Origin of the sequence: Pseudomonas sp. WS 5079 (genome assembly GCF_012985465.1) — a bacterium.
Classification (GTDB): domain Bacteria; phylum Pseudomonadota; class Gammaproteobacteria; order Pseudomonadales; family Pseudomonadaceae; genus Aquipseudomonas.
Genome location: NZ_JAAQWN010000006.1, coordinates 55,758 through 112,515, shown reverse-complemented (window position 1 = coordinate 112,515; position 56,758 = coordinate 55,758). Strand labels below are relative to the sequence as shown.

General features: G+C 57.3%; 55 protein-coding genes and 2 tRNA genes (2 of these 57 only partly in view). 24 read left to right on the top strand and 33 right to left on the bottom strand.

Annotation, left to right across the window (positions count from 1 at the left end; genetic code table 11):
• Positions 1-63: the 3' portion of a PAS domain-containing methyl-accepting chemotaxis protein gene (locus tag HBO05_RS17155; RefSeq protein ID WP_169954822.1), read on the top strand. It extends 1,254 nt beyond the left edge of the window; 63 of the gene's 1,317 nt are visible here — the last part of the coding sequence; its start codon lies beyond the left edge, outside the window; its stop codon occupies positions 61-63.
• Here HBO05_RS17155 and HBO05_RS17150 read toward each other — a convergent pair.
• Both HBO05_RS17150 and HBO05_RS17145 read right to left on the bottom strand, forming a co-directional pair.
• The gene (locus tag HBO05_RS17150; RefSeq protein ID WP_170043053.1) at positions 56-592 is read right to left on the bottom strand and encodes a GNAT family N-acetyltransferase; all 537 of its coding nucleotides are present in this window, start codon (positions 590-592) and stop codon (positions 56-58) included. The two genes, HBO05_RS17155 and HBO05_RS17150, sit on opposite strands and share 8 nt — an antisense overlap.
• 72 nt (positions 593-664) lie before the next feature.
• Positions 665-1,549, bottom strand: coding sequence for a LysR family transcriptional regulator (locus HBO05_RS17145; protein WP_170043052.1), 885 nt, complete (start codon positions 1,547-1,549; stop codon positions 665-667).
• 95 nt (positions 1,550-1,644) lie between these two features.
• Here HBO05_RS17145 and HBO05_RS17140 point away from each other — a divergent pair, with 95 nt between their 5' ends.
• The gene (locus HBO05_RS17140) at positions 1,645-3,045 is read left to right on the top strand and encodes an MFS transporter (RefSeq protein WP_172313520.1); all 1,401 of its coding nucleotides are present in this window, start codon (positions 1,645-1,647) and stop codon (positions 3,043-3,045) included.
• Positions 3,046-3,067: 22 nt separating this feature from the next.
• On the opposite strand, the gene HBO05_RS17135 is transcribed toward HBO05_RS17140, so the two are convergent.
• Positions 3,068-3,877: an AraC family transcriptional regulator gene (locus HBO05_RS17135; protein WP_169954826.1), complete on the bottom strand. Its 810-nt coding sequence runs from the start codon at positions 3,875-3,877 to the stop codon at positions 3,068-3,070.
• Between the two features lie 154 nt (positions 3,878-4,031).
• On the opposite strand from HBO05_RS17135, the gene ddlA reads away from it, so the two are divergent.
• Complete coding sequence (gene ddlA / locus HBO05_RS17130) at positions 4,032-5,126, top strand: D-alanine--D-alanine ligase (protein WP_172313518.1); 1,095 nt, start codon at positions 4,032-4,034, stop codon at positions 5,124-5,126.
• 116 nt (positions 5,127-5,242) lie between these two features.
• Here the strand turns inward: ddlA and ggt are convergent, their stop codons facing one another.
• On the bottom strand, positions 5,243-7,087 hold the full coding sequence (gene ggt / locus HBO05_RS17125) for a gamma-glutamyltransferase (RefSeq protein ID WP_172313516.1): 1,845 nt from the start codon (positions 7,085-7,087) through the stop codon (positions 5,243-5,245).
• A 203-nt stretch (positions 7,088-7,290) separates the two neighbouring features.
• Between ggt and HBO05_RS17120 the strand changes: the two genes are divergently transcribed.
• The 4 genes from HBO05_RS17120 to HBO05_RS17105 all read left to right on the top strand — a co-directional run bounded on the left by HBO05_RS17120 (position 7,291) and on the right by HBO05_RS17105 (position 13,686).
• Positions 7,291-7,791 carry a sigma-70 family RNA polymerase sigma factor gene (locus HBO05_RS17120; RefSeq protein WP_169954829.1) on the top strand — a complete coding sequence of 167 codons (501 nt, stop codon included), beginning with the start codon at positions 7,291-7,293 and terminating at the stop codon, positions 7,789-7,791.
• Positions 7,791-8,738, top strand: coding sequence for a FecR domain-containing protein (locus HBO05_RS17115; RefSeq protein ID WP_172313514.1), 948 nt, complete (start codon positions 7,791-7,793; stop codon positions 8,736-8,738). The genes HBO05_RS17120 and HBO05_RS17115 overlap by 1 nt, the downstream gene beginning before the upstream one ends.
• Before the next feature lie 126 nt (positions 8,739-8,864).
• The gene (locus HBO05_RS17110) at positions 8,865-11,348 is read left to right on the top strand and encodes a TonB-dependent receptor (protein ID WP_262377043.1); all 2,484 of its coding nucleotides are present in this window, start codon (positions 8,865-8,867) and stop codon (positions 11,346-11,348) included.
• A 283-nt stretch (positions 11,349-11,631) separates the two neighbouring features.
• Positions 11,632-13,686 (top strand): TonB-dependent receptor, encoded by a 2,055-nt coding sequence (locus HBO05_RS17105; protein ID WP_172313512.1) that lies wholly within the window; start codon positions 11,632-11,634, stop codon positions 13,684-13,686.
• A gap of 292 nt (positions 13,687-13,978) precedes the next feature.
• Here HBO05_RS17105 and HBO05_RS17100 read toward each other — a convergent pair whose 3' ends face one another.
• A complete protein-coding gene (locus HBO05_RS17100) occupies positions 13,979-14,200 on the bottom strand; it encodes a hypothetical protein (protein ID WP_172313510.1) in 222 nt (73 codons plus the stop codon).
• Positions 14,201-15,604: 1,404 nt separating this feature from the next.
• On the opposite strand from HBO05_RS17100, the gene HBO05_RS17095 reads away from it, so the two are divergent.
• Positions 15,605-16,507 (top strand): hypothetical protein, encoded by a 903-nt coding sequence (locus tag HBO05_RS17095; RefSeq protein ID WP_172313508.1) that lies wholly within the window; start codon positions 15,605-15,607, stop codon positions 16,505-16,507.
• Positions 16,508-16,857: 350 nt separating this feature from the next.
• Positions 16,858-17,694 (top strand): hypothetical protein, encoded by an 837-nt coding sequence (locus tag HBO05_RS17090; protein ID WP_172313506.1) that lies wholly within the window; start codon positions 16,858-16,860, stop codon positions 17,692-17,694.
• Positions 17,695-17,932: 238 nt separating this feature from the next.
• Here HBO05_RS17090 and HBO05_RS17085 read toward each other — a convergent pair whose 3' ends face one another.
• Complete coding sequence (locus tag HBO05_RS17085; protein ID WP_172313503.1) at positions 17,933-18,931, bottom strand: hypothetical protein; 999 nt, start codon at positions 18,929-18,931, stop codon at positions 17,933-17,935.
• A 1,079-nt stretch (positions 18,932-20,010) separates the two neighbouring features.
• On the opposite strand from HBO05_RS17085, the gene HBO05_RS17080 reads away from it, so the two are divergent.
• The 3 genes from HBO05_RS17080 to HBO05_RS17070 are packed head-to-tail and all read left to right on the top strand — an operon-like array spanning position 20,011 to position 23,145.
• Positions 20,011-21,189, top strand: coding sequence for a DUF262 domain-containing protein (locus HBO05_RS17080; protein ID WP_172313501.1), 1,179 nt, complete (start codon positions 20,011-20,013; stop codon positions 21,187-21,189).
• Positions 21,182-22,255, top strand: a complete 1,074-nt coding sequence (locus tag HBO05_RS17075; RefSeq protein ID WP_172313499.1) for a DUF3696 domain-containing protein — start codon at positions 21,182-21,184, stop codon at positions 22,253-22,255. The genes HBO05_RS17080 and HBO05_RS17075 overlap by 8 nt, the downstream gene beginning before the upstream one ends.
• A complete protein-coding gene (locus HBO05_RS17070) occupies positions 22,255-23,145 on the top strand; it encodes a hypothetical protein (protein WP_172313497.1) in 891 nt (296 codons plus the stop codon). Before HBO05_RS17075 ends, HBO05_RS17070 begins: the two co-directional genes overlap by 1 nt.
• A gap of 172 nt (positions 23,146-23,317) precedes the next feature.
• On the opposite strand, the gene HBO05_RS17065 is transcribed toward HBO05_RS17070, so the two are convergent.
• From HBO05_RS17065 to HBO05_RS17025, 9 genes are all read right to left on the bottom strand, one after another.
• Positions 23,318-24,175 carry a hypothetical protein gene (locus HBO05_RS17065; protein ID WP_172313495.1) on the bottom strand — a complete coding sequence of 286 codons (858 nt, stop codon included), beginning with the start codon at positions 24,173-24,175 and terminating at the stop codon, positions 23,318-23,320.
• Positions 24,176-24,265: 90 nt separating this feature from the next.
• Positions 24,266-27,154, bottom strand: coding sequence for a DUF927 domain-containing protein (locus HBO05_RS17060; protein ID WP_172313493.1), 2,889 nt, complete (start codon positions 27,152-27,154; stop codon positions 24,266-24,268).
• Positions 27,151-27,423, bottom strand: a complete 273-nt coding sequence (locus HBO05_RS17055; RefSeq protein ID WP_172313491.1) for a DUF3077 domain-containing protein — start codon at positions 27,421-27,423, stop codon at positions 27,151-27,153. Before HBO05_RS17055 ends, HBO05_RS17060 begins: the two co-directional genes overlap by 4 nt.
• Positions 27,420-27,704, bottom strand: a complete 285-nt coding sequence (locus tag HBO05_RS17050; protein ID WP_056847250.1) for a hypothetical protein — start codon at positions 27,702-27,704, stop codon at positions 27,420-27,422. Before HBO05_RS17050 ends, HBO05_RS17055 begins: the two co-directional genes overlap by 4 nt.
• A 529-nt stretch (positions 27,705-28,233) precedes the next feature.
• Entirely contained in the window at positions 28,234-28,539 is a 306-nt protein-coding gene (locus HBO05_RS17045) for a hypothetical protein (protein WP_172313489.1), read from the bottom strand.
• Positions 28,536-28,817: an AlpA family phage regulatory protein gene (locus HBO05_RS17040; RefSeq protein WP_122764487.1), complete on the bottom strand. Its 282-nt coding sequence runs from the start codon at positions 28,815-28,817 to the stop codon at positions 28,536-28,538. The genes HBO05_RS17045 and HBO05_RS17040 overlap by 4 nt, the downstream gene beginning before the upstream one ends.
• A gap of 98 nt (positions 28,818-28,915) precedes the next feature.
• Entirely contained in the window at positions 28,916-29,755 is an 840-nt protein-coding gene (locus tag HBO05_RS29345; protein ID WP_262381428.1) for a hypothetical protein, read from the bottom strand.
• Positions 29,756-30,037: 282 nt separating this feature from the next.
• Complete coding sequence (locus tag HBO05_RS17030) at positions 30,038-31,279, bottom strand: tyrosine-type recombinase/integrase (protein ID WP_172313487.1); 1,242 nt, start codon at positions 31,277-31,279, stop codon at positions 30,038-30,040.
• 166 nt (positions 31,280-31,445) lie between these two features.
• Positions 31,446-31,522: transfer RNA gene (locus HBO05_RS17025), tRNA-Met, on the bottom strand.
• 460 nt (positions 31,523-31,982) lie between these two features.
• Between HBO05_RS17025 and HBO05_RS17020 the strand changes: the two genes are divergently transcribed.
• A complete protein-coding gene (locus HBO05_RS17020; protein WP_169954832.1) occupies positions 31,983-33,200 on the top strand; it encodes an MFS transporter in 1,218 nt (405 codons plus the stop codon).
• 37 nt (positions 33,201-33,237) lie between these two features.
• On the opposite strand, the gene HBO05_RS17015 is transcribed toward HBO05_RS17020, so the two are convergent.
• The gene (locus HBO05_RS17015; protein ID WP_169954833.1) at positions 33,238-33,789 is read right to left on the bottom strand and encodes an RNA polymerase sigma factor; all 552 of its coding nucleotides are present in this window, start codon (positions 33,787-33,789) and stop codon (positions 33,238-33,240) included.
• 261 nt (positions 33,790-34,050) lie between these two features.
• Here HBO05_RS17015 and sctW point away from each other — a divergent pair, with 261 nt between their 5' ends.
• The 11 genes from sctW to sctU are packed head-to-tail and all read left to right on the top strand — an operon-like array spanning position 34,051 to position 44,205.
• Positions 34,051-35,142: a type III secretion system gatekeeper subunit SctW gene (sctW, locus tag HBO05_RS17010; protein WP_169954834.1), complete on the top strand. Its 1,092-nt coding sequence runs from the start codon at positions 34,051-34,053 to the stop codon at positions 35,140-35,142.
• Positions 35,139-37,235 carry a type III secretion system export apparatus subunit SctV gene (sctV, locus tag HBO05_RS17005; protein WP_170058594.1) on the top strand — a complete coding sequence of 699 codons (2,097 nt, stop codon included), beginning with the start codon at positions 35,139-35,141 and terminating at the stop codon, positions 37,233-37,235. The genes sctW and sctV overlap by 4 nt, the downstream gene beginning before the upstream one ends.
• Before the next feature lie 9 nt (positions 37,236-37,244).
• Positions 37,245-38,150, top strand: a complete 906-nt coding sequence (locus HBO05_RS17000) for an FHA domain-containing protein (protein ID WP_170043046.1) — start codon at positions 37,245-37,247, stop codon at positions 38,148-38,150.
• Complete coding sequence (locus HBO05_RS16995; RefSeq protein ID WP_169954837.1) at positions 38,147-39,505, top strand: FliI/YscN family ATPase; 1,359 nt, start codon at positions 38,147-38,149, stop codon at positions 39,503-39,505. Before HBO05_RS17000 ends, HBO05_RS16995 begins: the two co-directional genes overlap by 4 nt.
• Positions 39,492-39,917, top strand: a complete 426-nt coding sequence (locus HBO05_RS16990) for a YscO family type III secretion system apparatus protein (RefSeq protein ID WP_169954838.1) — start codon at positions 39,492-39,494, stop codon at positions 39,915-39,917. Before HBO05_RS16995 ends, HBO05_RS16990 begins: the two co-directional genes overlap by 14 nt.
• Entirely contained in the window at positions 39,914-40,372 is a 459-nt protein-coding gene (locus tag HBO05_RS16985) for a type III secretion system HrpP C-terminal domain-containing protein (protein WP_169954839.1), read from the top strand. The genes HBO05_RS16990 and HBO05_RS16985 overlap by 4 nt, the downstream gene beginning before the upstream one ends.
• Complete coding sequence (locus HBO05_RS16980; RefSeq protein ID WP_169954840.1) at positions 40,369-41,391, top strand: FliM/FliN family flagellar motor switch protein; 1,023 nt, start codon at positions 40,369-40,371, stop codon at positions 41,389-41,391. Before HBO05_RS16985 ends, HBO05_RS16980 begins: the two co-directional genes overlap by 4 nt.
• Positions 41,388-42,041: a type III secretion system export apparatus subunit SctR gene (gene sctR, locus HBO05_RS16975; RefSeq protein WP_172313485.1), complete on the top strand. Its 654-nt coding sequence runs from the start codon at positions 41,388-41,390 to the stop codon at positions 42,039-42,041. The genes HBO05_RS16980 and sctR overlap by 4 nt, the downstream gene beginning before the upstream one ends.
• Positions 42,042-42,048: 7 nt before the next feature.
• Positions 42,049-42,312 carry a type III secretion system export apparatus subunit SctS gene (gene sctS / locus HBO05_RS16970; protein WP_169954842.1) on the top strand — a complete coding sequence of 88 codons (264 nt, stop codon included), beginning with the start codon at positions 42,049-42,051 and terminating at the stop codon, positions 42,310-42,312.
• 10 nt (positions 42,313-42,322) lie between these two features.
• Positions 42,323-43,111: a type III secretion system export apparatus subunit SctT gene (sctT, locus tag HBO05_RS16965; RefSeq protein WP_169954843.1), complete on the top strand. Its 789-nt coding sequence runs from the start codon at positions 42,323-42,325 to the stop codon at positions 43,109-43,111.
• Positions 43,108-44,205, top strand: coding sequence for a type III secretion system export apparatus subunit SctU (gene sctU / locus HBO05_RS16960; RefSeq protein WP_169954844.1), 1,098 nt, complete (start codon positions 43,108-43,110; stop codon positions 44,203-44,205). The genes sctT and sctU overlap by 4 nt, the downstream gene beginning before the upstream one ends.
• On the opposite strand, the gene HBO05_RS16955 is transcribed toward sctU, so the two are convergent.
• The 17 genes from HBO05_RS16955 to lolB all read right to left on the bottom strand — a co-directional run.
• Positions 44,202-44,564 (bottom strand): transcriptional regulator, encoded by a 363-nt coding sequence (locus HBO05_RS16955; protein ID WP_172313483.1) that lies wholly within the window; start codon positions 44,562-44,564, stop codon positions 44,202-44,204. The two genes, sctU and HBO05_RS16955, sit on opposite strands and share 4 nt — an antisense overlap.
• 5 nt (positions 44,565-44,569) lie before the next feature.
• On the bottom strand, positions 44,570-44,773 hold the full coding sequence (gene hrpT, locus HBO05_RS16950) for an HrpT family type III secretion system protein (protein WP_169954846.1): 204 nt from the start codon (positions 44,771-44,773) through the stop codon (positions 44,570-44,572).
• Entirely contained in the window at positions 44,770-46,911 is a 2,142-nt protein-coding gene (sctC, locus tag HBO05_RS16945; protein ID WP_169954847.1) for a type III secretion system outer membrane ring subunit SctC, read from the bottom strand. Before sctC ends, hrpT begins: the two co-directional genes overlap by 4 nt.
• Positions 46,912-47,319: 408 nt before the next feature.
• Positions 47,320-47,538, bottom strand: coding sequence for a hypothetical protein (locus tag HBO05_RS16940; RefSeq protein WP_169954848.1), 219 nt, complete (start codon positions 47,536-47,538; stop codon positions 47,320-47,322).
• Positions 47,539-47,632: 94 nt separating this feature from the next.
• Positions 47,633-48,223, bottom strand: coding sequence for a type III secretion system stator protein SctL (gene sctL / locus HBO05_RS16935; RefSeq protein WP_169954849.1), 591 nt, complete (start codon positions 48,221-48,223; stop codon positions 47,633-47,635).
• A gap of 5 nt (positions 48,224-48,228) precedes the next feature.
• Positions 48,229-48,786 (bottom strand): type III secretion protein, encoded by a 558-nt coding sequence (locus tag HBO05_RS16930; protein ID WP_172313482.1) that lies wholly within the window; start codon positions 48,784-48,786, stop codon positions 48,229-48,231.
• Positions 48,779-49,573: a type III secretion inner membrane ring lipoprotein SctJ gene (gene sctJ / locus HBO05_RS16925; RefSeq protein WP_172313480.1), complete on the bottom strand. Its 795-nt coding sequence runs from the start codon at positions 49,571-49,573 to the stop codon at positions 48,779-48,781. The genes HBO05_RS16930 and sctJ overlap by 8 nt, the downstream gene beginning before the upstream one ends.
• A 6-nt stretch (positions 49,574-49,579) precedes the next feature.
• On the bottom strand, positions 49,580-49,945 hold the full coding sequence (locus HBO05_RS29340) for a hypothetical protein (RefSeq protein WP_262381427.1): 366 nt from the start codon (positions 49,943-49,945) through the stop codon (positions 49,580-49,582).
• Between the two features lie 103 nt (positions 49,946-50,048).
• On the bottom strand, positions 50,049-50,393 hold the full coding sequence (locus HBO05_RS16915; protein ID WP_169954852.1) for a hypothetical protein: 345 nt from the start codon (positions 50,391-50,393) through the stop codon (positions 50,049-50,051).
• Between the two features lie 46 nt (positions 50,394-50,439).
• Positions 50,440-51,363 carry a sigma 54-interacting transcriptional regulator gene (locus tag HBO05_RS16910; RefSeq protein WP_170058584.1) on the bottom strand — a complete coding sequence of 308 codons (924 nt, stop codon included), beginning with the start codon at positions 51,361-51,363 and terminating at the stop codon, positions 50,440-50,442.
• A 425-nt stretch (positions 51,364-51,788) separates the two neighbouring features.
• Complete coding sequence (gene ychF / locus HBO05_RS16905; RefSeq protein WP_099167955.1) at positions 51,789-52,889, bottom strand: redox-regulated ATPase YchF; 1,101 nt, start codon at positions 52,887-52,889, stop codon at positions 51,789-51,791.
• A gap of 22 nt (positions 52,890-52,911) precedes the next feature.
• A complete protein-coding gene (gene pth, locus HBO05_RS16900; RefSeq protein WP_003208389.1) occupies positions 52,912-53,496 on the bottom strand; it encodes an aminoacyl-tRNA hydrolase in 585 nt (194 codons plus the stop codon).
• A gap of 168 nt (positions 53,497-53,664) precedes the next feature.
• Positions 53,665-54,264: a 50S ribosomal protein L25/general stress protein Ctc gene (locus HBO05_RS16895; RefSeq protein ID WP_169954853.1), complete on the bottom strand. Its 600-nt coding sequence runs from the start codon at positions 54,262-54,264 to the stop codon at positions 53,665-53,667.
• 138 nt (positions 54,265-54,402) lie between these two features.
• Positions 54,403-55,344: a ribose-phosphate pyrophosphokinase gene (locus HBO05_RS16890; protein ID WP_003171603.1), complete on the bottom strand. Its 942-nt coding sequence runs from the start codon at positions 55,342-55,344 to the stop codon at positions 54,403-54,405.
• A 45-nt stretch (positions 55,345-55,389) separates the two neighbouring features.
• Positions 55,390-55,464 (bottom strand) — tRNA-Gln (locus HBO05_RS16885).
• Between the two features lie 36 nt (positions 55,465-55,500).
• The gene (ispE, locus tag HBO05_RS16880) at positions 55,501-56,349 is read right to left on the bottom strand and encodes a 4-(cytidine 5'-diphospho)-2-C-methyl-D-erythritol kinase (RefSeq protein ID WP_172313478.1); all 849 of its coding nucleotides are present in this window, start codon (positions 56,347-56,349) and stop codon (positions 55,501-55,503) included.
• A 1-nt stretch (position 56,350) separates the two neighbouring features.
• A protein-coding gene (gene lolB / locus HBO05_RS16875) for a lipoprotein insertase outer membrane protein LolB (RefSeq protein ID WP_070996768.1) crosses the window boundary here: on the bottom strand, positions 56,351-56,758 show its 3' portion. 210 nt of this gene lie beyond the right edge of the window; the window shows 408 of its 618 coding nt (coding positions 211-618); its start codon lies off the right edge, out of view; it ends in the stop codon at positions 56,351-56,353.

Below are 56,758 nucleotides of genomic sequence, written 5' to 3'. Positions count from 1 at the left end.
CAGGACGGCGCGCAGAAAGTGGTGAGTGCGGTTGGCCAGTTTGCCAATCAGTTATCTACCTAGATGCCTGGCTCAAGGCCGGGGCATGTACCTCGAACAGCAGCAGGTCGAACCACTGCCCATCGAGCAGGAACGCCTTGCGTGAATGCCCGTACTGGGTAAAGCCGCTGCGCTGCAACACCCGCAGCGAGCCCGGGTTCTCTGGGCGCACGGTGGCTTCGATGCGCTTGAGGGCGTGCTCGCCAAAGGCTTTCTGCAGGCCCAGTGCCACGGCCTGCCTTGCCAGGCCGCGGCCGGTGAACTCGGCCCCCATGCGATAGCCCAGGGACGCCGAGTGATAGTAGCGGCGGCGCACCTGGGTAAAGTTGATGCGCCCCACCAGCACACCGTTTTCGCGGATCAGGTACTGATAGGCGCGGTCTTCACTGGCCTCCAGCAGTGCGTTTTCGATGGCGCGCTGTACCCCTTCGACGTTGTAGTACGCCTCGGGCCGGGCATTGATCCAACGTTCGAAAAAGGCCCGATTGGCCAGCTCGAACGCCAGCAGCTCGTTCACGTCATCCCACTGGGGGGGCGTCAATGTCAGGTTCATCCGTGGAAAACCTCGCGGTGGCGATAGCGCATCCTTTCTTCTCACACTCGGGGCGCCGGGTTCAAGTTCTGCTTACCATTGCGCCTGTGCCAAGGCATCGGCAAAGGCGATCAACTTCGGCGAATACTGGCGTGACGGTGGATACACCAGGGAAATTGCGCGGCTGCGCCCCGCAAAGTCCTGCAGCAATGGCACCAGGCGCCCGGCGGCGAGGTCGTCGCGCACGGCAAAATCCATCACCTGGGCAATTCCGAAGCCGCCCACCGCACCGTCCACCAGGGCATCGCCAAGATCGAAAATCAACCGCCCCTCCACATTCACATCGCGCACCTTGCCGTCGAGCATGAACTGCCAGTCCACCATCCGCCCGCTGCGCAGGTTGCGCACCGTGAGGCAGTTGTGGTCGCGCAGTTCTTCGACGGTTTGCGGCGTGCCAAAGCGGGCCAGGTAGGTGGGGGAGGCGACGGTTACCCAGCGCAAGGGCGTCAAGGCGCGGGCAATCAGGCGCTGGTCCTGGATCTCGCCGGTGCGCAGCAATGCATCGAAACCCTCGTCGACAATATCCACCAGGCGGTCGGTCATCACCGCTTCGATGCGCAACTCGGGGTAGCGCAAGGTCAGCTCCCCGATCACGGGCATCACCACCTTGCGCCCGAACAACGACGGGGTGCTGATTTTCAGCAAACCGGAAGGTGTGCAGCGCCGATCGAGCATGAGCTTTTCGGCTTCGGCCAGCTCGGCCAGCAACGGTGCGCTGCGTTCATACAGCATTTGCCCATCCGGGGTCAGGCTGACGCTGCGGGTGTTGCGTTGCAGCAGGCGTACGCCCAGCTCGGCCTCCAGGCGCGAGATAGCACGGGACAAGCCCGATTGCGTGAGCCCCAGGTCAGCAGCAGCGCGGGTGAAACTGCGGGTTTCGGCGACGCGTACCAGCAGGCGAACGGCGTTCAGGTCCATGATTAAAGTCATAACTGAAAGAGTGTTATGGCTATTTATCATCTGTTGGGCATGAAAGACACTGGCCGCACTCTTTTTTTGCACAGGATGTTGTGATGCCCGCCACTCCCTCAAGTCGCCCCTCGGGCTGGATGCTGATGTTGCTGGCTACTGCGCAACTGATCATCGCCCTGGACGCGACTATCGTGTTTGTTGCCTTGCCGCAGATCGGTAGCCACCTGGGCTTTTCTGCCCAGCAATTGCAGTGGGTGGTCAGTGCCTACACCGTGGCGTTTGGCGGCTTTCTATTGCTCGGAGGCCGGGCCACGGACTTGCTGGGCAAGCGCCGTTTGTACCGGGTGGGCCAGTCGTTGTATGCGCTGTCGTCGTTGGCGGCGGTACTGGGCGGTAGCGCGTTGCTGCTGGTGCTGGCGCGTGCGGTGCAGGGGGTGGGCGGCGCGCTGTTGTTTCCGGCGACCCTGGCCTTGATCAACACCCACTACGCCGAAGGGCCGCAGCGCAACCGGGCCTTTGCGGTCTGGAGCGCGGCATCCGCTGCCGGGCTGGCGTTGGGGGCGTTGCTGGGTGGCGTGCTGACTCAGTGGTGGGGCTGGGAGGCGGTGTTTCTGGTCAACGTGCCGTTGGCAGGTGGCTGTGCCCTGGCGGCGCGCTACTGGATCCCGGCCGACGGTGAGCGCAGCCGTGGCCGCAGTTTCGATCTGAGCGGTGCGTTGACCGTCACGGTCGGCGGCACGCTGCTGGTGTTCGCCCTGGTGCAGGGGCCGGAGTGGGGCTGGACGGCGCCCGCGACCCTGGGCTGCATGCTGCTGGCGCTGGTCTTGCTTGGGCTGTTCGCCTGGATTGAACACCGTGGCCGCGACCCATTGATGCCGCTGCGCCTGCTGGGCTACCGCGAGTTGCGCATGGCCATGGTGCTGACGGCGGTGTTTATGAGCAGCTTTGGCGTGCAGTACTACTTCCTCGCGCTGTACTACCAGCAGGTCTACGGCTACAGCGTGTTGCAGGCCGGGCTGGCGTTCTTGCCGGCGACGTTGGTGTGTACTTTGGGGATCTGGCTGGCGGAGCGCGCGCTGGTAAAAATCGGCTTGCGCAACACCCTGGTCAGCGGCCAGTTGGCGGGGGCGCTGGGGATTGCCCTGGTGTGCCTGGCGCTGCCCACCGGCGCGGGATTCTGGTGGTTGTTGCCTGGGATCTTTATCTTGAGCCTTGGTCAGGGCATGACCTGGACCGCGATGTGGGTGGCCGCAGGCCTGGGTGTCAAACCGGGGGAGCAGGGTGTGGCGGCGGGCATGGCCTCGACCACGCAACAGATTGGCGGCGCGCTGGGGTTGGCGGTGCTGGTGTCGCTGGCCAATGCCGGTGGGGCGACGGGGGCGGGTCAAGCCCAGGGCATCGAGTTGGCATTGTGGTGGAGCGCGGGGATTGCGCTGGCCGGGGCGGTGGTGGCGAAGCGGCTGCGAGCTCCACGGCAGGAGGCGCTAGCCGAAGCCACATAGGCTGCCCACCGTTGATCGGGTTTTAGCGGCCGAGCATCTTCACCCACCGCGACGGTGGTATGCCAAAGGTGCTGCGAAACTGTCGGGTCATGTGGCTCTGGTCGGTGAAGCCTGCGATCAGCGCTGCATCCACCAGTGACTGGCCCTGGCCCAGCAGATTGCGCACCAGGTCGAGGCGGCGCATGGTCAGGTAGCGATAGGGACTGGTGCCGAACAACAGGCGAAAGTCCCGCGACAAGGCCCAGCGATCCCGCCCGCAGTGCGCGGCCATTTCATCCAGGGTGATGCTGCGCCCCAGGGCGCTGTGGATAAATTCCCGGGCGCGTTCGGCGGCCTGGTAATCAAACGTCTTGCGGCTGACGCTGATACCCGACGCGTTGTTCAGGGCATGGGCCAGGTCGAACAACGCGTCCTGCTCCTGCATTGGGTCCAGCGGGCAGTCGAGCTGCTGCACAAAGGCCTGGCAGGCCCGGTGCAGCCATGGGTCGTTGGACAGCCCGTTGTGGATAAACGGCAACGGCTTGCCGCCGAGAATCTGCTGGATCTGCGCCGGCTCCACATAAATCATCCGATACTTGAAGCCCTCGTCGCTGCCGGCCCAGCCATCGTGGACCTCATCCGGATGGATCACCATGGTCGTGCCCGGCAGGCTGTGAGTCTGGCTGCCGCGATAATGAAAGCTCTGCACACCGAACAGGGTATGGCCGATGGCGTAGGTATCGTGGCGATGAGGGTCGAAGCCGAACCCGGAGAAATACGCCTCGATTCGCTCCAGCCCGCTGGCATGGGGCGCCCGGTGCAGCCAGTCGATGTTTGCGGTGGGTTTGCCCATGGGATGTTTTTCGAAAGATGTCGGATGGAGTTACGTTAACTGAGTCTGGGGCGGCTGTCTGCCAGGGTCTTGTACGATTGTGCGCGGCTTCAACGGTGGCAAATTGCTGACCGCTCGTGGTAATAAGCCCTACATTTCCAATGTGAGGCAGGCTATGAGCAAGTTGCGGGTGGGTATTATTTTTGGCGGGCGTTCGGCCGAGCATGAAGTGTCCTTGCAGTCGGCCCGCAACATCGTCGACGCCCTCGATCGCACACGCTTCGAGCCGGTACTGATCGGCATCGACAAGGCCGGCCACTGGCACCTCAATGACACCTCGAACTTCCTGCTCAACCAGGAAAACCCGGCGCTGATCGCCCTCAACCAGTCCAACCGTGAACTGGCGGTGGTGCCGGGCAAGGCCAGCCAGCAATTGGTGGAAACCTCGGGCCAGGGCTTGCTGGAACATGTCGATGTGATCTTCCCCATCGTCCATGGCACCCTCGGCGAAGACGGCTGCCTGCAAGGGTTGCTGCGCATGGCGGACCTGCCGTTCGTGGGGTCCGACGTGCTGGGTTCGGCGGTGTGCATGGACAAGGACATCAGCAAGCGCCTGCTGCGCGATGCCGGTATCGCGGTGGCGCCCTTCATCACCCTCAACCGCGGCAACGCGGCACGCACCACCTTCGACCAGGCCCGGCAAAAGCTCGGTTTGCCGCTGTTCGTCAAACCGGCCAACCAAGGCTCCTCGGTGGGCGTGAGCAAGGTGGCTGACGAAGCCCAGTACCTGGCGGCGATTGAACTGGCCCTGGGTTTCGATGAAAAAGTGTTGGTGGAGTCTGCCGTCAAAGGCCGCGAAATCGAATGCGCGGTGCTGGGCAACGAGCGTCCCATCGCCAGCGGCTGTGGCGAGATCGTGGTACGTGACGGCTTCTATTCCTACGACAGCAAATACATCGACGACCAGGCCGCCCAAGTACTGGTGCCGGCGGATATCAGCGCCCAAGCCAGCGAACGCATTCGGGCCCTGGCCGTTGAGGCCTTTGAAGTGCTGGGCTGCGCCGGGCTGGCGCGGGTCGATGTGTTTCTGTGCGAGGACGGTGAAGTCCTGATCAACGAGGTCAACTCACTGCCCGGCTTCACCCGCATCAGCATGTACCCCAAGTTGTGGCAGGCGGCGGGGATGAGCTACAGCGAACTGGTCAGCCGCCTGATCGAACTGGCACTGGAGCGACATACGGCGCGCAAGGGGCTGAAGATCAGTCGCTAAGCTTCAAACGCCATCGCCGGCAAGCCGGCTTCTACAGGGTGTGGCGTATCCTGCCGTTAACCTTGTAGGAGCCGGCTTGCCGGCGATGAGGCCCGTAAAGGCGATACAACCCTGGGTCAATCCCCCAACGCTTCCCCCTCACGCCGCGGATCCGCGCCACCACTCCAGGTCGCCTTACCCTGGGCATCGCGTACCCGCACAATGGCCTGGGTGCCGCTGGTCATCTCGATCTCGCTCAAGGTGTGCCCTCGCGCCTTGAGCGCCGCCTTCAACGGCTCGCTGAACAGCCCTTGCTCCAGCTCGGTCGCGCCGTTGCGGCTGCCGAAGTTGGGCAGGCTGATGGCGGCTTGCGGGTCGAGGTTCCAGTCGAGCATGCCCACCAGGGATTTGCTCACGTATTCGATGATCTGCGATCCGCCGGGAGAGCCGACCGTGGCCAGCAGCTCGCCGCTTTGGCGGTCGAAGACCAGGGTCGGCGCCATGGACGAACGGGGGCGTTTGCCCGGCTCGATGCGGTTGGCTACCGGCTGGCCGTTTTCCTCGGGGATAAAGGAAAAGTCAGTCATCTGATTGTTCAGCAGGAAGCCCTGGACCATCACGTGGGAACCAAACGCGGCTTCGATGGTGGTAGTCATCGATACTGCACCGCCCTGGTCATCCACGGCCACCACTTGCGAGGTGGAAATGCGCAGTGGCGAGCGATCCGGCGCGTAGGCCACCTGAACCCCCGCCGGTTGGCCGGGCGTGGCCGCGCCCATGCTGCGCTCACCCACCAATGCGGCGCGGCTGGCCAGGTAGCCGGGTGCGACCAGGCCCGCGACCGGCACTGGGACAAAGTCGGTGTCGGCGATGTATTGGGCGCGGTCGGCGTAGGCCAGGCGATCGGCCTCGGCAATCAAATGCACGGCCTCGGGTACGGGTTCCAGGCCGGCGGCTGTTGCGGCCTGCACCGGCTTGAGCGGCGCCAGGGCCCAGCGTGGGTCGCGGGCTTCGAGGGCCTGCAAGGTGCCGAGGATCTGCGCAATGGCCACCCCGCCCGAAGAGGGTGGCGGCATGCCGCACACTTGCCAGCGCTTGTAGTCGGTACACAGCGGCGCGCGTTCCTTGGCGCGGTAGCCCTGGAGATCGTTCAGCGCAAGGCGGCCAGTGTTGTGATGGCTCTGGACCTTGCGTGCAATCTCCTCGGCGATTGGACCGCTATAGAGTGCCTCGGGCCCCTCCTTGGCGATACGCTTGAATACATTGGCCAGCGCCGGGTTTTTCAACAGCGTGCCCGTGGCTTTCGGGCTGCCGTCGGCGTTGAGGAAGTACGCCGCCATGTCCGGTGACTGGCTGATGTAGCGGTCGGCGGCGATCAGGCTGTGCAGGCGCGCAGAAATCGCAAAGCCTTGTTCGGACAACTGGATCGCCGGCGCAAACAACTGCGCCCAGGGCAGGCGACCGCTGTGTTCGTGGGCCATTTTCAGCGCGCGCAGCACACCGGGGGTGGCGACCGAGCGACCACCGATCTGCGCCTGGGCAAAGGCCATCGGTGTGCCGTCGGCATTCAACAGCATATCGGCCGTGGCGCTGGCCGGTGCGGTTTCACGGCCGTCATAGGCCCGTACCTGCTTGCCATCCCACAGCATGATAAAGGCGCCACCGCCGATCCCCGAGGACTGCGGCTCTACCAGGGTCAGCACCGCTTGCATGGCGATGGCCGCATCGATTGCCGAGCCGCCCAGGCGCAAGATCTTGCGCCCGGCTTCGGCCGCCAGCGGGTTGGCCGCCGCCGCCATATGGCGCTCGGCGTGGCGTACTTTCATGTCGGTGCGATAACCCGAGCCCAGCTCCGGGGCGGGCGGCAGGTCGGGGGTGCTGGTGCTGTGGCAGGCGCCGAGGCTGAGGGCGGCGGCGATCACCGAAAGGCTGGTGAGGCGCTGCAAGCGTAGGTTGAAAAGCACGCGCTGAACTCCGTTCATTTTGAGAATGATCTGTTGTCCCTGGGATGATGCTTTGCGGTAAATCGCACCTGGCAGATATCTGCGGGGAAGGAGGGCGGACACTAACAGCGGGGATGCAAGAGCGTCAAAAACCGATGGGTAACAGAATCGATCTTGCGCAAATCCCGTGCGGGCAAGACAATGCGATTAATTATCAATTGAATTATTGGTCTTTACCGCCCATGTCCGCTCCCGATCATGCTGCGCTGCACGTGTTGTACAGCGAACACAATGGCTGGCTCAAAGCCTGGCTGCGCGCGCGCATGGGCAATGCCAGCGATGCCGCGGACCTGGCGCAGGACACCTTCGTGCGCCTGTTGACCTCCCGGGACGTGGCACAGATTCGCGAGCCGCGGACCTACCTCAGTGCCATCGCCCGGGCGTTGATGATCGACAAATTCCGCCGCCGTGCGCTCGAACAGGCTTATCTGGAGGCCCTGGCCCTGCGCCCGGAACCCCTGGAGATTTCCCCGGAAACCCGCCTGCTGATCTTTGAAACCCTGGTGGCGGTGGACACCTTGCTCGACGGCCTGGGCGAACGTACCCGGCAGATTTTCCTCGCGGTACAGCTGGAAGGCTTGAACTATGTGGCGACCGCCGAGCGTTACGGCGTGTCCGTCACCACGGTCAAAAAGCACTTGATCCGCGCCATGACCCGCTGCCTGCTGCTCACGGAAGATTGATGAGCACCACCCTGGATATCCAGACCCTGGAAGCCGCGGCCACCTGGTACGTGCAACTCAAGGGGACGAACCCTTGCGATGCCGACCGCCAGGCCTGGCGCACCTGGCTGCAGGCAAGTCCCCAGCATGCGCGGGCGTGGGCCCGGGTGGAAAAACTGCACAGCCAATGGGCCGGCCTGCCGGCGGATGTGGCGTTGCCCACGCTCGCTGGTGGGCGCGCCCGGCGCCGGGAGGTGTTGAAGATCCTTGCGGTGTTGCTGGCGGTGGGCGGCAGCGGTTGGCTGGCCACCGAGACCGTGCCTTACCAGGCGCTGATGGCCAATCAACGCACCGCTACCGGCCAGCGTCGCCATCTGCGTCTTTCAGATGGCAGCCAGGTCGACCTGAACACTGACAGCGCCATGGATATTGTCTTCAGCGGGCAACTGCGCGCGATCCATCTGCACCGTGGCGAGATTCTGGTGCAGACCGCCCGCGATGCCCTGGGCCGGCCGTTTGTGGTGCAGACGCCCCAGGGTACGGTGCGCGCCCTGGGCACGCGTTTCACCGTGCGCTGCGGGCCCGGTCACACCGATGTGTGTGTGATCGAACAGGCGGTGGAGTTGCGTCCCCTGGATAACCCCGCGCAGGTCTTGCGCCTCGATGCCGGGCAACAGTCCGGTTTCAATCGCCAGCAGGTCGGCCCGATGACTGCGGCCCCGGCAGGCGCAGGCGCCTGGAGCCAGGGGATGTTGACGGTACTGGACTGGCGCCTGGCGGATTTCCTCGCCGAGTTGGGGCGCTATCGTGCCGGCGTGCTGCGCTGTGCGCCGGCGATTGCCGACCTGCGCCTGAGCGGGGCGTTTCGCATTGATGACACCGACACCGTCCTTGACAACCTGCGCCAATCCCTCGCGGTCAATGTGCGTTACGTGACGCGTTACTGGGTCACGGTGGAACCTGCCTGAGCGACCTCTGCTTTTTTTTTGCGAATTATTCCCATTGGCGGTTGCTGATTTTCATTTTCGTTCGGCCATGTACCGAAAGCAGCGATTACGACTGTTGCTATGTTCTGCCAACGGAAGGAAACCCCCATGTCACGATTCTCTCTGCGGGCCGCCCGGCCGCTTGCCAAGGCGGTGCACCTGGCATTGGCCCTTGGTGCCTTTTCGGCCCTGAACCTGGCGCCAACCCAGGCCATGGCGCAAAGCCTGCCGGTGGTCTACCAGATCCAGCCGGGCGCCCTGGGCTCGGCGTTAAGCCTGTTTGCCACGGCCGCCAACGTCACTTTGTCGTTCAGCAGCGAGCAGACCCAAGGCATGACCACGCCGGGCCTGAGCGGTACTTATAGTGTCGAGGAAGGCCTGTCGCGCCTGCTCGCCGGCAGCGGCTTGCAGGCCCAGCGCCAGGGCAATGGCACTTACATCCTGGTGCCGGCGGTGCAGGGCGACACCCTGCAATTGGGCGCTACCACCATTTCCGGCCTGGGGACTACCAGCGAGGGTACGGGGTCCTACACCGTGGCGTCGACCCAGACCGCGACCAAGCTCAACCTTTCGCTGCGCGAAACCCCGCAGACCGTCAGCGTGATCACTCGCCAGCGTATCGATGACCAGAACCTGCGCAGCATCGGCCAGGTGCTGGAGCAGACGCCGGGGATCAACGTACAGAGCCCCGGCAGCGACCGCTTGTATGTATTTTCCCGTGGGTTGGCCATCGACAACTATCAGTACGATGGCATGCCGACCACATCCTTCGCGTTCAGTCAGGCATTGCCCCAGGCCTTGTCGGACATGGCCATCTACGACCGGATTGAAGTGCTGCGTGGCGCTTCGGGCCTGATGTCGGGCGCCGGTGATCCGTCCGGCACGGTGAACCTGATCCGCAAGAAACCGACCGATACGTTCAAGGGCTACGTCAGTGCCGGGCTGGGTTCGTGGGACTTGTACCGCAGCGAAGTGGACGTGTCCGGGCCCTTGACCGAAACCGGTAACCTGCGTGGCCGGGCGGTAGCGGCGTATCAGCAGGGCAACAGCTTCACCGACCATTTGCAGCAGGAAAAGACCATTGTGTATGGCGTGGTCGAAGCCGATTTGAGTGAGACCACCCTGCTGACGGCGGGCGTGGAATACCTCGATAACGACCCCAAGGGCTTTTCCACCACCGGCCTGCCGCTGCTGGACAGCAATGGCAAGCGCCTGCACACCTCGCGCTCCGACAACCCGGCCAGCCGTGACAGCAGCAACCGCCAGGAGTCGGTCAACACCTTCGCCTCCATCGAGCAGAAACTGGCCTATGACTGGACCCTGAAAGTCTCCGCCAATGCCATGTATGGCACCCGCGACTACGACTCGATCATCGTCGGCACCACCACAGGCTTCGTGAATGCCCAGACCGGCAATGGCCTGAGCTATACCGCCACCAAGGGCGACAACACCCAGGAACAGAAAGGCCTGGATATCATGTTTTCCGGCCCGTTCCAGCTGATGGGGCGCGAGCATGAGCTGGTATTTGGCTTCAACTTCCAGGACTACGAAAACCGTCGTAACGGCTTCGGCAACCTGCTGGCCGACGGCACCAGCAACAACGGTGTCAGCGGCAAGCCGGTGAATATCTACAGCTGGAACAACTATGCACCGCATGCGTCCTACAACTTCAACCGCGAAGACGACAACATCGACCAGTGGCAGAACGGGGTTTACCTGGCCACGCGCCTAAAACCCAGTGATGAGCTGTCGGTAATCCTCGGGGCGCGGGTCAGCAACTATCGGTATGACGCCTCGCTGCATTACAACGTGGCGAACATGGTGCGCTTCAACACCGACGACAGCGTGCGGGTCAATGGTGAGGTCACGCCATATGCGGGCGTGGTCTATGACCTCACGCCCAACCACTCGCTGTACGCCAGCTACACGAGTATTTTCAAACCCCAGCCCTACCGTGACAGGAGCGGCAGGCTGCTGGACCCGCGTGAGGGCAACAACTACGAAATCGGCCTCAAGAGCGACTACTACGGTGGGCGCTTGAACACCTCTGTTGCCTTGTTCGAGGTCGACCTGGAGAACGACGCCGTGGCCGATGGCATGGTCGCCGGCAGTGACACCCTGACCGCCTATGCGGCGAAAAAAACCAAGACCCGGGGGGTGGATATGGAAGTCAGCGGCGAGCTGCTGCCCGACTGGAACCTTGCCGCCAGCTACAGTCACAGTGTGGTCAAGGATGAGCAGCACGAACGCGTCAAAAGCAGCATCCCCGCCGACCTGGTCAAGGTCTGGACCACCTACCGCCTGCCCGGCGAACTGGAGCGCCTGACCCTTGGCGGCGGGGTGAACTGGCAAAGCGCGATCAACCTGACGGTGGACTCCTGGCGCTTCAGCCAGCCCGCCAAGGTCAAGCAGGGCGACTACGCCACTGTCAACCTGATGGCCCGCTATCAACTGACGCCACAATGGTCCGCGACTGCCACGCTCAACAACCTGCTGGACAAGAAGTACATCAGCTCCCTGGATGGCAACTTCTACAGCGGTTCCTACGGGGAGCCGCGAAACTTCATGCTGAGCACCAAATACGCTTTCTGATGGCATTGCCGCCCCGCAACGGTCCTGATTCAGGCCATTGCGGGGCGGCGAGCAGGGCATTAATTCGATTTTTTAGTAAATACTTTAACGTTGCAAAATATCCTCTGATTGACGATTTAATCGGCTTTTCGCTGTATTTCGAAGAAAATAAATCTATTTGAAATGTATGGAATTGTGTCGACATTGTCATAAATGCTTTTCTAAATGATAAAGATTTGCATTACACTCCGCGACCTTTAGTGCTCCGTCTTGGTGCATATCGGCTCAACAAGGACTGTTTGCAATGAATAATCCCCCCTACCTGTTCAGCTCTCTTTTCCTGGCCGTCGGCATGCTGATCGCCGCCCCGGCGTTGCAAGCAGAAGAGATTGGTGAGGTCGATAAACACGCCGTCACCGAACTCGACACCTCGTTCGTCACCGCCACCGGCGGCGCCACGGACCTGCGCGATGCACCCGCGAGCGTCAGCGTGATTACCCGCGAAGAAATCGAGCGCCAGCCGGTGTATGACCTCAACACTCTGCTGCGGCGTGTGCCCGGCGTTACCGGTGGCTTCGGCCCGGTGGGCGAGCAATCGAAAATCAAACTGCGTGGCCTGGACGACAAGTACACCTTGATCCTGGTGGACGGCAAACGCCTCGGCGGTTCCGGGGATTTGAGCTATCGCCGCGACCTGGCGCGCCAGGACCTGAACTGGATCACCCCGAACATGATTGAGCGCATCGAGATCGTGCGCGGCCCCATGTCTTCGCTGTACGGCTCGGATGCCATGGGCGGGGTGATCAACATCATCACCCGCAAGGTCTCGAGCACCTGGAGTGGTTCGGCCAACATCAACACCACGATTCCCGAAGACTCCGATCGGGGCCAGACCACCCAGACCAGCCTCAACCTGTCCGGGCCATTGACTGAGTCGGTGGGCCTGCGCCTGGGCGCCAACCTGACCCGGCGGGCCGCCGATGAGGTCACGGCGCGCCTGGATAAGGATGGCGAGTTCATGTACGGCGACGGCGCTGGCGGCGCCAAGGACCACAGTGTCAACGCCTTGCTCGACTGGAAGATCAACGATGAGCAGAGCCTGTCGTTCGAGGCCGTGCATGGTGTGGAGCGGTCCTGGTCGAGTAAAAAGACCTTTGGTGACTGGGGCGAAACCATCGGTGGCAGCTTTGGTCCTGGCCGTTTGATTCGTGACAGCTACTCCGTTTCCCACAGCGGGGACTGGAGTTTCGGCACCTCGAAGGTCGACCTGTACCTGAACAAATTCAAGAACGATATCGACTGGGGCAAATCCAGCGCCGAAGAAAAAATCGCCGAAGGCAGCCTGAACATTCCGTTTGAATTGCTCCTCAGCCAGCGCATGACCGTGGGCGGGCAGTGGAAGCGTGAAGAGCTGACCAACAGCGACACCCTGGGCACGGTGCCCGTGGACTATCAGGGCGCTGCGGTTTCCGGCTCGTCGCTCAAGGGTGACTACTCGGCTGCGTTTATCGAAGATGAATTGTACCTGCTCGACAACCTGGCCCTGACCCTGGGCAACCGTTTCGACCACAGTCAAGACTACGGCAACCACAACAGCCCACGGGCGTACCTGGTCTACCATCCGCACCCGGACTGGACCGTGCGCGGTGGTGTGTCCAAGGGCTTCCGTGCGCCAAGCCTGAAAGAGGGCAGCGCCGGTGCCGCCACCGAGTCCGGCGGTCGCGGTTGCGGCTCGTTGAAACCCCTGGGTTATGTGAGCGGCAGTTGCTGGATGGCGGGTAACCCGAACCTGTCGCCAGAGACCAGCGTCAACAAGGAAATGGGTGTGTCCTTCGACCGTGATGGTTGGGAAGCCAGCCTGACGTACTTCCATACCGACTTCGAAGACAAGATCGAATATGCGCCACTGGGCCAATTCCAGGGTCGCTGGTGGACCATGCTGGAAAACGTCGAAAAAGCGCGCACCCGCGGCTGGGAAGGCTCGGTTCGCGTGCCGCTGACCGACTCCCTGGACTGGCGCACCAACGCCACCTACATGCTGGAAAGCAAAAACCTGTCCACCGGCGAAGACCTGATCAGCGCGCCCAAGTTGTCTGCTTTCAGTGCAATCAACTGGCAGGCCACCGACAAGCTCAACACCGAACTGTCGGCGCAGCATGTGGGTAAACAGCGCGGGGTGGGCAATGACTTCGTCAAGTCCTACACCACCTACGACCTGACGGCGAACCTGGCCGTGACCAAGTGGCTGACGCTCAATGGCGGCGTGCAGAACCTGCTGGACGAAGATGCGCGGGATGGTTCGACGACGTTCTATGTGCCGGGCCGGGCGTTTTTTGCCGGGGCGACGACTTACTTCTAAGGTGTAGACATGGCCCGTGAGCTATAGCTGCTCGCGGGCTTGCTCTCCAGGATTTCTGCGGGCATAAAAAAACGGCCTACCTTTCGGTAAGCCGTTTTTAGTACTTGGTGGTACACAGTCATTTGAACTGGTCTTGTAATGCTCTGTATTTAAAGGGTTTTGTATGGTGTGTTTCAGTTAGGCATACATGTAGGCATACACGCTGCTTGCTTCTGCCTATGGATGTAGTCGTATTCCCGCTAGGTGAAGCACCACCAGGTGGTAGGTGATGTGTAGCCATTCGACCGGGTATTCACATATTTGTCCGACCTTCTGCCGACAGTGAGGCGAGGGCAAGGGTGATGAATCCTGCATTTCCATCCAGGGTATCCAGTGCCCCTCGAATGTTCTGTGCCACTTCTGTAGATCCTCTTTGCTCAACCCAGTTTGACAGCTCCTCGATAGCTGCCCCCAGGGCCAGTTGGTTTTCATTCATGCGCTTGAGTAATGAAGCAAGCAAAGGGGTGTCTTCCATGATGTTCTCCCGCCGTGTTGTGAGGTAGTCAATCTACCTCGAGCCAGTGGCATTGCATATCAGCTGTCCTCACCACCTGGTGATCGGAAATCACGCTGGTCATCTTGATTCACGAGAGGACAACAATGTGGTGTAGGGCCAATTTGGAAGGGCAGCATGAGAGCACATATCCAGCCCCCCTCCAAAACTGGTGTAACCGGTGTTACGGGTGTAACGCCCTTCACCAAACGCCCGGTTTCATTGGCTTTCACGGCTGTTACACAGCAGCGCTGCATCGCGTACATCGGATGTAACGCTGCCCATGCGTGTAACGCTAAAGTCAGCATCCTGGGTTGTGGGCAGGCGCTTGTTGCTCCGGTCTGCCAAGCGAATTTCGCCGGCTCCGCCTTTCGAGGAGAGGAAATCACGCTGGGGACCCTGAGAGGTTTCGCTTCACACGGGGCATGAAACCCGCGGGATCGTGGTAGCGGCAACCACACTAGCTTACTGAAATTTCAATGTTGAAATTGAAAGGATCTTGAAGAGAAAAGGGCATCTTTACCGTATTGGTAACGGTGCTCGCAGATAGCTGAAAAGGTAGGGCATATGCACAGGTGAATTGGAGTTCACCAGCTTCACCTGTTCACTAAGCTGGGTGCCTTCCGCCAACACGATCTGGCGGGTTTCCTACTCCGTGACAAACCAACATGCACAGGGACCCCGTTGTCTAATCAAAGCCAAGAAGATGATCGATCCGCTTTCGCTGGAGGAGCAATACTGATGGGGCTAGGGGGGTACCCTAATAAAACCGTGTTACGGGTGTTGCGATTCCTTGTAAGTATATGTTTTAAAATGACTTATTTTGCGTTACACAGCTGTGTTCCGTTTGCCGATAGACGTGTTACAGGGCAAATAGGTGTTACATCAAGAACTGCTCTGCGAGGAGCGGCTTATGATGATCGTACTACAGTCTTTAGCTTAGAAGGGCTGCTACCGGCCAATCGCGGACGCTCGCTACTTTCTGGAGTACATATATCTACCAGAGTCTGCTATCAACCTCAGAGTATTATTCGGCTCATGATTGTACTCAGTTAAAACATGGAAAGTAGTTTCAAATTCCCTGTAGCGTAAATCCTATAGAGGTTTTGGCTATTCAGGGTTAGCTAGTCCAGGCTCAACCTGAGGGAGTGGCTCAGTGTAGCAACAGGACAAGCGGGCTTCGAATGCATCTGGAGAGGATTGTCATGAGCGCAATCAATGTCAATAAATAGAGTTCGACGTCACCAAGCGCATGAGTTTGCACAATATATGTGCTATCCAATTACAAGGTCGAGCTTGTAGTGTGGGTGGCGATATGATAAGTATAGGTATTATTTTTTGTTTCTCGCCTGGCGTGCAATGCTCGCCGTACAACATGGAGGTTGCATGCTGCTTCTAACTTCAGCGCTTTTTGACACCTTGAAGCCTTTACCTGGCAAGGATGTTAAGTACTATAGCTCATTCGTATCGCAGCATATGATGGTCACAACATCAACAGTTGTTGCGCAGTGCAACTTAATGCCGGAGATGTTTGGAGAGTCAAAACAAGTAATTGATGAGCATATTGACGGCTTCATTGGTGAATTACCTGAGAGTTCTGAGGGGATAACAAAAACCTATAAAGCCTACTGCAAAGCGATGCATATCGATCCTGGAGAAGTCATCCAGGAAAACGAGCCAAGAATTTTTGCTTCCGATTCGTTTGAGGCGAAGTCGAAAGCATACGGAATATCCAACAGAGAGTTGGTAATACGAACGCTAAATGCCTCGGCGTTTCTTGAGTACTTTTTTCTATTTGAAAGCACAATTACAAATATATATAGGAGGAAGTATCAATCCACAAACGAGCGGCACCTCATGCTGGGCGGGAAAGATGTAATATCGAAGTGTTTAATGGGGAAGCTAAAGCGTGATGGTACTGAAGCGGCTTTTTTTTCTGACCTCCAAACTCGAAGCCAGTTCTTTACTAACTCGTCCCAGCTTGCCTCTGTGTGGAGGCTTCTTAACTTTATAAGAAACCAACAAGTTCATAGCGCTGGAATTTATTCTGACCGCACAAAAAAGGCCTTTGGTATATATATCGATAGCATTTGCCGCGCTTGCGACAACCAAGATGAGATGACTATTCCAGTTAACTTGTTATTGGATGTGCTGGAGCCGATACAAGAGCACATCGAAAGGCATGGCTATATTCTTTTCAAAGATTCTCTAGAAAACTTAGTGAGAAATTTTTCTCTATTTGTCATGGAGTCGCTATATTTGACAGAAAAACACTACGCCACTTCATAGATTTTCGTATCACGGATAGTGTGGCGCCAAAACCTCCTTGCTTTATTTATAGGTAAACCTGAGATAATTGGAGTGGGGATTATCTTGGGAATGGCAGCTTTCGGCTGGTAGTTCTGATGCGATTGGGCTGCTATGGGTCGTTCTCTGCCGGTCGAGGCTCATTGCCCTTCGTGTCGATCAAACGACTGCTCTGGACCAAAAGCAGTCATTCGTAGAAGGCACGTAACGTAGTGTAGGCTTCCGCCTCTTATCTGTACCGGTTGTATCTGGCTCGGGCGAGGCAGTTGGATTCCAGGTACGATCTTATGTCACTAACGTAATTAGCTCAAAAATAACTCCGGGGACTACACATGGAAAAGGAAATCGTACAGAGGGCAGTCAGTCGACTTGCTAATACGATGCGTATCTATGGAGAGGAACATCTTCGTTACAAGGGATTGGTAGCAGTTGACAGAGAGGAAGCCATCGAAAATTTGGATAGAGCGTGGGAAGCGACATTAGAAGCCTTCCACACGTTATACGATGTCTCTAGTGATGAGTTCGATTACTTTGCACAACCGGATACATCTTTGCTTATTGCGTTGCGTAATGCCTTGCATCATCGAGATCATTCGTTGTTTTCCAGTTTGCTTCCCGAGTTGTGGCTCTGCGAAGCCCCTGAGCACTTAGAAGGGGCAGCATATTTGCTGGCGGGCCATAAATCTGCGGGAGGCGAAAGATCACGCATGCATCATTTCGTCAAACTGGAGGATATATATTCGCGCCTAGACCCCAGCAAGAATTCGCCAGAGCTTTTGCGACTCGGCAAAACAACTGACATCCAAAAACGGTTTAATCTAATAGCAGAAGGGCTTGGATTTAAAAAGGTTTTGGCAGAAGCTCAGACTGAGCGATATCCAGAAAAGCAAGTGTATCTAGATATCATGCCTATTTTCATCTCCGGCGTAGTAAAAGTATTCAAGGCGCTCAAGTCTTTGGGGATAGAGTTCAAAGGATACGACGCAAAAACCTATGAAAAATGTTTTACGGAGGAGCTAGAAATTGATCTCGCTTCCTTTGAGTTCAAAATGCTCAGAATGAACATGATCCAGCTCTATCTCGGGCCGGCTTTGACAATTAACGAGGCTGCAATTATATATGATCGCAAGAAAGAGCCTTGCGAAGAAGAATCTGACCTTGTTTTTTGAATGGGAAACCTACATTGCATAGCATTTTATTTAAGCCAGTCACAAGTCAAATGGGGTAGCATTTAGGTTTTCAGCATGTTTGAAGGAGAGCTTCGGATCAGGAGCAACTGTTCACAGTAGTTCCCTCCATCAAAGTGCGGTTGCTCCTGCTCTGGGGCTACGAAAGGCTCATAATGCCCCAATGTAATCTCTAGATATTCCTGTGTCTGCTGATTTTTAGAGCTCTCGCTTTAAATTTTTACTTAGCCATAAAGGATATTATTTCGGGCTCGTATTTTGCGAGATCTGCAGCCTGCGTCGAAAGTTTCTCCATTTGCTGGGACAACTGGAGTATTGCCTCAAAGGGGTCTTGGGTAGTGTTAATATCTGGCTCCTCAGACCGTTTAGGAGCCAATCTAATAGTTAATATTGGGCCAAAATCAGTTGCCGTTTCCATAGTTTTAAGCATTGCTGATTCAGGGTTCGCAGACATCGGTTGGCGGTGGACCATTTTGTTTCGTAAGTCACCTAGTGTACGTAGAAAACCAGGTGATTCGTTAGACCCCCAAGCGTTCATCATAAGCTGAACCAACGGTTCCTTAATGTGGTCTTTGTGGGCTGGTTTTTTTAGCCAGTCCTCTAGACGAGGCATATTATCTACTGAATCTTTCGCCCGAATGTGCATTGCGGCCAACCTAGCAAGATAATCTCGGGCTGAACAGAGCTCAGTTGCAAGCGAGTGGAATGCTAAATAAAGATCTAGCATTTGTATGTTTGAAAAACCCATGCCCACCTGAGATGGCTGTTCAAGAGCCATTATCAGTTGGTCGTGATGAAGTAAAGCTATATCCCGCAGCCTGATTCCAGTTGCTTGCATAGAAACACTAATATACCGTCCGATGGTTTGGTAGCTTTCATCATTTTTGAGGTACGCGCTGTATGAGATACCACTCCACCTATCCGCTGCGCTATTGAGGCCATTTTTCGATGATGTACTATCTGGCCGCCAAAAGGCTACCTCCGTGGATTGCATCTGAATAGTTTCATTGGTGCCAACTCGAAGGGCTCCGGCTAGCTTCGCCACGTTTGTGAGCTCTTCAAGGGTTTTAAACGTATAGAAGGGTAAAGCATTGGCCGTAGGTACTGGTCCCAATGCGTACTCTCCATCAGGGAGTTGAAATACTGCTAACCCTCCCGTGAAATAAAGTACCTGTGAAGAACTGGTATTTCCATAAGATACATCTTTAACTTCTATCATTTTTTGTGATCTTTTTATTTGTAGTGTATTAGGTCCATTCGGGCATTCACGGCGGTTAGTAGACTAGGTATAAAGCCCAACTAAAGTTCACCCTTGCAAAACAATGCAAATTCAAAGACTAGCCTAAAGCCACTACTTCGTCTAGTTTTCGCTATAGAGTGAGGATGACAGACTGCTTTTGGTAGGTTTCGAAACTTAAAATTCACCGTGAATTCCGTTTGCAGCTGCTTGGAGTGGCTGCTAATGGTCGATAGCGCCCTCTTGCAAAAGGTAGTAATCGGTCAAGAGCGAATGGGCTGAAGAATCAGAAAAACAGGACCGAAAAGGGGGCGGAATCTTTTTTCATTGAGCATTCGAACGGCCTAAAGGGCTTGCTAGGGTAAGACTAGAGCGGCCTCTCACTCTTCGTCGCGATACCGCGTGCCTAGAACCCTTTTCATCATTGCTTCCATTGACTTGGCGTCTTGTACGGCCTTATCAAATTCGGCTTTGCTGTTTGGGCGCAGGCCAAATTCATCTTGAAAGTAGTATGATTCTAAAAATCAACTTAACAAGCTGTTGTGCTTGAAGGCTATTTCTAGCATCACTCGGAGGAAGCCAGAAGCTTGCAGGGTTTTCATTGTGGATGGCTTCGGCGTCGTCCAACTCCCAGCCATCTCTATCGTTGTCAGCTAACGTTGCTTCCATAATCCCTCAAAAAGCTCATATCTTCTATGACTCCGCTGGAGTGATGCCGTATTTCCCATCGTTATGCCAGCGCCCCCGCGCAAGCTGTATTCCTCGAACGTGTACTCTGTACCAAGCACTTTGGGTAGTGCATGGTCAAGATTTTTTTGGGTTGAACAGATACGTAGACGCTCGTAGGCTTTCCAAGGGCTCTTCTTTTTCGCATTGCGAGAAATATACCTACTCAGACTTGTAGAAATTCCATAGGATGCTATTTTCCAGAAAAATCTAATAGTCGCCTCGCGAGAGCCCAGCAGGAATTTTTTGGTCACAGGTTCCATGCGTGTGCGCTCAATAAAATTTTTTATAAAGTCTCGGGTGGGATTACTATACAAAACTCAAGGAGTTTATTGATGGCTGTAAACTATCAAGAAGATCTTGCAGAGGAAGGCGTTGGGTCGGGAGTAGAAAGCGAGTCCGAGGAAAGTCAATTTCAAACCGGAGAACCCTTTGATCCGGCCTCAATATCCCTATCTTCTAAGATTATTGCGTTAGATACAGTTCTTAGAAGAATTCGCAATAATACAATTAAGTTGGCTCCTGATTTTCAGAGGAACTTTGTTTGGGATGTGAAGCGTAAAAGCTTGCTTATCGAGTCCATGATGTTGCGCATCCCTCTTCCTATGTTTTATGTGTCCGAAGATAAAGACGGACGATGGGAAGTAGTCGATGGTCTCCAGCGACTTACTACAATAAAAGATTTTATTCTGGGCGAGGATGATGATGGCAAGGGTTTTAAACTGAAAGGTTTGGAGTTTTGGGGCGGGTCATTCGATGGTAAGGACTTTTACACAATTGAAAATAAGTTAAAAGCGGCTCGGGTTATTAATAACATTATGGAAGCAGAGCTTTCATTTACTATTATTAATCCGGATACTCCTGAAAAGGTTAAGAGAAATATATTTAAGCGTATCAACACTGGAGGTATGAGGCTTTCGACTCAAGAAATTCGGCATGCTTTGTATCAAGGTGAAGCTTCAAAGCTCCTTAAGGAATTAGTTAATAATGATACCTACTTAAGAGTTGTAGGAAAAAATGTGAAAGATGATCGTATGGCTGGTCGAGAACTCGCTTTGCGATTTATATCGTTCCATTTAAGGAGGAGAACTGATTTTGGTGGTGATATGGATGAGTTTTTGTCCGATACCATGAGGCACATTAATAAAGAATATGTCGTTCCTCTTAGAGCTCCTTATAGTAGGATTGCTCTGATTGAATCGTTTGAAAAGGCGCTCGTTAGAAGTCATTCGATTTTTGGAGAGCATGTGTTTAGGAGGTCTAGTGGTAGCGGAAGGAAAACGCCGATAAATAAGTCGCTTTTTGAAATGTGGACTGTTTTATTTGCTAGGCTTACGAGTGCTACATATGAAAATATCTTTGCGAACAAGGCATCTTTTTTAAGTTCTTATTATGAGATACTACAGGATGACGTATTTTCTGATGCGATAGGTAAGTACGGTAGCGAGTCCTCGGGAGTGCGTGATAGGTATTCGACAATAATAAAGTTGCTAAAGGAGTATCAGAATGCTTAGTTATTTGGCAGTTAAAAATTTTAAGTCATTTGAGTCTCAAGTGCTTGAGCTTGGTAATCTTACAGTTCTAACTGGGTTGAATAATACAGGTAAAAGCACAGCTATACAGGCGCTAAGAATGTGCCTGTCTGAGCATGATACTGGGGCCCCTTACATAAGTGGGCTAGGAGGATATGCAGAGCTTCGCTCACGCCAAGCTGGAGTTAGTGATGAAATTGAAATTGGTATTTTAAGTGATGATGATCACCAGATATTGCTTTCGATTTCAAAGAACTCCTCCAAACTTATTGGGAAAGATAGAATTCCTTTAACCCAATTTATATCTGCAGATAGGTTCGGCCCCCGCGTCGGTTTGCCTACGTTGGGAGATGACATTGCTTCCCTCGCAATCGGACAGAACGGAGAATATTCCGCGCACTTTGCGACGCTTATGGAAGGTTGTATCATTCCAGAGGAGCTAAGGCATCCAGATGCGCAAGGAAATACGCTGAAAGCCCAATTGAATTGGTGGATGAGCGACATAGCACCTGGTGTTAAGCTTGATTACGGCGTCCAAGAAAAATTTGACTTGTCACATTTATCAATTGATGGCGTTCGACCAACAAACTCCGGTTATGGGATAAGTTACGCTTTGCCTATAGTTTTAGGCCTGTTAACCATGCCGGCTAAAATGGTCGATGATTCTGACCCTAGAGTTGTGCGCTGGTTTCAACGTATAGCGGATTCTGGGGCTTGTTTGATTCTCGAAAATCCTGAGGCTCATTTGCATCCACGTGGTCAGACGGGACTGGGGATCCTGGCTGCGATGGCGGCTTTCGCAGGTGTTCAAGTAATTATTGAAACCCATAGTGATCATTTGCTTGATGGAATTAGGCTGGCCGTGAAGGCCAATGAAAATATAATAGCCGAGAAGATTAAGATCTATTTTTTCACTAAGAAAATAAATGAGGCTACAGTCGCTGAGCAGGTGGCACTAAAACCTGATGGTAAGCTTGATCGTTGGCCAGAGGGTTTCTTTGATCAGCATTCTAAAAATCTAAGAGTTCTAGCCTCAGGGAGAGCTTAATGCACTTTTTCATGGACGAACTTCACATCGCTGCGTGTCTCGAGAATCTGCCCCGAAAAATTGCCGAATTTGAAAAAATAGCTCAAACTATGGATGAGGTTTCGTCTAATCCATGCTTGAGTTTGTATTGTCCTTACGAACTTCATTCGTTGCCTATCAAGGATAAGAGTTTTGCTGAACTCTTATATTCTTGTTATGGAGATGGCGAGTATCGTGATGCTATATTATTGTTTGATGTGGCCGCTCAGAAAGGGCAAAGCACTGATCTAGAAAATGATCGTCCACTAGAGTCTGGAATTATAGAGTTAGCAAGAAAAGGTAAAGGCGGTTGTCTTTCTGGTACAGACTACTCGGCAGAGGAGTGGTGGGATGATGATGCCATGTGCATGGTCAATGATCAGGCAAGCTTGATGGCCGCTCTGCGAAAACTTTTTGTAAGAGACGGCTTTAAAGTTGATTTGCTAGCTCAGTTAAGTGATCTTATGTTTCCGGATATATATTTTCATGCTGGGATTAGTGATGTAAGAAAGATGGATGTCTCCTATAGAGAATGTGGGGGTTTAATTATTCATCAGCTGGCTTATTTAAATGATTGTGCTGTTGATGATTTCAAAAATGATCTTCCAGCGCAGGTGATTCAACTTGCTGCCAGTAGAGGTGTTGAAATATCTCCGGAGAGTCCCAATACTCACGCAAATGTGCAAGCTATGGGTAAAAGAAATATTGATATAAATGGTGTTTCTCTTACTTGTGAGTGGCATACGAAAGTTACTTACAACAAAGGACGTATTCATTTTCATGCCCGCCCTAATACTCACCATGAAAGTATCTTGAGGTCCACTAAATCAAAGCTTGTCGTCGGAATCATAACAGATCATCTTCCGACCTGATTATTGAACATGGCCGTCTTCGAATGCCTTGGATTGTCATGCTGCTTGAGCCTGCACATACTTGCCATCATGTGAAAAATTCCAGGGCGCGTGGAACGTTTTACCTCCACCGGCCTAGTAGTGATTGACAATTGAGATAGGAAGCAGCCCGCGATCGCGGGCTGATTCGGGATCACGCGGCGAGTAGGTCTTCCAGAGAGATGTTACGGGCCACCGCTGCCAAATCGGAACGTTCAAGCCTCGAATGGAAGGGGCCGAAGCGAGGGATCTCAAGCCCAGACAATCCATCTCCCATTCCGCCTTTTTGGTAGCTGATGGCAAGTATCCGTGCGCCTACAGCGAGCAGTTGCTCGGTCACCGTGTTCCACTCCTCATCCAATGCAAATCCAGCCGCGCTCAATGCGGCTGTCTTGGACTCATCTCCACGTTGGCGAGCATTCGTGATTTGAGCCTCAAGAGCATCAAGCTCGACTTGCAGAGCAGCGATGATCAGGTCTTGCCTCCTTACCTGCTCGTCCGTTGTTGCCAGTTGCTTAGCGGCCTTTTGCATTTCGCCGCTTGCGGATTTTTCCCCTTCGGCATCGCCGCTTGCGAGGCATTTTGCGTAGGACGTTGCAGCATCGCGCTCGGCTTGTTGCGCCTTTTCTAGGGCTTGATTGGCTTCTGATTGAATTGTCTGAAACCGCTCATTCAGGTGCAATTTTTTCCGTTCCAGCGCTTCGATTTCAGCGGTTGCATCGGTCATCGCTTGAATAGCGTCAGCTTTGATCTGACCAATTTTTTCCAGCCTCTCCAAGTGTTGAAGCTTGCGATCAATTGATGCCAGCTCACGGGGAATCAGATCTATGCGGGCTTTGACGCTTGATAGTTTTTCCATAGACTCGCGGCTTTCAGGGCTTCCAATTACGTTGCCATTCGCACTGAACCCGCTGGGTGCATTGCGCCATTCGGCCTCCAGTTGTGGCAGGCTTTCTTCGAGTGTTTCCAGTTCTTGAATCAAAGCGACTTGTTGCTGTTTTAGCTGGTTCATGTTGCGTTCCTAAAGGCGAGAGGTTGATTGGTTTTTTTCGTTGGCGGGCCAGGCCAAGATGAGCCAGCATTCCTCATGGCGTGGCCGTTATTACGCCGCCTGGGCGCCGTGATTACCCTGCTCTGGCACTGCGATAACCACATAGCAACGCTGCAAGCCCAGCCCAGGTAGTCGCACTGCGGTCGAAGCTTTGCCATCCTTTCCAGGCTCTAAAACGCCTCGTCGCAGGAGCTCTTTATTAACCGCACTCAGGTTCATGCCTCGGAAGATTTCGGAGCGCCATGCCTCCGGCAGCACGTAGTAGGTGTTGGTGGTGTGCAGGGCATCACCCATGCCGTGTTCCATCGTCTTGCGAAAGCCCAACCGATCAATCGTGCGTGGGCCGTGTTCATCGATCTTGGCGGCGGCAGATTCCCATCGGGTAAAGCGGCTTTCTCCAAATCGCTCGATGACTTGGCGTAGCCGGGCCAAGATTGCATCTCCCTCAAAGTTACCGGCGCCGCCACGCTCAGCCAGCCATGCTTGCAGGCAAACCCGTGCAGCAGTCGTGGCCGTACCATCAGGCCAACCGGTGACGCCGAAAGCGGTGGCCAACTCTCCCGCCGCTGCGGCCAGACCGAAGCGAAGGGCGGCACGTTGGGCTTGTCCACTGGCCGAGGCGGGCAAGTTTTGGGTGATGAACTGCTCCACCGTGCGGCGAACGATCACCGACCACCTGAGCATTTCTCCAGGTGCACACATTGCGTGCAGGAAGGCGGTGAGGGGCGTGCCGTAGTATTTGGCTACTCGGGCCTTGAGCGCATCGGAGAGGGCGGCGGCGTCTTCAAAACCGTTCAGCACATCGAACATGCCGAGACCTTTGCTCGCATCGGCTGGGACGGCGAGCATGCGTACCTCCATACCGGCTTTCAGCTCCTTGTTGGCGTCTGCCATGTGCTGCGCTAACGTTTTCTCGCCCGTCGAGAGAAACAGCAAGCGCCACTCCTGCACCTGTCGGCCCGCTTGTCCTCGATCATTCGCCCGTGCCTTACCAGTACCGTTGCCGAGCATGTACACCGTCTCGCCGATAATGCGCGGGTCGCACATGCCGATTTCATCCAGCACCAGGAGGCCGTCTGAGTGCGCAGCGGCGATGGACTCCAAGGCGTTATCTGTCGAGCGCCACGAACGCACCAGACGCGGTCCGCCATAAACCGAGGCAGCGACCTGCAAGTGGGTAGTCTTGCCCCCGGAACTGTCGCCGTAGAGATGGAAGCCGCCCGACTCATGCCCGAGCAGATTGAGCAGAGGTCCTGCAAAGGCCACAGAGACGACAAACGCCAAGCGATGGTTACCAACGCACAGCGCGCCGATTTGCTGCTGCCACTGCCCCAGAGAGCCCGCCTCGCTGATCGGGGGCAACTGCGCACCGGCCTCATAAAAATGCAGGTGTTCGGCGTGCGAGCCAATCTGTTGTTCGGGCAATAGAAACGCCTTGTCGTGCCAGCCCAAGCGCGTTACCAAGCGTGCGCGCTGGGCGCTATCGAAGCCGCCGAGGTAACTCTGCAGGTCGTTGCGTGCGTTACGTCCAGATCGGCTTCCCGCGAGGCGCAGGCCCATGTCTACCAGTGGACCGAGTACATCCTTGCCGAAGTCGCCAGTCATGGTTCGGGCCGGAATATTCCAGCGCTTTTTGGCGCCGTCCGGGTCGTCGAACTCGACCAACAAACCCCAGTTGTGGCCTTTGTCGTCGCGAGTGCGGGCGATGATTTCGAGAGGCGAACACACAGGACGCGCCTCGCCATCATCGCCGGAATAAAACACCCCTTCAGGCGTCAGGCGAAAGCCGCCCGGCAATAAGTCATTTTTCGATTTCGCAGGGCGTTTGGCGGGCGCCTTGGCCTTCTGTTCTTGAGGTTCAGTTGGCTCAGCGGCACCGCCGAAAAACTCACCGCTGCGCACCAGCTCGGCGACGTGGGCAGCGGTCCAGCCTTTGGCTAACGCATCCGCTGCATCGTCGCCGTCTGCCCATTTTCCACCCTTGATGAGCGTGGGCTTTCCGCCTTTGCTGCTGGGCTTGAGCTTGAACACGTCGAGCGAGATTCGTTGTACCGAAGCGACGCCCAGCTCAATCAACTTGAGCTCGATGGCGCCCATGCAGGTCTTCCCGCTGGCATCGTTATCCGGCCATAGCACCACCGTGCGCCCTTTGAGTGGCGTCAGGTCGGCCTTGTGCCAAGAGTTGGAGCCGTTCGGCCAGCACGTGGCTACATGGTCGGGCATCAGTTCAGCGGCGGCATCAGCAGCCTTTTCGCCTTCACACAGCACCACAGGCGCATTGGCGCGCTGTGTCAGTTCATCCAGGCGCAGCAGAGGCCGAGGTTCAGGCAAGCCTTGCCAGCGCCATTGAGTGGTTTGCCCGTCGGAACGCTTGCACCAGGTCAACGGTGCAAATACCTTTCGCGGTTTGCCGTCTTCATCTGGGCCCAAGTCGAAGCGATACAGCGCCATGACCGGCTGGCCCTGGGTATCGCGATAAATCCACACCTTCGACGGAACACCGTGTTGCCGGTGTTTGGCAGGGCACTTGTTCATGGCCTCGGCCGGGATCGGTTGAATCGCGATCCACTCCGGCGTTGCGCTTTTGGCTGGTGTGCTTTTGGTGGCTGCAGATCCTGCGGAAACGCTGAGCAGATCTGCCAGTTTTTTACAGGCTTCAACATCGGTGCCGCCGTCGATGTAGCGCACCAGGTCGATCAGGTCGCCGCCCTTATCGCCGGTGGCAAAATCCGCCCAGGTGCCTTTGCTCAAATTGACCTTGAGTGAGCCTGCACGTTTGTCCGTGCGCGTCGGGTTTGGTGCTGTGTATTCCTTGCCACCATCGACGCGTTTGCCGTTGGGCAGCCAGTGCGCAAGCACACGGTCGATGTGCTTCAGGGCAACGCTTTTTACGTCGGCAAAGCTAGGGCGTTTTGAGGTGTTGCCGGTGCGTTGAGTCATAGGGCGGCCCTCGACTCAAGCAACGCCTCGTTCACGTCGTCGATTAGCGCCTTGGCCATCTCTCCGAGGTAGAACGCAGGCCAACTAAAGCGCTCGCCCGCATCGCTGATGGCGGCGTCAAGGATCAGTTGATTGGCGTGGTGCAGAATTTGGGAGACGGCTTCAAGTGCGTCCTCCAGTGGGATACCGGCATTCACCCGAAACAGGTTTTGGCCGTTACCGTTGGCAGGAGAAAACTCGGTGCGTCCACGAGTGATGGAGTGAGTCATAGCGCACCGCCTTTCTGGCTCATCGGCACAGAAGATGCGTCACCGTACATGGTGAGTGTTTTGATCAAGCCCAAAGTGCCGCGCACGTCCCAAATAACAGACGACAGCACGCGGTTGGAGAGCAGGGGTTTATCCCCGTCTAAGTGGTCCTCCAGCAGCATGAGAACGGAGTCGGCACGGTCGAGCGCACAGGTGATGGCGTCGATAGGCAGACCGGCTTCGGCGTCCTGGCTGACGCAGAGGAGATCCTCGGGCAGTGCAAAGCCTGGGAGCATGTTCATTGGGCACCCCCTGCGGCTTCCAGGGCGCGAGCCTTGGACATATGGGCGTTGTAGCGGGAAAGGCGTGTAGCGAGGCTGGAGTTTGCGTGTAAAGCGGCGAGAGCCATTGCTCGATGAGCGGCGGCGCGAATTCTGGACGGATTGAGGGCGTGCATTTGGTGAAGCTCCTGTATGTGAGGAGCTGCCACTGATCGTCGCCAAACGAATTCGGGTGGCAGCTGTGCGCGGGTTGGCGAACCGGGCATACAGGACCCCGGCAGACCCGAAGGTCTCCCACGCACAGCCGCCATAAAGCAGGAATGCGGGCACAAAAAAAGCGCCTGCAATCGGTATGGGGCGCCTGTGCGCCTGTATGTACTCGGGTCGCCAAACCCGTTCGCTGAATTTGCAGCGACAGCCAGAGAGTAACGCCCGTTTTTTGAAAGTGCAACTGTGCAGATCACTTGCGGATTTTTTCGATGCGGCATAAATTGATCAAGCATGTAGATTCACCTCAACGCCTCCGGTTGCCGCCGGGGGCGTTTTCGTTTCAGGCATGGACGTCCCAGCGCAGGTAGACAAAGGGCAACAGGTCGCCTTCGAGGCAGGCGCGTGCATCCTCGTAGGCGTCTATCTGTTGGCCTTCGTCGACGATGATTGCTTGCGGGGCTTGGCAAGGAACTGACAATGCGCACCAGATGCCATCTCTCCATCGCATCACCATGACGTCCCGGTTCAGGCGTTTTTGCTCCGTGCGGTAACGTTCAAAACGCTGCATACCGCGTGACGAGAACCCGACTTTTCTGAGTACAGAAAAGGGCTGCACGATGGCCCTATTGGCGACACGATTTTTCATGCTGCCACCTGGTCGCGAGCCTCTATGCGGCTTCGTGCCCATGTTTGGATTTCAGATAAAACCCAAGCTACTGGCGCGCCGCGAGCGTTGCTGTTGCTCAATTTGACGGGCAGGGGAAAGCCACTATCTGTGCGCTGCATGAGTTTGTAGATGGTGGAGCGCTTCATGCCCACGATCCGCTCGACCTCGGGCATACGGATCAATGTCGACGATGCGTCAAACATTGGACTTGGAGTGGTTGGGTTAAGGCGGGGAATTTCAGTGATAGGGGCTTTCATAGGTCTTGCTCTCGACTGGTTAGGACTGAGAGCAATGATCTAGGTGTAGGTCGGTGGTGAGCAGTTCACTTCCAATTGAAATCCGATTGAAATTTTAGCTACAGCACCAAGTTGCGTTTGAGAATGGTCTCAACGCTTTTGCGAGTTAGGGGCTTTTCGGTTTCAAGTGCAATCCAATCAGGCCGTTGTTTTGGAGGTTTGGCGACCTCACGCTGTAGCCAGGCATGTACCTTCGTTGCAACGTTGCGTTTGAACATCCCCGCTGCGCGGTAGTGACGTCCCTGTTTAACTATTGCGGCGTCTCGAACGCTAATCTCTTCGTTACGCTCCATGCCGCTGATGATGCCGCCGATTTTGCGGGTGGCATTCTTAATCGCGCGGTGGGCGATAGGTCTCAGTTCATCTGCGGTAAGGCAGGGTAAGGACGTGATCGGTTCCAAGTGGAGGACGTACTGATCAAGCGCCTCAATGCGCGTGTTCGGATCGACCTGCATCTCTACGAATTGGCAGTAGAGATCCTTGGGCCAGTCGGTGGGAAGTTCGGAGACATGAGACCACGCCTCTTGGTCGGCTGTGTGCATCCAGCTGGCTATCGTCTCCAGCGCTTTTACGGCACAAGCCATGATGTATGCAGAATGAGCATCACGCTCTGATGCCGAGTAGCAATTGCTGTACATGCGGACCCAATGCGCGAGGCGTGCACTAGTGTCGGTGGAGGCATACTGAAAAATTGTCTCCTCATGGATCGTCGTCTGAATGCACATGCTGACAAGATCTTTGTTGATATCTTCACCATGAATGCGCAGACAGCATTGGTCGATCAAACGACAGGCGTCAGTGACCTGCTCACGGCAGAGGTCATAGAGCGGTTGCGTAGAGAGATAACTGAACAAGCCTCGGCTTAACGCCAAATGCAAAATGGGTTGGTGATCATTCATTGCCAACTGTCTCAGGCACCGTGTAACGGGGAGTCCCGCGCCCTGCATTCAAAGCGAGTGGCCAGCGAAAGCCGTTTTGTAGGCGCATGTTTAGACCGCTTGCCCACAGCAGGCATGTAATGACTTTGGCGTTACACGCAAGGGCAGTGTTACATCGCATATACGTTAAGCTGTTGAACTGTGTAACGTGCGTGAAAGCCAATGAATCCGGGCACTCGGCGAGTGGCGTTACACGAGTAACACGCGTTACACCGGATTTAGAGGGGGGCAGGGTAAGTGCTCTCACACTGCCTTCCCAAATTGACCTTGCACTACATTCCCGGCCTCTAGGGAGTCGAGATGATCGGCGTACCACTGCATCATCTGTGTGCGTTGCTCAAGGTACTGAGCCTTGTTGTAAATCCCTCGAACACCTTGTGCCTTGTGGCTGAGTTGGGCCTCGATATGGTCAGCTGGATATCCGTGCTCGTTGAGGATCGTGCTGGCGATGTGGCGGAAGCCATGGCCGGTCTGGCGGCCCTCGTAACCAAGGCGTCTGAGTGCCATTAGGAATACGGTATCGCTGCGGGGTTTAGTGCGGTCGCTTCTACCTGGAAACAGGAGTGGGTAAGCTCCGGTTATTTGCCGAAGCTCTAATAGTGCTTCCACTGCTTGAATGCATAGTGGCACCAGGTGCTCACGACCTTTCTTGCGGCCCTTGCGCTCGACTGGAACGGTCCAGAGCTTCTTGTCGAAATCGAACTCTACCCAGTGTGCTTCTCGGAGTTCGCTGGGGCGTACAGCCATCAGGGTCAGCAGCCTCAGGCCGAGCTGAACATCTTTCGCGTGGGGGTAGGAGCGTATCGCTCGAAGTAACCCCGGAAGCTCATCGGGGGAGACGTGGGCGTAGTTCTCTGCCTTTCCCGAGGACAGAAATTTATGCACACCCTCCAACGGGTTGTTGACGGCTCTGCCTGTTACGCGAGCCAGGTCATAGATATCTTTGCAGTAGGCCCTCACACGGCTCATCTGTTCCAGAATCCCCTGACGCTCAAGCCCTCTCAATAGCTCCATCCACTCCATCGACATGATTGAGGTGTAGGGGCGTTTACCGAGCGAGGGGAATACATGGCGTTCGAGTGCGCCAAGTATCCTTTTGGCCGTACCAGCATCCCAGCCGCTAAGGCGAGACGTGTGCCACTCCCTTGCCAATGCTTCAAAGGTGTCATTGGCCGCGTCGATCTCGGCGGCTTGGCGAGCTTTCTTCGAGGTGATCGGGTTCTTACCTTCCGATGCGTCTGCGCGTAGATCAGCCGCTTTCTGTCGAGCGAAAGCGCCACCCACTTCCGGATAGCCGCCAAGACCAAGCCATGACCATTTGCCGTCCGGCTTCTTGTAACGTAACTCCCAGGACTTCTGGCCGTTTGGCTTGACCCTGAAATACAGCCCTGGGCTGTCTAGTTCGCGGTATGTCCCGGCCTCAGGCTCCAGGCTGGAGAGTGTCGTGTCAGCGAGAGGGCGTCGCTTGATATCTGTGCGTTTCATCCTTGTATGCCTTCAGTTCAATTTTTTATGAAGCATACACGTGGGCATACACGGAGGGGAAGGATAGGGGTAGATAGAGGTGGACAGCCAGAAACAAGAAAGCCCGCACGAGGCGGGCTTCTTGAGGTGATTCATAGACTGCTGTAGACATCTATGGATCGGTACTTGGTGGCTACACAGGGACTTGAACCCCGGACCCCAGCATTATGAATGCTATGCTCTAACCAACTGAGCTATGTAGCCAAGTGGCGCGCATTATTCGCGGAGAACGGGAATGCGTCAAGCGCTTTTTTTGAAAATTTATCTACGCTATCAACTGTTTAAGCAAAAACACCGGGTGAGGCGACCAGTGGCTGGGGATTTGTGCAGTTCCCCAGGTCGCGAAAATCAAAGTGTGGGAGCGGGCGTGCTCGCGATGGCGGTGAGCCAGCCAATACGGGAGTTGATTGACCCACCGCCATCGCGGGCAAGCCCGCTCCCACCTTTGATGTGGGGTGTTCTTACCAGGCACAAGGCCGAAGGATTCTCTAGGAAATGTCCCTCAAATTAGACGGATCCATCTTGTTGGCCCTTTACAACCCATGAGCGCTGCATCGATTCACCTACTCGTTAGCCTGCTAACGGGATAGCCTTCCTGCCCCGAAAAATGGCACATTGTCGCACCTGCACCTGTGCATCCATCTGCTGTACGGAAACGTTCCTCATGGCTCTTACCAATTCCCAGCCTTCAGTGGCTACGACGCCGGCCGCGGCGCAATCCAGCCCGTTGGTCATGCGTATCATCGGCGCCGTGGCGCTGGCGCACTTGATCAATGACTTGATCCAGGCGGTGTTGCCGTCGATCTACCCGATGCTCAAGCAAAGTTATGGCCTGACGTTTACCCAGGTCGGCCTGATTACCCTGACGTTCCAGCTCACGGCCTCGCTGCTCCAGCCGTGGGTGGGGTATTACACCGATCGCCATCCCAAGCCGTTCCTGCTGCCCTGCGGGATGATCTGTACGCTGGTGGGGATTTTGATGATGTCCCAGGTCGGCAGTTTCCCGCTGATCCTACTGGCGGCGGCGTTGATCGGCATTGGTTCCTCGACCTTTCACCCGGAGGCGTCCCGCGTGGCGCGCCTGGCCTCGGGTGGGCGCTATGGCCTGGCGCAGTCGACCTTCCAGGTTGGCGGTAACGCAGGTTCGGCGTTTGGCCCGTTGCTGGCGGCGGCGATCATCATTCCGTATGGCCAGGGCAATGTGGCGTGGTTCGGCTTGTTCGCGGTATTCGCCCTGGGTGTGCTGTATGCGATCAGCCGCTGGTACCGCAACCATTTGAACCTGTTCAAACTCAAGCAGGGCCAGGCCGCTACCCACGGCCTGTCGAAAAACCGCGTGCTCGGTGCGTTGGTGGTGCTGGGGCTGTTGGTGTTTTCCAAGTACTTCTACATGGCCAGCTTCACCAGTTACTTCACCTTTTACCTGATCGAGAAGTTCGACCTGTCGGTGGCCAGCTCGCAGTTGCATCTGTTCCTGTTCCTGGGGGCGGTGGCGGCGGGCACGTTCTTTGGCGGGCCGATTGGCGACAAGATCGGCCGCAAGGCGGTGATCTGGTTCTCGATCCTGGGTGTGGCGCCTTTTACCCTGCTGTTGCCCCATGTCGACCTGTTCTGGACCAGCGTGCTCAGTGTGGTGATCGGCTTTATCCTGGCTTCGGCGTTCTCGGCGATTGTGGTTTACGCGCAGGAATTGGTACCGGGCAATGTGGGAATGATCGCCGGGGTGTTCTTCGGCCTGATGTTCGGGTTTGGCGGGATTGGTGCGGCGTTGCTGGGCTACCTGGCAGACATCCACGGCATCGAGTACGTGTACACGCTGTGCTCGTTCCTGCCGCTGCTCGGGGTGCTGGCGATTCTGTTGCCACGTTCGAAAAAGGCTTGAAGCCGGGGGAGGGCCCTATCCATGGGCATTCCCTCTCCTATTGGAATGGATGAGATTTTGTCGCACGTTTGAGCTGTTCCCGTGCCCGGGACAGGCGGGAACGGACGGTACCAATCGGGATCGCCAGGGCATCGGCGGTGTCCTGGTAGCTACCGTCGGTTTCCAGTGAGGCATACAAGGTGTTGCGCATTTCCAGGGGCAGGTTCTGGATTGCGCTGAGGGTGTTTTCCAGCCGGCGGTTGATCTCGAATTGGCGCGCCAGGTCCTGCTCTTCGTTATGTCCATGGGACAGCGACTCGTCGAACTCGCAATGCACCGGCTTGGCATAGAGGCGGCGGAAGTGATTGCGGATCAGATTCAGCGCGATCCCGCACATCCACGTGCTTAATGATGCCTGCGCGCTGAAGTGATGGCGGTTACGCCAGGCCTCCAGGTACGTCAGTTGCAGGATGTCGTCCGCATCCTCCGGGTTCAAAACGCGTTTATGAATGAACCGGCGCAGGCGTTTGTGGTGGTCGTCGGACAGATCTTGGATGGATTGGCCAGGGTCACGGGGAAGATTAACTAAAACACTGATAGGGATATCCATGATTTTTCCTCAGGGTATAAGCAGTCGAAATGGCTTCGACGAGAACCCTGTTAGCACCGCTTGTGCCAATCGGAAATTGTCTGTATCTAATTGATATATATAGCGAAATATCTTGTTTTAGGTGTTTTTCATGCAAGAGCTTGCGCAAGCCGCCGTGGGTTTGTGCGGGTATTTTCATTGCTGATGCAAAGCGGATGAGGATGGAACCGTATGGGCTGTCCCAGCCACACAAGGATACGAATCTCTTGTGCTGGCACTCCCATGAAAGTCGATCCCAATCTTGAAGTGCAAACCCCCGCGCCCCTGAATCAACCGGCCCCGGCACGGATTGAGGGTGGGCTGCCGGTTCCGATAAACGCTCCGGTTGCTGACGATCTGAGTGTGCTGTTCACCCAGGAGGTCGAATTCAATGGCCGGGCGCTGGGCCAGCGCCAACTGGGCCTGCGGGCCCCAGCGGCCGAGCAGTTGACGCAGCTCTATGATCAACTGGGGCACCCGGCGCAGACGACAATGGCGACCGTTGCCCGTAACGTCAGGGTGCAACTGCTGGTCGGCGCCAAGGTCGGCAAGTTGATGGATATCACGGGCAACGACCCGGCGCGCGCGTATGTGGTGCTCAAGCACGTGGCGCTGCAGGCGGACGCCGAGGGGCGTACCGCCGAGGCGAGCCTGGCGCGCAGTTCGCTGGTTGACCTTGAGGCCCACTACAAACCACAGATCCAGGCGGGCCTGAACACCGCACTGGCATTGCAGGCCGGCAGTGATGACCCGCAGCTGCGCCAGGCGGTGCGCAGCCTGTATTACACCAGCGTGGTCACGACCCAATCGCTGGCGACCATTATGCAGTCGCTGCTGGGGCTGTTCGGGGGCGGGGACTTTGAGTCCGGGCTCAAGCTGATCCGCCGCGCCCTGGCCGACGATATTGCCGCGCAGACCTCTTCGGTAGACCGGGGCCAGTTGCGCACCCTGTTGCTGGGCTTGAATGACTGCAGCCGCCTGAGTGGTGTGCTCGCCCGCTGCAAGGATCTGATCGGCAAGTTCCTTCTGTTGTACCCCGAACTGCCCCTGGACGCGGTGGGCCTGTTGCAGCGCTTGCTGGGGTATGCGGCCAGCGGTCTTGCGCCCCACGAAATCAAGCACCTGGCCCGGGACCTGGGGGGCGATCAGTGGGCTCACCAATTACAGTCGCTGAGCACCTTTTTCCCGGAGCTCAAGGCCTTGCCGCTGGCCTGGTGGTGTGATGCAAGACGGCGCGAGGAGGCACTGAACAGCTACAAGCAGGTCCTGCTGGAGTACGCCACCCAGGAGCGAGGCACGCGGCATACCCACACGTGGCCGGAATTGAAGGCATGAGTGCTTTGCGGGCCATCAACGGCGTGCTGTTGAAGGTTGCACAACGCGCCGAGGTGCTGGGCGCGGTGGTGGTCATGGCCATTGTGTTTATCTTTATCGTGCCGCTGCCCACCTGGCTGGTGGATATCCTGATCGCCCTCAATATCTGTATTTCTTGCCTGTTGATCGTGCTGGCGCTGTACCTGCCGGGGCCGCTGGCGTTTTCATCGTTCCCGTCGATCCTGCTGCTGACCACGATGTTTCGCCTGGCGCTGTCGATTGCCACCACGCGCCTGATCCTGCTGGAGCAGGACGCCGGCGACATTGTCGAGGCGTTCGGCAACTTTGTGGTGGGCGGCAACCTCGCGGTGGGCCTGGTGATCTTCATGATCCTGACCCTGGTTAACTTCCTGGTGATCACCAAGGGTTCGGAGCGGGTTGCGGAAGTGGCGGCGCGTTTCAGCCTGGACGCGATGCCCGGCAAGCAAATGTCCATCGACAGCGACCTGCGCGCCGGCCTGATCGACGGCAACCAGGCCCGGGACAAACGTGAGCAACTGTCACGCGAAAGCCAGTTGTTCGGGGCCATGGACGGGGCCATGAAGTTCGTCAAGGGCGACGCCATCGCGGGGCTGATCATTGTCGTGATCAACTTGCTGGGCGGTTTCGCCACCGGCATGTTCCAGCATGGCATGAGTGCCGGCGAATCCATGGCTTTGTACTCGGTACTGACCATCGGTGACGGCCTGATCGCGCAGATTCCGGCCCTGCTGATCTCGCTGACCGCCGGCATGATCATCACCCGTGTAGCGCCTTCCGGGCGCAATAAAGGCAGCAACAACATGGGCGCCGAGATTGCCCGGCAAATGACCAGCGAGCCCAAGAGTTGGATGATTGCCTCGGTGGGCATGCTCGCCTTCGCCACGCTGCCGGGGATGCCCACGGTGGTGTTCATCCTGATTTCGTTGATGACCGGCAGCCTCGGCTATTTCCTGATGCGCCGCCGCCAGCGTGAGGAACAGTCGCAGGAACCGGCCACCGATACCGTCCCCCCAGAGCAGAACGGGGTGGAGGATCTGCGCGGCTTTGACCCGTCGCGGCCGTACCTGTTGCAGTTTCCGCTGGCCTTGCAGGAGAGCCCGCTGGTATCGGATGTGATCCACGGGGTGCGCCAGAGCCGCAATAGCCTGGTGACCCAGATTGGCTTGACCCTACCGCCGTTTGAAGTCGAGTTCGCCCCGGCATTGGCCGACGATGAGTTTCGTTTCTGCGTGCATGAAGTGCCGATATTGAAGGCCACGCTGGGACATTGGGTGGGTGTGGAAATGGCGGCATTTGCGGGCGAGCCCGCAAGTGGCAGCAGGGGCCTGGCGGAGCGCGACGAACAGGATTGGATGTGGTTTGCCCCTGATGACCCGCTGCTGGCGGACGAGCATCTGGCGCGCTCGACGGCCTACAGCCTGCTCCAGGAGCGCATGACGCGAGCGATGCTGCTCAGCGGCCCGCAGTTCCTCGGCATCCAGGAGAGCAAGGCGATTCTCAGTTGGCTGGAGTTCAACCAGCCGGAATTGGTGCAGGAACTGCAGCGGATCATGCCGTTGTCGCGTTTTTCGTCGGTGTTGCAGCGCCTGGCCGGCGAGGGCGTACCGCTACGGGCGGTGCGCCTGATTGTCGAGGCGTTGATCGAGCACGGCCAGCATGAACGTGAGCCGGATGCCCTGGCCGACTATGCGCGTATTGCCCTCAAGTCGCAGATCCTGCACCAGTACAGCGAAACCGATGGCCTGCATGCCTGGCTGTTGTCACCGCACACCGAAAACGTGTTGCGCGACGCCCTGCGCCAGACCCAGACCGGGGTGTTCTTTTCTTTGGATAACGAAAGCAGTGCGGCGCTGGTCAGCTTGCTCAAGCAGGCCTTCTCCGTGCGCCCCAAGAGCAAAAGCGTGCTGCTGGTTGCGCAGGATCTGCGCAGCCCCTTGCGCACCTTGTTGCTGGAGGAGTTCAACCATGTGCCGGTGCTGTCGTTTGCCGAGTTGAGTGCATCGTCCAAGGTCAAGGTGCTGGGGCGTTTTGATCTGGCCCAGGAGAATCTGTTTCGAGAGGAAGTGGCATGAGGCCTGGCGATGTTTGAGCTACGAGTGCTGGATGGTTCGCGCCAGGGGGCGGCGTTGCCGCTGTTTGGCGGGCAATGGAGTATTGGTGCCCATCCGGAGGCTGACCTTTCGCTATATGACGAGGGGATTGCCGAGCGCCATGTGGTGCTGCGCTATATCGAGCAGTGCTGGTCGGTACAGGCCCAGGAGGGACTGGTGCGCGCCAATGACGGTCGGCTCCTGGCACAGATTGCCGACCTGGCACTGGATGTGCCGTTTTCGATTGGCAATATTCGACTGTGTGTGACCCTGGCTGATCAGCCGTGGCCGCAAGCTCCGGCTGCCGCGCCTGTTCCGTCACCCGCCAGGTCGGTCAAGGAGGCGGCTGCGGGGCTGACGTTGTCGTCGATCTCCGGGTCGCAGCAAAAGCGGTTGATCAGCCTGGCGGTGGTGGTCGCGGCCATCATCATGGCGGTGGGGCTGGCCACAACGGGAGAGCACGAGGCCCAGGCATCGTTGATGCCGGTACAGAACCAGAAAAGCGCGCTGGACTCACCCTACGAAGTCCGTCAGCAACTGCTGAAAATGCTCGTCGAGCGGGAGTTGAGCCAGCGCGTCAGCCTACAGGTGGTGAATGGCCAGGTGGCGCTCGACGGTGATGTTTCCCAGGAGGATGTGGGGGTGGTATCACGCATGCTCAGTCGTTTTGGCGAGCAGTTCGAGACGCCTGTACCGGTGATCAGCCGGGTCAAGGAGCGCAGCTCGGTGTTCCCGTTCAAGATTCTGCAGATCGTCGGCGGGCCCAATGGCCATGTGGTCCTGGATGAAGGCAGCCGCCTGTTTGTCGGGGATGAAGTCGATGGCTTGCGCCTGGTGCTGATCGACAACAGCAAAGTGGTGTTCGACGGCGTACAGCGCTATGAGGTGCGCTGGTGAGTGCCGAATTGCAGGCACGCCTGGCCGCCTGGCAGCAGGACCGATCACAGGCACTGGCCAATTTCGCACCGGTCTCGGTGCGTGGGCGGATCCAGCGGGTCAATGGCATGTTGCTGCAATGCCGCTTGCCTCATGCGCGTATCGGCGATTTGTGCCAGGTGGAAAAGGCCACGGGCGACTACATGCTGGCCGAGATCATTGGCTTCGATCAGCAGGATGCGGTGCTCAGCGCCTTGGGCAATCTTGAAGGCGTGCGGGTGGGCGCCAGTGTCGAGCAGTTGGGCGTCTCCCATCGGGTGCGTGTCAGTGATCAGCTGTTGGGCCAGGTACTGGACGGCTTTGGGCGCCCGATCACGGGGCAGGGCGCCAGTGCATTTGTCGAGGCGCAGGCCGAAGACACCAGCCTGGTGTTGTGCGAGGCGCCGTTGCCCACCGAGCGGCCGCGGATTCATCGGGCGTTGTCCACCGGGGTCCGTTCGATCGATGGCCTGCTGACCTTGGGCGAAGGCCAGCGCGTCGGCCTGTTTGCGGGCGCCGGTTGTGGCAAGACCACCTTGCTCGCGGAGATCGCGCGCAACGTTGACTGTGATGTGATTGTGTTTGGCCTGATTGGCGAGCGTGGCCGCGAGCTGCGCGAGTTCCTCGATCACGAACTCGATGACCAGTTGCGGGCCAAGGCGGTGTTGGTGTGTGCGACGTCCGACCGCTCGAGCATGGAGCGCGCCCGGGCCGCCTTCACCGCCACTGCATTGGCCGAAGGTTATCGACGCAAGGGCAAGCGGGTGCTGTTGCTGATCGACTCCCTGACCCGTTTTGCCCGGGCCCAACGTGAAATCGGCCTGGCTGCCGGTGAGCCGCTGGGGCGTGGCGGCCTGCCGCCGTCGGTGTACAGCTTGCTGCCGCGCCTGGTGGAGCGTGCCGGGCTGACCCGCGAGGGGGTGATCACGGCGATCTATACCGTGCTGATCGAGCAGGACTCCATGAGCGATCCGGTGGCCGATGAAGTGCGCTCGCTGCTCGATGGCCATATCGTCTTGTCACGCAAATTGGCCGAGCGCGGCCACTATCCGGCGGTGGATGTGCTGGCCAGCCTGTCACGGATTTTGAGCAACGTCGCCGAGCCCGTGCATATCCAGGCCGGGACGGCACTGCGCCGCTTGTTGTCGGCGTACCAGCAGATCGAGTTGATGCTCAAGCTGGGGGAGTACCAGCCCGGCAACGATGCCCTGACTGACCTGGCCGTGGACAGTCGCCAGGCGGTGGATGGCTTCCTGCGCCAGGACTTGCGCGAACCGGCATCGATGTCGATGACCCTCGATCAATTGATGAGCCTGACGACCCATGTCCCTTTCTGAAATCGACACGTTGCGGCGCCTGCGCAGGCATCGGGCCGACCGTGCCGAGCGGGCGCTGCGTGAGGCCAAGCGGCACCAGCAAGCCTTGCTGGCGCAAATCCAGCAGGCGCAAGACGCACTTGAGCAAACCCGCCTGGAGGAAATCCAGAAGTCCGCGCAGTTGTTGAATCAGCATCAAGGGCAGGTGCTCTCACTGCAGCAACTCAAGGCCTGGAGTACCCAGGAGCGCTCATTGGCTGCCGGAACCCAGCGTGAAGAAGGGCAGCTGCAGGCACTACAGGGCCGGCGCGAGGAACAGGTGGTTCACGTCGCCACTGCGCAAAAGCAGGTCACCCAATGCTTGCGCGAGGTTGAGAAGCTCCAGGAGTTGTCCGTTTTATTGACCCAGGAAGAGGTACAGGAAGAGCTATGACGCAAGTTCCAGCAAGCAAGCCTGAACGACCGCGCCCCCGTGAGCCACGCGCGGAACAGGAGCCTGCGCTGTCGGGTGTGGTGCATTGGGAGCAAGGACTGTTGTTTGCCCAACTGCTGGGCGGTGATGCGGAGGGTGCAGGTTACGGCACCTCGGCATCGGCAGCCGGAGTGTCAGCCGATGCCTTGATGATCGAGGCGATGACGGCGCAATTGACTCCCCGGATTCACGGGAGCGCGCAATGGCCCCTGCACGCGGTGCTTTACCTGCCGCGCCTGGGGCGGATCAACGCCAGCGTGCGCCGTGAACAGGGGGGCTGGAACATCGAGCTGGCGGCAGAGCAGGAACTTGCCGCGCGCTGGCTGACCGGCGTGCGGCAGGGCTGCCAGGAGCGCCTGGCCGAGGTGCTGGGCCAGCCCGTCGATTTGCATCTGGTCAATGTGGGCGCGGCATGATCATGCCTGCTTTAGCGCTGCCGCAGGTCAAGAGCGCCACGGTTGCGGCACGCCTGCGACTGGGGCGAGGCCTGCGCATGCCGTTCCAGGTGACAGGCCAGCACGGAGAGCTGCTGCTCGAGCCTGGGCGTGCGCCCAGGAGTGCTGCCGCGCTGTACTTCGAAAGTGCCTGTGGGCTATTGGCCTTCAGCGAGCCAGGGCCAATGTTCAGCCTGCTGGGGGAGTGCCCGGTGACGCTGGCAGAGGCCGGCAATGATCCGGACTCCTGGTTCTGGGAGTTGTTCCAGCATCACTTGAGCCCTCAAGTGCGAGCGCTGTTCGGTTACCTGCGGCTGCGCACGGCCCCTGGAAAACTGAACTTCGGTTGCCGGCTCACGGTGACGCTGGGGCCCTCCAGGGTGGTGGGGTATCTGTTGCTGGCCCCCGAGAGCTTGCTGGCGCTGTGTGAGACCGGGCGCTGGCAGCCGACAGCCTTGCCATTACCGCCCTCGTTTCAGTTGGCGATTGCCGTGACGCTGGGGCGCTTGCTGCTGCCCGTGACGCAGGTGCGCAGCCTGCGTGCCGGCGACGTGCTGATGCTCGAACAAGCCTTTTTTGATGTGCGGGGCAATGGCCAGGTGCGCGCTGGCAAGCATCGCTTGCGCGGGTGCATTGACGATGAATCCGGGCCTGTGTGCCTGACACTTACATCTATCGAGGAAACGTCCGTGGACGAGGATCTTTCAGCACAACACTACTCGGAGTATGAAGACAATGATCTTGATGAACCGGTGGTGGATGTCTTTGGCCATGAGCCTTTCGACGAGTTGAGCATGGCCCTGAATGTACGCTGTGGCACCCTGAACCTGACCCTTGGCGAGCTGCGCAACCTGGCCCCCGGCGCGGTATTGAGTATCGCCGGCTACGCCCCCGGCATGGCTGGCCTGTACTACGGCGACCGGCCGATTGGCCAGGGCCAGTTGGTCGAGATGGATGGACGCCTGGGCTTGCAGTTGTCCCGTGTGATTTTCGCGCGATGACGCTGCAGGGGGTTGAACCCCTTATCCTGGCGCTGTTCATCGGGGCATTGGCCTTGATGCCGATGCTGTTGATCGTGTGCACGTCCTTTCTGAAAATCATCATTGTGCTGATGATCACCCGTAACGCCATCGGCGTGCAGCAAGTGCCCCCGAGCATGGCGCTCAACGGCATCGCGCTGGCGGCAACGTTGTTCATCATGGCGCCGGTGGGCTATGCGATCGTCCAGAACGTCAAGGACGCCCCGGTAGACCTGAGCAGTGTGCAACGGCTCCAGAAGACGGGGCTGGTGGCCATCGAGCCGCTGCGCCTGTTCATGACCCGCAACACCGACCCCGACATCCTGACCCACCTGGTGGAAAACACCGCCCGCATGTGGCCCCCGGAAATGGCGCAAAACGCCCACCGTGACGATCTCATGTTGCTGATCCCGGCCTATGTGATCTCGCAATTGCAGGCCGGGTTCGAGATCGGCTTCTTGATCTACATCCCGTTCATCGTCATCGACCTGATTGTCTCCAACCTGCTGCTGGCCCTGGGCATGCAGATGGTCTCGCCGATGACCATTTCCCTGCCCCTGAAATTGCTCCTGTTCGTGCTGGTTTCCGGGTGGTCGCGGCTGCTCGACAGCCTGTTCCTTTCTTATCTGTGAGTGATCTATGGAACCGATCGTGCTGTTCAAGCAGGGCATGCTGCTGGTGGTGGTGCTCTCGGCGCCGCCGCTGATCGTCGCGGTGATTGTCGGGGTGATGACGTCCCTGGTGCAGGCCCTGATGCAGGTACAGGACCAGACCTTGCCCTTTGGGGTCAAGCTGGTTGCCGTCGGCATAACCCTGATATTGACCGGGCGCTGGATCGGCGTGGAGTTGATTCAACTGATCAATATGACCTTCGACATGATTGCCCGCTCGGCACTGAACTGAGGAACAGCCTTTGCTCCTTTATCTGGAATTTTTGCCCAGCCTGCTGATCAGCATGGCCCGCATCTACCCGTGCATGTTCCTGGTGCCGGCGTTTTGTTTCCAGCATGTGCGCGGCATGACCCGGCATACGATTGTGATGGTGCTGGCCTTGTTCCCCACGCCCGGCATCCATGCCGCGTTGATGGGCAAGGATTACTCGGCGCTGCTGCTTGCCGGGCTGGTGCTCAAGGAAGCGGCCCTGGGCCTGTTGCTGGGGGTGTTGCTGTTCATGCCGTTCTGGATGGTCGAGTCGGTCGGCGCGTTGCTCGATAACCAGCGAGGCGCCTTGGCGGGCGGGCAACTCAACCCCTCGCTGGGGCCGGATGCCACGCCGGTCGGGCATCTGTTCAAGCAGTTGGCGATTTTTCTGTTGATCACTACCCTCGGGCTGGGGGCGTTGACGCAGGTGATTTGGGACAGCTATCTGATCTGGCCACCCACGGCCTGGGTGCCACTGCCCGCAGTCAATGGCTTCAGCGTGTTCCTGGGCCTGCTCGGCGATACCTTCGTGCACATGATGCTCTACGCCGCGCCGTTCATCGCGGTGCTGTTGCTGCTGGAGTTCGGCTTTGCCCTGCTGGGGCTCTACAGCCCGCAGTTGCAGGTGTCGACCCTGGCCATGCCGGCCAAGAGCCTGGCAGGCCTGGCCTTTTTACTGCTGTACTTTCCCCTGTTGGAAGATTTGATCGCCGGGCGCATGGGCCTTTTGCTCGACCTCAAGCACTCCCTGGGCGTGATGATTGGGGGCGTGGGGTCATGAGTGACTCAGGCGAGAAAAAACACGCGGCGACCCCCAAGAAACTCAAGGACCAACGCAAGAAAGGCCAGGTCGCACAGAGCCAGGACGTGGCCAAGTTATTGGTGCTTACCGCGATCAGCGAGATCGCCCTGTTTACTGCCCAAACCAGCCTGCAGCGCTTCCAGCAGTTGATGGCGCTGCCGTTTTCGCGCATTGGCCAACCGTTTGTTCGCGCCCTGGAAGAAGTGTTGATGGACGGCCTGGTGGTGTTTTTTTCGTTCGGCCTGTTGATGTGTGGGGTAGCGATTGCCGTGAAGCTGATGAGCAGTTGGCTGCAGTTCGGTTTTTTGTTCGCTCCGGAGAGCTTGAAGCCGGACTTCAATCGCCTCAACCCGCTCAATCAGGTCAAGCAGATGTTTTCTGCCCAGTCAGTGATCAACCTGTTGATGGGGCTCGCCAAGGCATTGCTGCTCTCGTTGATTCTGTATGTGGTGATCACCCCGTCCTTGGGGGTGCTGATCAACCTCGCCACCAGCGACCTGCAAAGCTACATCGTGGCGCTGATTACCTTGTTCCGCCATTTGCTGCACGCCTGCCTCGGGCTGCTGCTGGTGCTCGCGCTGGTCGACCTGGCCATGCAGAAGTACTTCTTTGCCAAGCGCATGCGTATGACCCAGGTGGAGGTGGTCAAGGAGTACAAAGACATGGAGGGCGATCCTCACGTCAAGGGCCAGCGCCGCTCCCTGGCCTATCAACTCGCCCAGGAAGAACCCAAGGTCAAGCTGCCCAAGCTTGAAGAGTCCGACATGCTGGTGGTCAACCCGACGCACTATGCCGTGGCGCTGTACTACAGGCCTGGCAAGACGCCGCTGCCCATGTTGGTCGACAAGGGCACGGATGCCCAGGCCCGCAAACTGATTGGCCGGGCCAAGGCTGCTGATGTGCCGGTGATCCAGTGTGTGTGGTTGGCGCGCATGTTGTATGAACGCAAGTTGGGCGCGCCGATCCCGCGGGAGACCTTGCAGGCGGTGGCGTTGATCTATCGCACCTTGCGTGAGCTGGATGATGAGGCCAAGCGCCAGACCCTGGAGCTGCCGGAGTTGGCGCGCCGCTAGGGCGCGCGGTGCACATCCAGGGCCTCGAGCCTGGCCAGGGAGAGCAGCCGGCTGACGATGTCATCGTGCGAATGGCCTTTTGGCGACCATGCATGCCAGATCACCAGGCTGCCCTTGCCATCGAGATAGACAAAGCAGCCATCGAACCCGATCGCGTGGGCAAAGCGCCGCTTCAGCACCTGGTCCAACTGGCCAGGCTGCAACGCCTCAGGTGCAATCTGCAAGGCCAGGCCAGCTTGGCGCCCGGCATTCAGACGGCATAGGCCAATGCCCGGACACAGCGACTGGTAGGCGGCATTGCCGCTTACCAGGTTGTCCAGGAGTACCTGGCGACGCGCACCCTCGTCGGGCAATCCCATGCTTGTCATTGCTCCAGCGAGATCGTCTGGTAATCGGCCCTTTCGCCCGAGGGGCCGGGTTCGACCCGCATCTGCGGCGGCCACCAGACCACCAGCTTGCCGGCGCTCGATTGTGGCCGTGAACAGGAGTCACCTTTGCACGTTGGTGTACAACCGCCCATCAACAGAGCCAGTGCGAAGAGGGTGATGCCGGCGAGTGGTTGTTTCATGGCGCAGTCTTCCGTGTTGGGGTGAGCAGGGACGGGCGGGAGATACCGATGTGTTCATCCTTGACCACCGGGCGCATGGCGATGAACACCTCAGCCTCTTCGCCCGGCTTGAGCCAGGCCCGTGGCCAGACGCTGACGGCCAGGGTCTGGGCGTTGCTGCATTCGTTTTCATCGATGCGCACGTTGCGTTTGAACTGGTTGCGCATCACCACCACCGCCACGTTGAACTGCGGGCCGGCGTACCACTGGCTGCGTTCGGTATTGAGCGCCAGCAACTCGCGAGGGTTGCACAAGGTGTTCAGGCCCAGGGGCATGGGCGCGGCCTTGAACGCATCGGGTACCTGGCCGGTGACGAGGTGGGCGAGGGCGCTGGTGATCTCGCTGCGCTTGATCACCGGCGGGTGCCCGGCATAGCGCCTGGCCAGCGGCTTGAGGGCTGCTTGCAGTTCCACCTGGTCGTCCTGGGGCAAGTAGCGTGACGGGTCGGCCTGGTCGCCGATTACCCGTGGGGTCAGGATAAACAGGCGTTCACGCCGGTTGTTTTTGCGCTGGGTTGAAGAAAACAGCGCCTTGCCCAGCAAGGGAATATCCCCCAGTACCGGCACTTTGTTTTTCTGGTCGGCGCTTTCGGTGACATGGAACCCGCCGACCACCAGCGAGCGTTTTTCAGCCATCACCGCCTGGGTGCTGACCTTGCCCCGGCGCACATCGGGGCCGATGCGCTCAGGGTTGGACTCGTCGAAGTTGCCGTCCTCGATATCCACCGCCAGATAGACCTGGTGGCTGCCGCGCGAGGTGATGACCCGCGGCACCACCTGGAAACTGGTGCCCACGGTGATGGGCAAGATGGTTGCGTTTTCGACGCCGGCGGTCAGGTACTGGGTGCGATTGAAGTCAATCACCGCCGGCTGGTTTTCCAGGGTCAACACTGACGGGTTGGACACCATGGTCGCCAGTCCCTTGGCCTCCAGGGCCCGGATGTCGGCGTAGAAGCGGTCACGGTTCTCGATCGATATTTGCGCGGAGGTGCCGGGCGCCATGTTCACACCGGCGCGAAAGCGACTGTTCTGAAAGCCCCAGTTGACCCCGAACTCGCGCAGTTGCGTGCGCTCGATATCAAGGATGATGGCGTCTATCTCCACCAGCTTGCGTGCCACATCGAGTTGAGCGATCAGTTCGCGGTACATTGCCTGGCGCTCTGGCAGGTCATAGATCAATACCGCGTTGTTACGCACATCGGCCTCGACACGGATCTTGCCTCGGGCAGGCGGTGCCCGGGATGTGAGCGCCATGCTTGGCCCCGTCTGCCCCAGGGACGCTTGCGAGCCGAGCATCTGGTCCAGCATCGGGTTGCCCAGGCGGGGCAGGATCGGGGTTATGGGCGAAGGCTGCGATGACGAGGTGGGGCGTGGGTTCATTGACGACAGTGCCGAGGCATCGCGAGGCTCCAATAACCCGCGCAACATGCTGGCAACCCCCGGGATGACCAGCTTTTCGCCACGGTAATCAATCGGGCGGTCCGCCGCGTTGGCGAACTTGAGCGGGAACGTCAGCACGCTCTGTTTTTCGTCGGGAGATTTACGCTGGCTGCTGAAGTTCTTGATCTGCTCGATATAGCGCTTGGGGCCTGAGACCAGCACCACGCCATCGTCGGGCAGTTCGCCCCAGCCAAAACGGCTATCGAGCAGGCCAATATCGGTCAATGCCTGCTTCAAGTCAGCCACGGTCTCGGCGGACACCTCGAGGCGCGCGGACTCTTGCTGGTCCAGGGTGCTGATGTACAGCGTGTTGTTGTACATGTACCACTGGAAGCGGTGTTCTACCCCCAGCCTGTCGAGCATCGACTGCGGGGTGTTGGCGCGTATCTTGCCATTGACGTTGCCCTCCAGCAGGCCGTCGATCTGCAATTGCGTGCCAAAGGTCTGGGCGAAATCCTCCAGTACATCGCGCACTGGCTTATGTTCGGCTTCATAGGCGTATGCGGTGTTTTTCCATTCGGCGGGGATAGCGGCGAGGGGGCTCTGCAAGGGCGCCAGCAACCAGGGCAGCACCAGCAGGCAGCACCAACGGCGGCTTTTTTGGGGGGATGCAGGCGAGACGGCGCGCAAGCAAGTGCGCTTGTGGTTTTTGTTATACATGGAGCGTTCCCTGATTAGTGCGGCAGCGATCGGAGTGACGTGGGCTGGAACCTTGGGGTTGGTTTTGTGAGGCGCGTAATCATTGCGCGCCAGGTATCGCGCTGGTTGAGCAGGGCTTCGAGACTGTCCAATAGATGCTTTTCGCCGGCGCTGTGCGGTAGACACTGGACGAGCCAGAGCACACCCGTTGCAGGCGCCTGGGCGAGCGCTCCCTGAAAGTGACTCAGGCTTGCATTGCCCAGGCGCATCCAGGTGTGGAGGTGTGATTTGTCAGGCCGGCTTGAGGTCAGTTGGACGCGCAGTAACAGGGTGTCAGAACCGCGGCTGAGGATTATTTCGTCGTCATCCTCAAACAGTATTAGTTCTTCAGTGCGGCTGTTCAACCAGTTGCAAAGTAGCTCCTTCAATTTACTGCCCGCTGTCCAGGCCAGACTTGAGCAGCATATGCCTGGCTCTAATATGCTCGGTGTAAACGTATTCGGATTTGCGATTCTTCCTCAGCAGTTCGTAGAACAAAGCCATATCTTCCTCAGATCCAGAGTTGTCTTCCATCAAGTCGCGGACATCGTTTCTAGTGAGCTTCGCATCCTGTACAAGTCGTGCTCTATAACCTTCGTAGTAGTTCATGGCTTCGCTCCTTTTGTGTTTCCTCTCTGTGGTTTGTATTTCGAATTGGTTCCAGATGTAGCCATTTATTTTGGATACATATGCGTGTTTAAAATCAGCTGCCCAAGAACTTGTCGCTTTGTTCCTGGAAACTATCGCGCATGGCGGCCCAGCCGATACAGAAGTCTCCCTCTTCGGTCTGTAGCAGCAGTGTTTGAGGTTTGACCGTATCGTCAGCACGCAACGCCCAGAGCGTATTGTTGTGGCCGGCCAGGAAGTGCCTGGCGGCTTCCAGTTCCTGTGGATGGCATAGCAAAGCCGCCTTGACCAGCGGAACCTGGCTTGCCATCAATTGCTTGATCAGGGCCGCCATGCGTTGTGCTGGGGGCGTTTCTTCGAGCAGCAGATCAATAGCCTGGTTGGCGATAGACGAGGCATAGCGCTCAAGGTTGTCGTACATCGCCTGGCGCTCGACTTCCCAGCGTTTGAACTGCGCATCGGCACGTTGCCAGATCTCAAGGCCGGCCTGTTCCAGGAGCTTTTCACGCTGCTTTTCTGCCAACTTCAGCAATTTCCTGGCCTGGGCCTTGGCGTGTTCCAACACAGTGTTGGCCTGGGCATAACCCGCCAGCGTTTCGCGGGGGATCAGGGTTTCGGGAGTGGCAGCGGCACCTTTGGGCAAGTCGATTTTATGTCGGCAAAACATCGTTTTCAGTCTCCATGGTCCTTGGCATAAGGCGCTTTACCGTCGCTGTTGATCGTTGCAATCCGCCAGACTACGGCGTGCCAAAGGGTATCGAGGCGACTGTACGAGTCGCCCAGCGAAAGGGCGTTTTTCTCCAGCTCCAAGACGCGCCTGCGAGAAAACCTCAATCTGATTCTCTGCCAGGTTGGCGGGCTGACCCAGGTTCGTAGTAATTGCAGGGGGTCGTCATCGGGCAACAACATATCTGCAGGCAACGCCTTGGAGAGTCGGTTGCACCACTGGAGGAGGCTTTCATTCAATAGGCTGGCGTGGCTCGGGCGACACGTGCTGTCGACCAATGCCAGCACCAGGTCCAGTTGGTCCGGCGAGGCGAGCGCCAATTGAAGCAGGGTGGGCTGGGGCGGGGGAGGCAGGCAGGGGGCGATGCCGTATATCTTGCCTACCCATGAATGCCGACTGCGATACAGCCCATTCAGCGCAGGGTGTTCATCAGCCGCTCTCCAATCTTCACGCGAATACATCCAGGGGGTTGCCCACCACTGGACCCAAGCCAGGTTACTCATCGGGCGCGTGGGCCGGGGCGTTAGGGGGTGGCGGCGGCAGTACGCGCTGGCCTCGGATCCGCCAGAACGTTACAGCGATAATCAGCAGCACCAAAACGATCAGGGTGAATGTGATACTGGCCCGCCAAAATCCAATGTCGTCCCCGGGAACCAGGAATGGACCGAAATAGGCCAGGCGTTGCTGCTCCATGTAGGCCGTTGCCGGGACGAATACCACGGTCAATTTTTGCGGGTTTTCGGCGGTGTTGGTCATGCCAGGGATACTGCTGGCAACCAGCCGGCGCACACGGGCCTGGATGTTGTCGGGGTCGAGCCGGGGATCGTGTTTGATGAACACCGATGCGGAGGCGGGTTGCACCGGTTCACCCGGTGCGACTCGCTCGGGCAACACCACGTGTACCCGGGCGACGATGACTCCGTCGATGTTCGACAGCGTTGTTTCCAGCTCCTGGGACAAGGCATAGATATAGCGCGCCCGTTCCTCAAGCGGGGTCGAGATGACCCCTTCCTTGCGGAACGTCTCGCCCATGGTGGCGCGGGCGGCCTTGGGCAATCCCACTGCATCCAGGGTACGTACGGCGCGTCCGATGTCGGATGCGTTGACCATCACGACAACACCGTCTTTGGCGGGAACTTTGCTGGCGCGTATATGTTTGTCTGCCAACTCTGCGAGGACCTCGTTGGCTTCCTGCTCAGAGAGTTGACGGTGAAGTTCGATACGTTCACTACAGGCATTGAGCATAAATGAAAACGCTAGAACTAATACAATACGCAGGGTGCGAGTCATGTTTATCTACTGAAGATTGCAGATTTTATCCACGCATTGTGCGGTTTTACCGACACTCTTGACGAGTAAATGCGTGAGCAATAGCGTATCGGACAGTTGGTCCGGGTATTTGCGCGCTTCGTCAAACTTATCGTCGCCACTCAGGGCACGCAGACTTTTGGTCATGCGTTGGGTTACGGAGGATAGTTTGCCTGATGCCTCGGAAAGCATACTTTGTGGCGTCGTATAAGTTGTCGCCGAATTTGCCGGCATTGACGGTGCCATGATTGAGGCAAAAAAGTTCACGTCGGTACTAGAGACAGATGAATCTTGTGCGCTTGCAGCGCCAGCAAGATTATCCTCTTCAAAAGAACTTACTCTTCCTATAAACATATGGCGCCTATTACGTAAGTACTCAGGAGGGGAGGTGTAGCGCAGACTTTAAGTGGCCTTCCCGCTATCAAGCACCAGGAAGGCCAGAGGGCTGCCGGACTGATTACAAACGGAGTGCGTCAGCGGCTGTTTTTATACCTGCGGTATTTTGGTTCTCCGCAGTTTTCCAAGCGTTTTTCACACCATCTGCCCTCTTTTTTGCTTCTGCGGCTTCAAGGCCCGCGTCGGCCTGTTCTACACTCATACCACCAGCGCCGCTGCCGTAAGGGTTAGATCCGGAAGAGCCAATAGAACCGATACTCATATTTTTTACTCCGTACTTAACGTTGATCTCACTGGAATAGGGCGATCCTGAGAGGTGGTGTGTCACATCCAGTTTCGCTGTTCCATGATTTATGTGGCGCAGAAGATGTATGCGTTCCACGTGTTTCTGGAGGGTGTATTTCAAAAGGTGTAACTTTTTCAGCGCCGTGCGGGTGAGTTGTGCAAGGTACTCAGGTCAGTGATATTTCCAGTTGTTTCATCCGGTAATAAAGTGTGCGCTTGGCAACGCCTAGTTCGATGGCCACCACGTCGACGTTGTGGGCGTGGCGGTTCAGTGAGGCTTCAATCAGTGATTTTTCTATCTGCTGTAGCCGCTCCTTGAGAGGCATGTTCATGTCTGCGCGCGCTGCCTCGGGGACGCAAAGGGGGGCTAACCCCAGGACGAAACGCTTGGCCGTCGAACGCAGCTCGCGGACATTCCCCCGCCAGGGATGACACAGTAATTGTGTTAACAGGTGGCTGGGGGGGGCCGGCACAGGGCATTTGAAATACTCGGCCTCCTGCCGGATCATTTTCAGGAACAAAGGGATGATGCGATCTCGTTGCTCGCGCAGGGGCGGCAGGTTGATGTTGACCACGTTCAGGCGAAAGTACAGATCGCGCCTGAACGCTCCTTGCTCGACCATCTCATGCAAGGATTGCTGCGCGGAGGCGATCACGCGCATATCCACTGGAATAAAGCGGGTTGAGCCCAGGCGCTCAACCCCCCGCGACTCCAGCACCCGCAGCAATTTGGCCTGCAGGCTCAGCGGCATGCTGTCTATTTCGTCAAGATACAAGGTCCCCAGGTGCGCGGCCTCGACAGAACCTGCACGTGACTGCATCGCCCCTGTGTAGGCCCCGCTGTTGACACCGAACAGTTGGCTTTCGGCAAGGCTCTCCGGTATTGCCGCACAGTTGAGTGCGACGAAATTCCCCCGCCGCCCCGATAAGCAATGAACACGTTGCGCCAAGGTGTCCTTACCCGTCCCCGTTTCCCCCAGCAGCAGCATGTCAATGTTGAGCGGGGCGGTATTTATGATAGTTGTTTCGATGTCTGGGTATTCGTTGAATGGCGTATCTGTTTCAACTTCGTTCTGATAGGAGGCCGACATATTGCTATTGCTCCAATAGAGTTGTCGCTTCACTATTGTTTGAATTAGCGAATGATATTGACCAGTAGACCGCAAAATATCCAGGTTGTCATCGCGAAAGGATGTTGGAATGCGCCGCTGTTGTGCTTTAAGTGTTTAGGGCGTTGTTCTTGGGAAATATTCAAGTTTTTGTAGGAAGGTTATTTGTAGCTGTTGGTAGGAGAAGTCTTAAATGATTTATGAATGTTATTGATTAAGCAAATCTCATGCTTGAAGTGGTTGCGTCCTGTTTTTTAGATGTCTTTATTAAAAATATTTAACGATTGCTTGATGTTTCATGGGCCGCTTGAACTGTTGGAGATCGGCGTCGTTATTGGTGCGGCCATAAAAAAAGCCGATGCTGGGCATCGGCTTTTTTTGTGGGGGCATAGGCCGCCGGTGAAGCGTTATACGTTGAAGCGGAAGTGCATCACATCGCCATCCTTGACGATGTATTCCTTGCCTTCCAGGCGCCATTTGCCGGCTTCCTTGGCCCCGGCTTCGCCCTTGAACTGGATGAAGTCGTTGTAGGCGATCACTTCGGCGCGGATAAAGCCTTTTTCGAAGTCGGTGTGGATCACACCCGCAGCCTGTGGTGCGGTAGCGCCAACCTTGACGGTCCAGGCACGCACTTCTTCGACACCGGCAGTGAAGTAGGTCTGCAGGTGCAGCATTTCGTAGCCCGCACGGATCACGCGGTTCAGGCCAGGCTCTTCCAGGCCCAGGGCCTCGAGGAACATGTCTTTCTCTTCGCCGTCTTCCAGTTCGGCGATTTCCGCTTCGATCTTGTTGCACACCGGTACAACCATCGCGCCTTCTTCTTCGGCAATGGCCATGACCACGTCGAGCAGCGGGTTGTTTTCAAAACCGTCTTCAGCCACGTTGGCGATGTACATCACAGGCTTGGTGGTCAGCAGGTGGAAGCCTTTGATCACGGCCTTTTCGTCGGTGCTCATGCTCTTCATCAGGCTGCGTGCAGGCTTGCCCAGGGTGAAGTGTGCGATCAGCTGCTCAAGCAGGGCCTTCTGGACCACTGCGTCCTTGTCGCCGCCCTTGGCGTTGCGCGTGACCTTTTGCAGTTGCTTTTCGCAGCTGTCGAGGTCGGCGAAGATCAGTTCCAGGTCGATGATCTCGATATCGCGTTTCGGGTCGACGCTGTTGGAGACGTGGATCACGTTCTCGTCTTCAAAGCAGCGGACCACGTGGGCGATGGCATCGGTTTCACGGATGTTGGCCAGGAACTTGTTGCCCAGGCCTTCACCTTTCGACGCGCCAGCCACCAGGCCGGCGATGTCGACGAACTCCATGGTGGTCGGCAGGATGCGCTTGGGATTGACGATGGCCGCCAGGGCCTCCAGGCGCGGATCGGGCATTGGCACGATACCGGTGTTGGGTTCGATGGTGCAGAAGGGGAAGTTCTCCGCCGCAATACCGGACTTGGTCAGGGCGTTGAACAGGGTGGACTTGCCGACGTTAGGTAGGCCGACGATGCCGCAATTGAATCCCATGGTGTTTCCCCTCGGATAAGAGTCAGGCCTTCTGGCTGTGCAGGTTTTTCATCGCACGGTTCCATTCACCGGCGAAGATATCCGGCAGCACGCCGAGGGCAAAATCGATGCTGGCATCGAGTTTTTCCTGTTCGGCGCGTGGCGCACGACCCAGGACGAAATTTGAAACCATACTGGCAACGCCTGGGTGGCCAATGCCGAGCCGCAGGCGGTAGAACGTATTCTGATTGCCCAACTGCGCGATGATGTCGCGCAGGCCATTATGACCGCCGTGGCCGCCGCCTTGCTTGAGCTTGGCAACGCCGGGTGGCAGGTCCAGTTCGTCATGGGCCACCAGGATTTCCTCGGGTTTGATCCGGAAGAAGCCCGCAAGCGCCGCGACAGCCTGGCCGCTGCGGTTCATGTAGGTGGTGGGAATCAGCAGACGAACATCCTGACCCTGATGCGAGAAGCGCCCGGTCAGGCCAAAATATTTGCGATCGGCCACAAGGTTTACACCTTGGGCGTGGGCGATACGCTCAACAAAAAGGGCCCCCGCGTTATGCCGGGTCTGTTCGTATTCGGCGCCTGGATTTCCCAGGCCAACGATCAGTTTAATGGCAGTCACGACAGGGGCCCTTCCTTTGGAGTTGTGGATAACATCGCCGCAACCAACGGGCGGCGAAAGTGGACAACAAGAGATCATTTACTCAAGAGTAAACGCCGCGTTATCGCCCGCTTTCTCGCTACGTTTCGGTCCGCGATGTTTCCTCAAGCTCCGGCATTACAGAGTGAATTACTCTGCAGCGCCTTCTTCAGCTTCTGGTGCAACGCGCGGAGCGTGAACGTTTGCAACAGCTTTGTCATCACCGTGAGCCAGTGCGACGAACTCAACGCCTTTAGGCGCCTTGAGGTCGGACAGGTGGATGATGTCGCCGATTTCAGCAGCCGACAGGTCGACTTCGATGAACTCAGGCAGGTCTTTCGGCAGGCAGGTCACTTCGATCTCGGCTACAACGTGCGAGATTTCGCCGCCTTTCTTGATCGGAGCAGCTTCGCCAACGAAGTGCACAGGTACGATAGCGGTCAGTTTCTGACCGGCTACAACGCGTACGAAGTCAGCGTGCAGCACGTGGCCTTTAGCTGGGTGACGTTGCAGGGCCTTGATGATGACGTTCTGCTTTTTGCCACCTACGTTCAGCTCGATGATGTGGCTGTAGGCCGCATCGTTTTCGAGCAGTTTGGCAATTTCTTTAGCCAGCATGCTGATGGATTCAGGGGCTTTTTCGCCACCGTAGACTACAGCTGGAACCAGGCTTGCGAGACGACGCAGGCGGCGGCTCGCACCTTTCCCCAGGTCGGAACGCACTTCAGCATTCAAAGTAAAATCGTTCATGTTGTATCTCCAAAATAACCACATTCGCCCCAGCGTTTGCGACCAGCGCTAAAGGCGATATGGGCAAAAAAGCCCCGCCCCAGCAGAGTGCTGGGGCGGGGCGCTTTTCGTCAGGTTGATGCTGCCAAGGTTTGACCCTTAGCGGAACATCGCGCTGATCGATTCTTCATTGCTGATACGGCGAACCGCCTCAGCAACAACCGGGGCGATATCCAGTTGACGGATACGCGCACAGGCTTGAGCAGCTGCGGACAACGGGATGGTGTTGGTCACCACCAGTTCGTCCAGCACGGAGTTCTCGATGTTCTCGATCGCTCGGCCCGACAGCACAGGGTGTGTGCAGTAGGCGAAGACTTTAGCCGCACCGTGCTCTTTCAAGGCTTTTGCCGCGTGGCACAGGGTGCCGGCGGTATCGACCATGTCATCGACCAGAATACAGGTACGCCCTTCGACATCACCGATGATATGCATCACTTCAGAGTGATTGGCTTTCTCACGGCGTTTGTCGATGATCCCGAGGTCCACGCCCAGGGATTTGGCAACAGCCCGTGCACGCACGACGCCACCAATGTCCGGGGACACGATCATCAGGTTTTCAAAGCGCTGGTCTTCGATGTCATCCACCAGGACGGGGGAGCCGTAGATGTTATCTACCGGAATATCGAAGAACCCCTGGATTTGGTCAGCGTGCAGGTCAACCGTGAGAACACGGTCGATACCTACCACGGTCAGCATGTCAGCGACGACTTTCGCGCTGATAGCCACACGTGCAGAACGCGGACGGCGATCCTGACGGGCATAACCAAAGTAAGGGATTACAGCTGTGATTCGAGTCGCTGAGGAGCGGCGGAAGGCATCAGCCATCACGACGAGTTCCATCAGGTTATCGTTGGTCGGAGCGCAAGTCGGCTGAATAATGAAAACATCTTTACCGCGGACATTTTCATTGATCTCGGCTGTAATCTCGCCGTCGGAAAATTTACCGACAGAGATGTCACCGAGAGGGATATGCAGCTGACGTACAACACGCCGAGCCAGATCGGGGTTGGCATTCCCCGTAAAGACCATCATCTTGGACACGCGCAGTACCTAGAGGCTGAGGGTAACCTGGATGAGTATAGAAAATGGCAGGGGCGGCTGGATTCGAACCAACGCATGGCAGGATCAAAACCTGCTGCCTTACCGCTTGGCGACGCCCCTGTATCTGTTGCAACGAGTACCCAGTACTCGGTTCCTTTAGAGCAGACTTTGCAACTTGCGATGCAACATCGAAACGTTGCTTCCCTTTGCTACAAACCCTGTAAGGGTCTCTGTAAGAAGGGCCGAGACTTTATCAGCTTCAGCTTTGTTTGGGAAGCCCCCAAACACACAACTTCCAGTTCCGGTGAGTTTTGCTTCGGTAAATTTACCTAACAAATTCAATGCGTTATGTACATCTGGATAACGCCTTGCTACCACCGGTAAGCAGTCATTTCGACTGTTTCCCTTGGGAACGGGGCGCACTTTAATGGGAGAAGAGTTACGTGTCAACAACGGATCTGAAAAAATTTCTGCTGTACTTACAGATACTTGCGGAACAAGCACGACATACCACGGCTCTTCGGGGTCTACGGGTGTGAGTTTTTCCCCGACACCCTCAGCAAATGCGGCGTGTCCACGCACAAAAACCGGGACGTCGGCGCCCAGGGTCAGGCCCAGTGCGGCCAGGCGATCTTCGTCCCAACCCAGTTGCCATAAGTGATTGAGACCGAGCAGGGTGGTCGCGGCATTCGAGCTGCCGCCGCCGATGCCGCCGCCCATGGGCAGGATTTTATCGATCCAGATATCGATGCCCAGCGTACAACCGGATTGCTGCTGAAGTTTTTTTGCGGCCTTCACGATCAGATTGCTGTCGTGGGGTACATCGGCAAATTCGGTGTGCAGTTGAATCACGCCATCGTCGCGCACGGCGAAGGTCATCTCGTCGCCGTAGTCGAGAAATTGAAACAGCGTCTGCAACTCGTGGTAGCCGTCTTCACGACGACCGAGGATGTGCAGCATCAAATTGAGCTTGGCCGGGGACGGCAGCGTCAGGCGTTCAGTCATGTCACTGCCCCAGTTTGCGTGGTTGCCAGTCCTTGATCACCAGCGTGACATCAAGGTTGGAGCCGTGCAGCTTGATACGTTCGGGCAGCCAGTAGCCGCTTTGTTCCACGTAGCTCAAGTATTCAACCTGCCAGCCATCCTGTTCCAGGGTGGCCAGGCGACTGTCGCCATTGAGGCTCAGGCGGCTCTTGCTGTCAGGTGCGGGCAGCCCGCGAACCCACCAGACCAGGTGCGAGACTGGCAGCTTCCAGCCGACCTGCTCTTCGAGCAAGGCCTCCGGTGACGGCGCTTCGTAGCGGCCCTGGTTGGCTACCTCGAGGCTCACTTGTCCCGGTCGACCGGTCAGGCGTGCAGCGCCACGGCCCAGGGGGCCGGAGAGGCGGATGTCGTAATAGTCTTGGCGTTGCAG

Coding starts and splice junctions, on each gene's coding strand:
- HBO05_RS16985 (WP_169954839.1), top strand. CDS start 39,914: ATGACGCAAGTTCCAGCAAGCAAGCCTGAACGACCGCGCCCCCGTGAG.
- HBO05_RS17020 (WP_169954832.1), top strand. CDS start 31,983: ATGGCTCTTACCAATTCCCAGCCTTCAGTGGCTACGACGCCGGCCGCG.
- HBO05_RS17000 (WP_170043046.1), top strand. CDS start 37,245: ATGTTTGAGCTACGAGTGCTGGATGGTTCGCGCCAGGGGGCGGCGTTG.
- HBO05_RS16895 (WP_169954853.1), bottom strand. CDS start 54,264: ATGAACGATTTTACTTTGAATGCTGAAGTGCGTTCCGACCTGGGGAAA.
- HBO05_RS17030 (WP_172313487.1), bottom strand. CDS start 31,279: ATGAAACGCACAGATATCAAGCGACGCCCTCTCGCTGACACGACACTC.
- sctJ (WP_172313480.1), bottom strand. CDS start 49,573: ATGACTCGCACCCTGCGTATTGTATTAGTTCTAGCGTTTTCATTTATG.
- HBO05_RS17090 (WP_172313506.1), top strand. CDS start 16,858: ATGGAAAAGGAAATCGTACAGAGGGCAGTCAGTCGACTTGCTAATACG.
- HBO05_RS17140 (WP_172313520.1), top strand. CDS start 1,645: ATGCCCGCCACTCCCTCAAGTCGCCCCTCGGGCTGGATGCTGATGTTG.
- HBO05_RS17085 (WP_172313503.1), bottom strand. CDS start 18,931: ATGATAGAAGTTAAAGATGTATCTTATGGAAATACCAGTTCTTCACAG.
- sctR (WP_172313485.1), top strand. CDS start 41,388: ATGACGCTGCAGGGGGTTGAACCCCTTATCCTGGCGCTGTTCATCGGG.
- HBO05_RS17100 (WP_172313510.1), bottom strand. CDS start 14,200: ATGGAAGACACCCCTTTGCTTGCTTCATTACTCAAGCGCATGAATGAA.
- ispE (WP_172313478.1), bottom strand. CDS start 56,349: ATGACTGAACGCCTGACGCTGCCGTCCCCGGCCAAGCTCAATTTGATG.
- ggt (WP_172313516.1), bottom strand. CDS start 7,087: ATGAACGGAGTTCAGCGCGTGCTTTTCAACCTACGCTTGCAGCGCCTC.
- HBO05_RS16930 (WP_172313482.1), bottom strand. CDS start 48,786: ATGAGTAACCTGGCTTGGGTCCAGTGGTGGGCAACCCCCTGGATGTAT.
- sctS (WP_169954842.1), top strand. CDS start 42,049: ATGGAACCGATCGTGCTGTTCAAGCAGGGCATGCTGCTGGTGGTGGTG.
- HBO05_RS16955 (WP_172313483.1), bottom strand. CDS start 44,564: ATGGGATTGCCCGACGAGGGTGCGCGTCGCCAGGTACTCCTGGACAAC.
- HBO05_RS17105 (WP_172313512.1), top strand. CDS start 11,632: ATGAATAATCCCCCCTACCTGTTCAGCTCTCTTTTCCTGGCCGTCGGC.
- HBO05_RS17065 (WP_172313495.1), bottom strand. CDS start 24,175: ATGAACCAGCTAAAACAGCAACAAGTCGCTTTGATTCAAGAACTGGAA.
- HBO05_RS17080 (WP_172313501.1), top strand. CDS start 20,011: ATGGCTGTAAACTATCAAGAAGATCTTGCAGAGGAAGGCGTTGGGTCG.
- sctW (WP_169954834.1), top strand. CDS start 34,051: ATGAAAGTCGATCCCAATCTTGAAGTGCAAACCCCCGCGCCCCTGAAT.
- HBO05_RS17150 (WP_170043053.1), bottom strand. CDS start 592: ATGAACCTGACATTGACGCCCCCCCAGTGGGATGACGTGAACGAGCTG.
- HBO05_RS17120 (WP_169954829.1), top strand. CDS start 7,291: ATGTCCGCTCCCGATCATGCTGCGCTGCACGTGTTGTACAGCGAACAC.
- HBO05_RS17070 (WP_172313497.1), top strand. CDS start 22,255: ATGCACTTTTTCATGGACGAACTTCACATCGCTGCGTGTCTCGAGAAT.
- HBO05_RS16990 (WP_169954838.1), top strand. CDS start 39,492: ATGTCCCTTTCTGAAATCGACACGTTGCGGCGCCTGCGCAGGCATCGG.
- HBO05_RS17095 (WP_172313508.1), top strand. CDS start 15,605: ATGCTGCTTCTAACTTCAGCGCTTTTTGACACCTTGAAGCCTTTACCT.
- HBO05_RS17040 (WP_122764487.1), bottom strand. CDS start 28,817: ATGAAAGCCCCTATCACTGAAATTCCCCGCCTTAACCCAACCACTCCA.
- sctU (WP_169954844.1), top strand. CDS start 43,108: ATGAGTGACTCAGGCGAGAAAAAACACGCGGCGACCCCCAAGAAACTC.
- sctV (WP_170058594.1), top strand. CDS start 35,139: ATGAGTGCTTTGCGGGCCATCAACGGCGTGCTGTTGAAGGTTGCACAA.
- HBO05_RS17060 (WP_172313493.1), bottom strand. CDS start 27,154: ATGACTCAACGCACCGGCAACACCTCAAAACGCCCTAGCTTTGCCGAC.
- HBO05_RS17075 (WP_172313499.1), top strand. CDS start 21,182: ATGCTTAGTTATTTGGCAGTTAAAAATTTTAAGTCATTTGAGTCTCAA.
- HBO05_RS29345 (WP_262381428.1), bottom strand. CDS start 29,755: ATGAATGATCACCAACCCATTTTGCATTTGGCGTTAAGCCGAGGCTTG.
- HBO05_RS17015 (WP_169954833.1), bottom strand. CDS start 33,789: ATGGATATCCCTATCAGTGTTTTAGTTAATCTTCCCCGTGACCCTGGC.
- HBO05_RS17045 (WP_172313489.1), bottom strand. CDS start 28,539: ATGAAAAATCGTGTCGCCAATAGGGCCATCGTGCAGCCCTTTTCTGTA.
- HBO05_RS17115 (WP_172313514.1), top strand. CDS start 7,791: ATGAGCACCACCCTGGATATCCAGACCCTGGAAGCCGCGGCCACCTGG.
- hrpT (WP_169954846.1), bottom strand. CDS start 44,773: ATGAAACAACCACTCGCCGGCATCACCCTCTTCGCACTGGCTCTGTTG.
- ddlA (WP_172313518.1), top strand. CDS start 4,032: ATGAGCAAGTTGCGGGTGGGTATTATTTTTGGCGGGCGTTCGGCCGAG.
- HBO05_RS17050 (WP_056847250.1), bottom strand. CDS start 27,704: ATGAACATGCTCCCAGGCTTTGCACTGCCCGAGGATCTCCTCTGCGTC.
- HBO05_RS17135 (WP_169954826.1), bottom strand. CDS start 3,877: ATGGGCAAACCCACCGCAAACATCGACTGGCTGCACCGGGCGCCCCAT.
- HBO05_RS17110 (WP_262377043.1), top strand. CDS start 8,865: ATGTCACGATTCTCTCTGCGGGCCGCCCGGCCGCTTGCCAAGGCGGTG.
- HBO05_RS16910 (WP_170058584.1), bottom strand. CDS start 51,363: ATGTCGGCCTCCTATCAGAACGAAGTTGAAACAGATACGCCATTCAAC.
- HBO05_RS17145 (WP_170043052.1), bottom strand. CDS start 1,549: ATGGACCTGAACGCCGTTCGCCTGCTGGTACGCGTCGCCGAAACCCGC.
- HBO05_RS29340 (WP_262381427.1), bottom strand. CDS start 49,945: ATGTTTATAGGAAGAGTAAGTTCTTTTGAAGAGGATAATCTTGCTGGC.
- sctC (WP_169954847.1), bottom strand. CDS start 46,911: ATGTATAACAAAAACCACAAGCGCACTTGCTTGCGCGCCGTCTCGCCT.
- ychF (WP_099167955.1), bottom strand. CDS start 52,889: ATGGGATTCAATTGCGGCATCGTCGGCCTACCTAACGTCGGCAAGTCC.
- sctL (WP_169954849.1), bottom strand. CDS start 48,223: ATGTTTTGCCGACATAAAATCGACTTGCCCAAAGGTGCCGCTGCCACT.
- HBO05_RS16980 (WP_169954840.1), top strand. CDS start 40,369: ATGATCATGCCTGCTTTAGCGCTGCCGCAGGTCAAGAGCGCCACGGTT.
- HBO05_RS17055 (WP_172313491.1), bottom strand. CDS start 27,423: ATGACTCACTCCATCACTCGTGGACGCACCGAGTTTTCTCCTGCCAAC.
- HBO05_RS16940 (WP_169954848.1), bottom strand. CDS start 47,538: ATGAACTACTACGAAGGTTATAGAGCACGACTTGTACAGGATGCGAAG.